The sequence below is a fragment of the Rheinheimera soli genome (assembly GCF_021290985.1).
In the GTDB taxonomy this organism is placed as follows: Bacteria; Pseudomonadota; Gammaproteobacteria; order Enterobacterales; family Alteromonadaceae; genus Pararheinheimera; species Pararheinheimera soli.
On record NZ_JAJOYU010000012.1, the window covers coordinates 1 to 57,671 of the forward strand.

The 57,671-nt window shown below is 46.8% G+C and carries 43 protein-coding genes (1 of these 43 running past the window's edge); 30 read left to right on the forward strand and 13 right to left on the reverse strand.

Annotated elements, in window-relative coordinates:
• Nucleotides 1–157 precede the first annotated feature (157 nt).
• From LSG37_RS10020 to LSG37_RS10040, 5 genes are read left to right on the forward strand one after another with little or no spacing between them, the layout of a single operon-like run.
• Nucleotides 158–538: a hypothetical protein gene (locus LSG37_RS10020; protein WP_233079736.1), complete on the forward strand. Its 381-nt coding sequence runs from the start codon at nucleotides 158–160 to the stop codon at nucleotides 536–538.
• 35 nt (nucleotides 539–573) lie between these two features.
• Nucleotides 574–906, forward strand: a complete 333-nt coding sequence (locus LSG37_RS10025; RefSeq protein ID WP_233079737.1) for a hypothetical protein — start codon at nucleotides 574–576, stop codon at nucleotides 904–906.
• Between the two features lie 54 nt (nucleotides 907–960).
• Nucleotides 961–1,269 (forward strand): hypothetical protein, encoded by a 309-nt coding sequence (locus LSG37_RS10030; RefSeq protein WP_233079738.1) that lies wholly within the window; start codon nucleotides 961–963, stop codon nucleotides 1,267–1,269.
• Between the two features lie 6 nt (nucleotides 1,270–1,275).
• On the forward strand, nucleotides 1,276–1,644 hold the full coding sequence (locus LSG37_RS10035; RefSeq protein ID WP_233079739.1) for a hypothetical protein: 369 nt from the start codon (nucleotides 1,276–1,278) through the stop codon (nucleotides 1,642–1,644).
• Between the two features lie 52 nt (nucleotides 1,645–1,696).
• The gene (locus LSG37_RS10040; protein WP_233079740.1) at nucleotides 1,697–2,032 is read left to right on the forward strand and encodes a hypothetical protein; all 336 of its coding nucleotides are present in this window, start codon (nucleotides 1,697–1,699) and stop codon (nucleotides 2,030–2,032) included.
• Nucleotides 2,033–2,082: 50 nt separating this feature from the next.
• Here the strand turns inward: LSG37_RS10040 and LSG37_RS10045 are convergent, their stop codons facing one another.
• Genes LSG37_RS10045 through LSG37_RS10055 form a run of 3 tightly spaced genes read right to left on the reverse strand, consistent with a single transcriptional unit; the run spans nucleotide 2,083 to nucleotide 4,296 of the window.
• Nucleotides 2,083–3,234, reverse strand: a complete 1,152-nt coding sequence (locus tag LSG37_RS10045) for a glutathionylspermidine synthase family protein (protein ID WP_233079741.1) — start codon at nucleotides 3,232–3,234, stop codon at nucleotides 2,083–2,085.
• Between the two features lie 6 nt (nucleotides 3,235–3,240).
• Nucleotides 3,241–3,855: a DUF1190 domain-containing protein gene (locus LSG37_RS10050; RefSeq protein WP_233079742.1), complete on the reverse strand. Its 615-nt coding sequence runs from the start codon at nucleotides 3,853–3,855 to the stop codon at nucleotides 3,241–3,243.
• A 27-nt stretch (nucleotides 3,856–3,882) separates the two neighbouring features.
• Nucleotides 3,883–4,296, reverse strand: a complete 414-nt coding sequence (locus LSG37_RS10055; protein ID WP_233079743.1) for a DUF350 domain-containing protein — start codon at nucleotides 4,294–4,296, stop codon at nucleotides 3,883–3,885.
• 177 nt (nucleotides 4,297–4,473) lie between these two features.
• Here LSG37_RS10055 and LSG37_RS10060 point away from each other — a divergent pair, with 177 nt between their 5' ends.
• From LSG37_RS10060 to LSG37_RS10090, 7 genes are all read left to right on the forward strand, one after another.
• A complete protein-coding gene (locus LSG37_RS10060) occupies nucleotides 4,474–6,099 on the forward strand; it encodes a methyl-accepting chemotaxis protein (protein ID WP_233079744.1) in 1,626 nt (541 codons plus the stop codon).
• Nucleotides 6,100–6,528: 429 nt separating this feature from the next.
• Nucleotides 6,529–9,447 carry a TonB-dependent receptor gene (locus tag LSG37_RS10065; RefSeq protein WP_233079745.1) on the forward strand — a complete coding sequence of 973 codons (2,919 nt, stop codon included), beginning with the start codon at nucleotides 6,529–6,531 and terminating at the stop codon, nucleotides 9,445–9,447.
• 73 nt (nucleotides 9,448–9,520) lie between these two features.
• Nucleotides 9,521–13,507 carry a pullulanase-type alpha-1,6-glucosidase gene (pulA, locus tag LSG37_RS10070; RefSeq protein ID WP_233079746.1) on the forward strand — a complete coding sequence of 1,329 codons (3,987 nt, stop codon included), beginning with the start codon at nucleotides 9,521–9,523 and terminating at the stop codon, nucleotides 13,505–13,507.
• A 437-nt stretch (nucleotides 13,508–13,944) separates the two neighbouring features.
• Nucleotides 13,945–16,800 (forward strand): TonB-dependent receptor, encoded by a 2,856-nt coding sequence (locus tag LSG37_RS10075; RefSeq protein WP_233079747.1) that lies wholly within the window; start codon nucleotides 13,945–13,947, stop codon nucleotides 16,798–16,800.
• A 101-nt stretch (nucleotides 16,801–16,901) separates the two neighbouring features.
• Nucleotides 16,902–18,389, forward strand: coding sequence for a tryptophan halogenase family protein (locus LSG37_RS10080; RefSeq protein WP_233079748.1), 1,488 nt, complete (start codon nucleotides 16,902–16,904; stop codon nucleotides 18,387–18,389).
• Between the two features lie 52 nt (nucleotides 18,390–18,441).
• Entirely contained in the window at nucleotides 18,442–20,847 is a 2,406-nt protein-coding gene (locus tag LSG37_RS10085) for a glycoside hydrolase family 31 protein (protein ID WP_233079749.1), read from the forward strand.
• A complete protein-coding gene (locus tag LSG37_RS10090; RefSeq protein ID WP_233079750.1) occupies nucleotides 20,844–22,697 on the forward strand; it encodes a glycoside hydrolase family 13 protein in 1,854 nt (617 codons plus the stop codon). The genes LSG37_RS10085 and LSG37_RS10090 overlap by 4 nt, the downstream gene beginning before the upstream one ends.
• Here LSG37_RS10090 and LSG37_RS10095 read toward each other — a convergent pair.
• On the reverse strand, nucleotides 22,691–23,074 hold the full coding sequence (locus LSG37_RS10095; RefSeq protein ID WP_233079751.1) for a DCC1-like thiol-disulfide oxidoreductase family protein: 384 nt from the start codon (nucleotides 23,072–23,074) through the stop codon (nucleotides 22,691–22,693). The two genes, LSG37_RS10090 and LSG37_RS10095, sit on opposite strands and share 7 nt — an antisense overlap.
• A gap of 154 nt (nucleotides 23,075–23,228) precedes the next feature.
• Between LSG37_RS10095 and LSG37_RS10100 the strand changes: the two genes are divergently transcribed.
• The 4 genes from LSG37_RS10100 to LSG37_RS10115 all read left to right on the forward strand — a co-directional run bounded on the left by LSG37_RS10100 (nucleotide 23,229) and on the right by LSG37_RS10115 (nucleotide 28,465).
• Nucleotides 23,229–24,089: a hypothetical protein gene (locus LSG37_RS10100; protein ID WP_233079752.1), complete on the forward strand. Its 861-nt coding sequence runs from the start codon at nucleotides 23,229–23,231 to the stop codon at nucleotides 24,087–24,089.
• A gap of 9 nt (nucleotides 24,090–24,098) precedes the next feature.
• On the forward strand, nucleotides 24,099–24,440 hold the full coding sequence (locus LSG37_RS10105; RefSeq protein WP_233079753.1) for a flagellar biosynthesis regulator FlaF: 342 nt from the start codon (nucleotides 24,099–24,101) through the stop codon (nucleotides 24,438–24,440).
• 144 nt (nucleotides 24,441–24,584) lie between these two features.
• Nucleotides 24,585–26,654, forward strand: coding sequence for a M13 family metallopeptidase (locus tag LSG37_RS10110; protein WP_233079754.1), 2,070 nt, complete (start codon nucleotides 24,585–24,587; stop codon nucleotides 26,652–26,654).
• A 350-nt stretch (nucleotides 26,655–27,004) separates the two neighbouring features.
• A complete protein-coding gene (locus LSG37_RS10115; RefSeq protein WP_233079755.1) occupies nucleotides 27,005–28,465 on the forward strand; it encodes an MFS transporter in 1,461 nt (486 codons plus the stop codon).
• Nucleotides 28,466–28,548: 83 nt separating this feature from the next.
• On the opposite strand, the gene rlmF is transcribed toward LSG37_RS10115, so the two are convergent.
• Complete coding sequence (gene rlmF / locus LSG37_RS10120) at nucleotides 28,549–29,478, reverse strand: 23S rRNA (adenine(1618)-N(6))-methyltransferase RlmF (RefSeq protein WP_233079756.1); 930 nt, start codon at nucleotides 29,476–29,478, stop codon at nucleotides 28,549–28,551.
• A gap of 21 nt (nucleotides 29,479–29,499) precedes the next feature.
• Nucleotides 29,500–30,540 (reverse strand): LacI family DNA-binding transcriptional regulator, encoded by a 1,041-nt coding sequence (locus LSG37_RS10125; protein ID WP_233079757.1) that lies wholly within the window; start codon nucleotides 30,538–30,540, stop codon nucleotides 29,500–29,502.
• A gap of 388 nt (nucleotides 30,541–30,928) precedes the next feature.
• On the opposite strand from LSG37_RS10125, the gene LSG37_RS10130 reads away from it, so the two are divergent.
• The 4 genes from LSG37_RS10130 to LSG37_RS10145 are packed head-to-tail and all read left to right on the forward strand — an operon-like array spanning nucleotide 30,929 to nucleotide 34,097.
• Nucleotides 30,929–31,786: a MipA/OmpV family protein gene (locus tag LSG37_RS10130; RefSeq protein WP_233079758.1), complete on the forward strand. Its 858-nt coding sequence runs from the start codon at nucleotides 30,929–30,931 to the stop codon at nucleotides 31,784–31,786.
• A gap of 14 nt (nucleotides 31,787–31,800) precedes the next feature.
• Nucleotides 31,801–32,175 (forward strand): DUF3019 domain-containing protein, encoded by a 375-nt coding sequence (locus LSG37_RS10135; RefSeq protein WP_233079759.1) that lies wholly within the window; start codon nucleotides 31,801–31,803, stop codon nucleotides 32,173–32,175.
• Nucleotides 32,175–32,870 (forward strand): winged helix-turn-helix domain-containing protein, encoded by a 696-nt coding sequence (locus tag LSG37_RS10140; protein WP_233079760.1) that lies wholly within the window; start codon nucleotides 32,175–32,177, stop codon nucleotides 32,868–32,870. The genes LSG37_RS10135 and LSG37_RS10140 overlap by 1 nt, the downstream gene beginning before the upstream one ends.
• Nucleotides 32,871–32,873: 3 nt before the next feature.
• Nucleotides 32,874–34,097 (forward strand): ATP-binding protein, encoded by a 1,224-nt coding sequence (locus LSG37_RS10145; RefSeq protein WP_233079761.1) that lies wholly within the window; start codon nucleotides 32,874–32,876, stop codon nucleotides 34,095–34,097.
• A 3-nt stretch (nucleotides 34,098–34,100) separates the two neighbouring features.
• Here the strand turns inward: LSG37_RS10145 and LSG37_RS10150 are convergent, their stop codons facing one another.
• Nucleotides 34,101–34,784 (reverse strand): DUF3334 family protein, encoded by a 684-nt coding sequence (locus LSG37_RS10150; protein WP_233079762.1) that lies wholly within the window; start codon nucleotides 34,782–34,784, stop codon nucleotides 34,101–34,103.
• 142 nt (nucleotides 34,785–34,926) lie between these two features.
• Between LSG37_RS10150 and LSG37_RS10155 the strand changes: the two genes are divergently transcribed.
• On the forward strand, nucleotides 34,927–35,478 hold the full coding sequence (locus tag LSG37_RS10155) for a sugar O-acetyltransferase (protein ID WP_233079763.1): 552 nt from the start codon (nucleotides 34,927–34,929) through the stop codon (nucleotides 35,476–35,478).
• On the opposite strand, the gene LSG37_RS10160 is transcribed toward LSG37_RS10155, so the two are convergent.
• Nucleotides 35,475–36,179, reverse strand: coding sequence for a substrate-binding periplasmic protein (locus tag LSG37_RS10160; RefSeq protein ID WP_233079764.1), 705 nt, complete (start codon nucleotides 36,177–36,179; stop codon nucleotides 35,475–35,477). The two genes, LSG37_RS10155 and LSG37_RS10160, sit on opposite strands and share 4 nt — an antisense overlap.
• Before the next feature lie 129 nt (nucleotides 36,180–36,308).
• Here LSG37_RS10160 and LSG37_RS10165 point away from each other — a divergent pair, with 129 nt between their 5' ends.
• Entirely contained in the window at nucleotides 36,309–37,493 is a 1,185-nt protein-coding gene (locus LSG37_RS10165; RefSeq protein ID WP_233079765.1) for a multidrug effflux MFS transporter, read from the forward strand.
• Here the strand turns inward: LSG37_RS10165 and LSG37_RS10170 are convergent.
• A complete protein-coding gene (locus LSG37_RS10170) occupies nucleotides 37,490–38,989 on the reverse strand; it encodes a YifB family Mg chelatase-like AAA ATPase (RefSeq protein WP_233079766.1) in 1,500 nt (499 codons plus the stop codon). The two genes, LSG37_RS10165 and LSG37_RS10170, sit on opposite strands and share 4 nt — an antisense overlap.
• Before the next feature lie 269 nt (nucleotides 38,990–39,258).
• On the opposite strand from LSG37_RS10170, the gene LSG37_RS10175 reads away from it, so the two are divergent.
• The 8 genes from LSG37_RS10175 (at nucleotide 39,259) to LSG37_RS10210 (ending at nucleotide 54,486) form a co-directional block, all read left to right on the forward strand.
• Nucleotides 39,259–40,611 carry a tetratricopeptide repeat protein gene (locus LSG37_RS10175; protein WP_233079767.1) on the forward strand — a complete coding sequence of 451 codons (1,353 nt, stop codon included), beginning with the start codon at nucleotides 39,259–39,261 and terminating at the stop codon, nucleotides 40,609–40,611.
• Nucleotides 40,601–41,767, forward strand: coding sequence for a FecR family protein (locus LSG37_RS10180; protein ID WP_233079768.1), 1,167 nt, complete (start codon nucleotides 40,601–40,603; stop codon nucleotides 41,765–41,767). The genes LSG37_RS10175 and LSG37_RS10180 overlap by 11 nt, the downstream gene beginning before the upstream one ends.
• Before the next feature lie 22 nt (nucleotides 41,768–41,789).
• The gene (locus LSG37_RS10185; RefSeq protein WP_233079769.1) at nucleotides 41,790–48,164 is read left to right on the forward strand and encodes a cadherin-like domain-containing protein; all 6,375 of its coding nucleotides are present in this window, start codon (nucleotides 41,790–41,792) and stop codon (nucleotides 48,162–48,164) included.
• Nucleotides 48,165–48,173: 9 nt separating this feature from the next.
• Nucleotides 48,174–48,989: an MBL fold metallo-hydrolase gene (locus LSG37_RS10190; RefSeq protein ID WP_233079770.1), complete on the forward strand. Its 816-nt coding sequence runs from the start codon at nucleotides 48,174–48,176 to the stop codon at nucleotides 48,987–48,989.
• Nucleotides 48,983–51,187 carry a CHASE2 domain-containing protein gene (locus LSG37_RS10195; protein ID WP_233079771.1) on the forward strand — a complete coding sequence of 735 codons (2,205 nt, stop codon included), beginning with the start codon at nucleotides 48,983–48,985 and terminating at the stop codon, nucleotides 51,185–51,187. Before LSG37_RS10190 ends, LSG37_RS10195 begins: the two co-directional genes overlap by 7 nt.
• 15 nt (nucleotides 51,188–51,202) lie before the next feature.
• On the forward strand, nucleotides 51,203–52,834 hold the full coding sequence (locus LSG37_RS10200) for an HD family phosphohydrolase (protein WP_233079772.1): 1,632 nt from the start codon (nucleotides 51,203–51,205) through the stop codon (nucleotides 52,832–52,834).
• A 51-nt stretch (nucleotides 52,835–52,885) separates the two neighbouring features.
• Nucleotides 52,886–53,653 (forward strand): type 2 periplasmic-binding domain-containing protein, encoded by a 768-nt coding sequence (locus tag LSG37_RS10205; RefSeq protein WP_233079773.1) that lies wholly within the window; start codon nucleotides 52,886–52,888, stop codon nucleotides 53,651–53,653.
• 68 nt (nucleotides 53,654–53,721) lie between these two features.
• Nucleotides 53,722–54,486 carry a TerC family protein gene (locus LSG37_RS10210; protein WP_233079774.1) on the forward strand — a complete coding sequence of 255 codons (765 nt, stop codon included), beginning with the start codon at nucleotides 53,722–53,724 and terminating at the stop codon, nucleotides 54,484–54,486.
• 24 nt (nucleotides 54,487–54,510) lie between these two features.
• Here LSG37_RS10210 and LSG37_RS10215 read toward each other — a convergent pair whose 3' ends face one another.
• From LSG37_RS10215 to LSG37_RS10230, 4 genes are all read right to left on the reverse strand, one after another.
• On the reverse strand, nucleotides 54,511–55,542 hold the full coding sequence (locus tag LSG37_RS10215) for a DUF2955 domain-containing protein (protein WP_233079775.1): 1,032 nt from the start codon (nucleotides 55,540–55,542) through the stop codon (nucleotides 54,511–54,513).
• 35 nt (nucleotides 55,543–55,577) lie between these two features.
• Complete coding sequence (locus LSG37_RS10220; RefSeq protein ID WP_233079776.1) at nucleotides 55,578–56,642, reverse strand: HlyD family secretion protein; 1,065 nt, start codon at nucleotides 56,640–56,642, stop codon at nucleotides 55,578–55,580.
• Nucleotides 56,639–57,091, reverse strand: a complete 453-nt coding sequence (locus tag LSG37_RS10225) for a MarR family winged helix-turn-helix transcriptional regulator (protein ID WP_233079777.1) — start codon at nucleotides 57,089–57,091, stop codon at nucleotides 56,639–56,641. The genes LSG37_RS10220 and LSG37_RS10225 overlap by 4 nt, the downstream gene beginning before the upstream one ends.
• A gap of 131 nt (nucleotides 57,092–57,222) precedes the next feature.
• Nucleotides 57,223–57,671, reverse strand: partial view of a trimeric intracellular cation channel family protein gene (locus LSG37_RS10230; protein ID WP_233079778.1) — the 3' portion only. The gene runs 178 nt beyond the window's last position; the window shows 449 of its 627 coding nt (coding positions 179–627); the start codon falls outside the window, past its right edge — the gene reads right to left on this strand; the stop codon is at nucleotides 57,223–57,225.

Below are 57,671 nucleotides of genomic sequence, written 5' to 3' on the forward strand. Positions count from 1 at the left end.
TTATGCCGCTACTGCTTACCAAAATCAGTTAAATGTAAGAGTGATGTACAGCAATGCATCAAGCTGTGATCAATTACCTACATACAATAGTGCTCCGCTACCAGAATACTTTATGTTGGGTGGTGGTTAGTATATGAATAATGTCAGGTATTACTTTATGAGCATAAAAATTGTTATAAAAGCTTTATTGGTGCTCGGACTTGTTTCTGGTTATGCACAATCAGGCGAAACAGTATGTGAAGGTAAGGTTGAGCAGCTTGCCTTTCATGCGAATAACAGCTTTCTGCTGAAACTAAGCAGTATGAATACGCCGGTAATTTTCTGTAACCCTGATGCTGTCTGGACTGCGGCAGGAACTCCTTATACTACTGGGCCTGAAACCTGCAAAATGTTGTATTCAACTTTTTTAAGTGCCCAAATGGCGGGTAAAAGCTTGTCAGCTGTGTATTTTGATGGCGACGACTCCAAAGGAAATTGCCAGTCATTTCCAGCCTGGGCCAAAGTTAATATCAGGCATTTTGTGCTGACGGGAAACTAGATATTAATCTTCAACTATAGGTACGAGGTTTTTGGATGAAAGGATTGATTGCTGCTCTGGCTTTAACTATCCCAATGCAGGCTCTGGCTGGTTATTACGTGGGGAAAATTCAGCAAATGGAATTTGGCCCTTTATATGGCGATATTGTGTACGTAGCTTTACCTCAGGCATCTATTAATAAGCCTGACTGTGTAACCAACCCTAATGGTTACTATTTTGCGTTTGATAGCGGAACAAAAATAGGTGAAAAAATATTCAGCACCTTGTTGGCTGCGCAACGAAGTGGGGCTAGTGTGTCTATCAGTGGTTCAGATACATGCACTGTAAGTGCAGGAGTAGAAGATATTCGTTGGATCCAGAGTTTATAGGTGAATAAGTTGAAAAGGATGTAATTGCTGTGAAAACATATATTATGTGTTGTGATGTTTTTTCTATTTAGTTCAAATGCCTCTGCTGATACTGTCGCAAAAATTGAAAGTATTTTGATGTTTGAGCAAGGTAATATCGTATACATTTATCCTGTAGGTGGAGTACAAAATAAACCTGAGTGCCATGGCTCTAATGGTGATTATTTATCTTTCAGTATGGCTCGCCCTATGGCTAAAGAATATTTAAGTATGCTTATGATGGCTTTTGCTTCGCAAAAAACGGTGGTTTTCCGAACGGCGAGAGCTTGTGTTGATCAATCTGTATCTGACACTATTCTATATTTTCAAGTTCTTAACGATTAGGTTTTTATGTTAACCATCAAACAGTTTTGTATAAATGTTGCTCTTATCATATTTCTTCTGATTTTTTCATCAAAACTGTGGGCTGCTTTTGAATGCAAGGTAGACCTTCATGCAGTACTTATTTACGGCGATGGTACAGTAAATGTACTGCATTCCGGACGTGGTGATTATACCCATATCTGTAATTTGTCAGAAGAACGGCAGGGTGTTAGTCCTACAACTTGTGCCTTGTGGGCAAGCATGTTGTTAGCTTTGAAAAAGGATGGAAAAAAGGCAGACTTTTATTACAACAGCACCCCACAATATAATTCATGCGCCATGCTTCCTAATTATTCCGGTGCACCAGCTCCGGTTTATATTGGTGCGGTTAATTGATAGCGCTGATATGTATTTGAAAAAAACAATATTACTGTGAAAGGATCGACAAATGAAAAAATGGATTTTATCCACTTTGCTATGCTGCAGCTTTGCCAATGCTTCTACCCTGGATTGTCAGGAATTGTATGTTGGCAGAATTTGGGTTGAAAAAGGCGCAGGCCTTAAAGGTGTAGTTTTTTTAAATAATAAAGAGGATGTCGGGGGCTCATACTGGAGTTACTTTGTTGGCTGGTCAGCTGATGAAAGAAAAGAAGCGCTGAGTTTACTGATTGCAGCAAAGGCATCAGGGCACAGAGTGAATATAGCGACAGAAGAGACAGATGAATGTGGCGTCCAAAAAGGTGGCACTTATATAAAATCGGTTTTTCTGGCAAACAATCCTTGACTCATTTTTAAAGCTCTGGTCATGCAGTAAATGCAACCAGAGCTTTAACATCAATCCAAAATTATATGCGGCAAAAATCTGGAGCTGTCTTTGGTGATCAGCGAATTGTCTTCGCGAATACCTATACCAGCCGCGCTGTTGCCTACTACCCAGCTGCCAATCATGGTGTAGCTGTCACCAAATTTTGGTAGTGGTTGAAACTTCTGGCGGATAAAAGCTGAGTCGGCGTATGGGCCTGGTTCACTGATTTTTTCGCCGCTTGGAGTCACTAATTCAACATTAGCACCTTCACGGGAAAACAGTGGTTTACGTACCCAGCCTGCGCCAAAACTTTGGCCTGGTTGTTCAAAATGACTTTCCAGCAAGTTGGGGTGTCCCTGATGTTTTTGCCACAGCAAGGGCAATATGCCTTTGTTGGATAACAACATTTTCCAGCCGGGTTCCAACCATTGGGTTTGGCTGCTTAAGATGACGGAAGCAAAATCTTCCTGCACCATAAATTCCCATGGGTACAGCTTAAACAAACCGCCTATAGCGTAACCGTCCAGATCCACCAACTGACCACTGGCTTCGCCCAGCTGTTCCAGTTCGATAAAACGGCTGTCGAGACCTGCTTGTTTGGCGATGTCCATCAGGTACATCACTGTGCCTTTGTCTTCGATGCTGTTGGCCACAGAGGCGAAATACAAAGGGTTGGCCAATGGCAACTCTGCAAAAGCGGCTTCTAACTGATCTTGCAGCGAATTAAATTGATCAGCGCCTTGTGGCACTTTGCCGCGCATGATTTGATCTTCCAGCCAGACCCACTGGAAAAAACCGGTTTCAAATAAAGAGGTTGGGGTGTCGTAATTCAGTTCCAGCAACTTAGCCGGGCCATTACCGTCGTAGACTAAATCCAGCCGGCCATATAAAGACGGGGCTTTAGCGCGCCAGGATTCGGCAACAAAATCCCAGAACTTCTCTGGTATTGCGAGTTGCTGCAGTTTTTCTTCATCGCGGATAATGTCATCCACCAAACCTAAAGCCATTTGATGCAGCTCTTCGGTGGGTTCTTCTAAATCTTGTTCTATCTGGCGCAGGTTAAACTGGTAATAGGCAGTTTCATCCCAATAGACTTCGCCGTCAAAAGTATGAAATTCAAAGCCAACAGATTCAGCATAAGAGCGCCAGCCAGGGCGCTCATCACAAGCTACTTTTTTCATTGACTCTTAACCACCAAAACTTTTGGTTGAGCTGGAGCGTTTAGCGGCCTGAGCACCAAAACCACCACGATTCACAGTACCAGCTGCTTTAGGTTGTACTGAGGATGGCTTGATATAAGTTGGGCCTACACCTCTGGCTACAGGTGTATTGGTTGCAGTACGGAAAGTGCTGCGGTCGTCCCGTGATTTATACAAAGGTTGGGCTTGGACTGGCTGTTTTAGTTGGCCGCCTGAACGGTTCAGCATTTGGCCTGCTAAAAAGCCCATCATCATCGGCATAAAAAAGCCGCCACTGGAAGCCTGAGCTTGTTGCGCTGGCTGCTCTGTACCAGCTGCCGCTGCAGCCTGAGCCGGAGTTTCACACTGACCAACACCAAAGTCAGTTTCACAGGCGGCTTTGTCGGTATATTTTGGCGCAACCTGAGTATGCATAGTCAAAGCCTGGTTTAAATCGGCACGGCATTGCTCAGGATTAAAATAGGCGGCACATTGATCAACGGTTTCAAAAGCAGCAGTTTGCACTGCTTCTTCCTGACCACAGCCTGCCATTAAAAAAGTTGCAGTAGGCACCATTAACACTAAAGCTGCCTTTTTACTGCGTTTAAGCACTTTTTGTTTCATCAGTGACTCCTCAATAGGTTATGCAGGTTAATACGTCATGCTGGCGGAGTTAATCAAACCTATGGCAATAGAACAACCGGCAGAAAATACACCAGCTGCTACTTCGCCTTTAGTGATACGTTCCGGTAGCTGTTTCAGGGCAAAACGTACCACAGCAAAAGTTAATACTTGCACCACCAGAGCTATAGCACCCCAGATAGCACAGTCGGCTAATGACAGTGAATGAGTGATAGCGCTGGATAATGGCAAGGCAAAACCAATTAAAGCACCACCAAAAGCTACAGCGGCAGCACTGTTATTTTCTTTGATTAAGGCTAATTCGTCGTGTGGCGTGATCCAGGTGTAAAAACGGCAAAATAAAGCCACCAATAAAATGGCCAGAAAAAAGAAGCTGATAAAGTCCGGGAAACCTGCCACAGAGGCCAATAAAGTGTCACTCATTATAAAATCCTTTCTTTAAGTTAGGGTGCTTTGCCGATGATCCAGAAAAGCCGGACAAAAGGCAACAACTGAATCCAGACAGATTTTGACTTTCGCCCTTGAAGCTGTGAGTTTTAGGCTATGCTCAATAAAAAAGCCAAGCTGCTAAGTAACTGATCTGTTAAGGAGTTCACCTCAATGTTAAATCAAATGTCGGTAAAAATCCGCTTGTTGGTGTTGGTCTGCGTGCCATTACTGGTGTTAATTGCCATTAGTTTGATTTCGGTCAGGGAAATGGGTCATTTAAGTGATGGAGCTACCAGTATCTATGAAGACCGTGTAGTGCCGCTGAAACAAATTAAACAAGTAGCGGATGCCTATGCTGTGACTTCAGTGGATTTGTTGCATAAATATCGTGGTGAGGTCATTACTGCCGGGGAAGCCGTGCAGCAGTTACAGCAACAAGGCGAGTTGGCAGACCAGGTCTGGCAAGCTTATCTGGCAACCAGCTTAACCCCAGAAGAAGCTGGGCTGGCTGAAAAAGCCAAGCAACAAAAATTGTTGTTCCAGCAACGCTTGCAGCAATACAGGGCGCAGATTTCTGATGGGTCTTTAATGCTGCGTAGTGCCAAAGACTTTAATACAGAGTTGTATCAATTGGCTGACCCGCTCAGCGCATCTTTAGCGGCGTTAATTGATGTGCAACTGGTCGAAGCTGAGAAGTTTAAAGTGGCAGCTGCAGAGCAGTATCAGTTTTTCCTGCAGTTATTTGTCATTGCTTTACTGCTGGTTTTTATTTGTTTAGGCGTTTTGTCCTGGCTCATTTATCGCTCTATTCACAGTCCGCTGAATCGATTACAGCAGGCTATTTCCGTTGTGGGGGATAAATCCGATTTACGTATCCGAGCCGAAGTGACAGGCACTGATGAAATTGCCGTTACAGCTCGTGCTTTTAATCAAACCATTAGTCGTGTTCATCAGTTTTTTACTGAATTAGGCGATGCTGTGTCTCAACTGGCGGCTGCTTCAGAAGAAATGAGCCAAATCAGTCAGCAGGTCAGCGGCACTGCGTTTGAGCAGGAACAGCAGGCGAATTTAATAGCCACAGCTGTCAATCAAATGTCGGCCGCTATTCAGGAGGTTGCTAACAGTGCTTTAGCGACTTCTGAGCAGGCCAATGATGTGGATCAGAAAACCCAGCAGGGCTATCAGAAGGTGATGCAAAATGTCGGCTCTATTGAGCAGTTATCCACTGTGGTGAATGGGGCCAGTGTGGTGATTGAGCAATTGAATGGCGAATCGGAAAAAATCACCCAGGTGCTGGCCGTGATCCAGACTATTGCAGGCCAAACCAATTTACTGGCATTAAACGCTGCCATTGAAGCTGCCCGCGCCGGTGAAGCAGGCCGGGGTTTTGCAGTAGTGGCCGATGAAGTACGAACTTTAGCCACCAATACGCAAAAAGCCACTGAGTCTATCCGCGCCATGATTGATAACCTGCAGACATCTGCCCGGGAAGCTGTGCAGGCTATGGCGCAATCTGGTCAATATGCCAGCAGCAGCGTGGTCAATGCGCAGGAAGCCGGCGCTGTGCTGGAAGACATTAAATCTGCAGTCGGCACTATAGTGGATATGAATGTGCAGATATCCGCAGCAACGGAGCAGCAAACCATAGTGGCTGAAGATATTAATAAAAATATCAGCGAGTTTAGTGTCAGCATTGGCGAAATGACCCGAAGCGCAACCCACAGCGCTGATGCCAGTACTTCATTGGCACAGTTAGCAAGTCGTTTGCAGCAGCAGGCGGCTTCGTATCGGGTGTGAGAATAAGCTGATATTGTCAGCTGTATTCTGTATCAAAGTGCTTTGTATATGGCGCTGCTATTGCGAACTTTTTGAATAATACAGAGCTTGTATGGATGCAAGCTCTGCTCCCTTCCTCCCTGTCTGGTGCAATAACACTGCTGTTTTGATCAGGGCACTTTTTACACGAAATCAGCCAAACATCCATTGTCAGGCGATAAATCAGCACGAACTGCTTTCGTGGTGTGGGCTGCTTTGCCCTTTTTTGGAGCAAAAAAATGCCTGATGCACTGCTTTGTGACGGCAGTGTGGGTCTGAATACGTATTCATGTTGTGAGCCGCCTCGGCTTGGTTAATAACTGTTCACGGAACATTTTATAAAAACCAGGACGTCCTTTGATTTTGTTGTACAGGGAAAGTCCATAACAATCCAAATCGGGGACAAGAGGCATGTCAAACTATAAGCATAGTTTGCTGACGCTCGCTATTGCTGCAGCAGGTTTTAGTTGCAGTATCAGCGCGGAAGAAGCAAATCAGCAACTCGCACAACAGGAAGAACAGGTCAGTGCGGGTTCTAATACCAGCAAAACCAAAGAAGAAGTTGAAGTCATTGAAGTCAAAGGCTTTTCCAGTAGTTTAATCAAATCACTGAACGACAAACGTTTTGCCGATACAGTAGTCGAATCCATTTCAGCCGACGACTTAGGCTCTTTGCCTGATGTTTCTATGGCGGATGCCTTAACCCGTTTACCTGGTATTTCTGCGGTGCGTACCGGTGGTCAGGCGTCGGAAATTAACATCCGCGGTATGGCTGGCGGTTTTGTCTTTTCTACCTTAAATGGCCGCGAGCAGGTGTCTACCAGTGGCCAGCGTAATATTGAGTTTGAGCAATATCCTTCTGAGCTGATCTCCTCTGCGTCTGTGTATAAATCACCAAAAGTTTCGCTGATTGAAGGTGGTGTGGCAGGTACTGTCGAGTTAAAAACCGCCAGTCCGTTAAAAGCCAAAGAAACTCATAATTTCACAGTGAACGCTCGCGGTATGTTTAACGACAGAGCGAATGAAATTCCTGGTGGTCAGGAAACAGGGGATCGCTTTAGTTTTTCTTATCAGGGCAAATTTTTAGAAGATACTTTGGGTGTGGCTGTAGGTTTTGCCCGTTTGTATCAGCCCAGCGTGTCAACTCAGTTTGTTGGCTTGGCTTATAACAAACAAGCTGATGTGGATGGCATTGATGAAGCATCTCCTAATGAACTGATCAGTGAAGGTTTTGAAATGCAGCACAGGGGCGGAGAGGAAACCCGCAACGGTTATATGACTGCTATCGAATGGATCCCTTCTGACAAGTTAACTGTAAAAGCGGATGCCTTTTTATCTAAGTTCGACACTGAAGCTTTTGCCCGTGGTTTTCGCGTTAAGCTGGAAGGTGACAGCGCTGCTGTGGGCAATCCGGTGATCAATGACAATATGGTGATAGGTGGTACTTTTAACCGTAAAACCAATGGCTATACCAGAGTTGAACTGGTGAACGATGACAACACCGATAATGATGAAGTGAAAAGTTTTGGTTTTAATGTCGACTTCGATGCGACAGATGCCTTGACGTTAAACTTCGACCTGTCGCACTCTTCTGCCGACAGCGTGTTTAAGAACGGTTTGTTGTGGGCTTTAGTGGCTGAAGACGCCACTGTCGCTAATCCTGTGCTGGATAGCAATGTGTCCATCAGCTATTTACTGAACGGTTTGAATCTGCCTGACGTAGGTTTTAATCAGGAAGGTGCTTTTACTGATATCGACAGAGTGATGGTCAGTAAATATGGGATTTACCCTTACATCAACTCAGATGAAGTGAATGCCTACAAACTGGATGCTAAATACGAACTGGATAACTCAGTGCTCAGTTCGCTTGAAGCGGGTGTACGCTACTCCGAACGTGAATACACTAATGACCGTCAGGTGTTTGAATATGGCTCAGATGGTTCATTTTTAAGTTCACAGCCGCCGCTGCGTTTAACGGACGATATGGTTGAGGTGGTGGATTTCAGTGGTAATTTCTCTCACTTTCCAAGTTATCTGGCTATTGATTTAAATAAAGCGCTGAATGCCTGGTTTCCGCAGGGTATACCGCAGCCAGTACAAACCTGGGGCACAGGTAATACGGGAATTTTACCCTCTCAACGTGTTTCAGGTGGCCCTGATTCAGCATGGTCTGTTTTGCAAAGCGGTGAAGTCTATGAAGATGTGACTGCTGCTTATTTTATGGCCAATCTGGATACCGAAGTATTCTCTATTCCTGTTACAGGGAACATTGGTGTGCGTATGGTTGAAACCAAACAATACGCCACTGACTTAACAGATGTGGGTGGGGACGCCACTTTAGGCGCGCAGAATATTACCGATGAAGCAGGTTTGGTGAACACCCGCTACAAGCCAGGTATTATTGGTCAGACGTACAGAGATTATCTGCCACAGATGAACCTGAACTTTGCTCTTACCGACAGTGACCAGCTTCGATTTGCTGCTGCTAAAGTAATGTCGCGTCCACCTATTGACCGTTTAGCGTCCAATACCAGCTATACCATTAATGCTCTGACAGGACAGGTGAATGGCTCCAGCTCAAACAGCCCGTTCTTAAAGCCTTTTTATGCCACTCAGTATGATATTTCCTACGAGAAGTACTTTACTGAAACAGACGGCGCTTTTGTTGCAGCCGTGTTCTACAAAGATATTGAGTCTTTTATCAATACCTTCACTATTACCGATTTTGATTTCGCCGCTGCTGGTTTCCCTATTCCTGAATATGTGCCTGGCACAGAACCAGGCAATCCTGACGGTTTACCGCCGGTCACTACAACTCCGGGGGATTACACCACAGCGGTCAACAACGACAAAGGTGGTTATATCCGCGGTGCTGAAATTGCTTACACCCAGGTATTTAAGTTTCTGCCTTCTTTCTGGCAGGGCTTAGGTTTTAGCGGCAGTTATTCCTACACAGAAAGTGAAATCCAGCAGCAAGTCAGTTTAGGTGCTCAGACCATAGATATCACCTTACCGGGCTTATCGAAAAACGTCATGACGGCCACCTTGTTCTGGGAATACGAAGGTTTTGAAACCCGGATCAGTGGTCGTTACCGCGACAACTTTGTGTCAGAGCAGGTGGCTGTAGAAGCTCAGACCGTGAACTTCGATGGCGAGATGGTGATTGACTATCAGGCCTCTTACCAGATTAACGACAACTTTGGTGTGCTGTTCCAGGTGAACAACCTGACGGATGAACCGACCAAAAGTTATTTTGGCAATGAAGCCAATACCGGCACTATCCAGTTTTTTGGTCGCCAGTATTTTGTTGGTGCGAACTATACGTTCTGACCTTGAGTGACAGCTTCAGCACTCAGCCTCAGAGCGGGTGCTCGTAACAAGAATTGATTGGAGTTCGATAACTATGTTTCAGATCACAAATAGCTTAAAGCTGGCCCTTTTGGGGCTGGCTGCGCTGACACTGGCCGCTTGCGGCGGTGGTGGCGAGGATTCTGTGGAAGGCGGTACTAAACTGCTGACCTGTAATGTGCCACAAATTCCGAATGCCGCAGGTACAGCCTGTATTGATCCACCTCCGATAAAATGTAAAGCACCTACAGTGCCGGATGCAAAAAATGAAAGCTGTATAGTTGGGGTTGACCCCAATGCTCCTGCCCCGGCGTTTTTCCCTGCTGCTGGTCAGGCTGCACTTTTTTATAAAAGAGCAGACGGTAATTATGAAGGCTACCGCTTACATACCTGGAATAACGATGCGTGCGATGCCTACAAAGACAGTTCTTTGGCCGCATCCTGGGACAATGGTCTGGTGCATACAGCTGTGGATCCAAACTACGGTGCTTACTGGGTGCTGGAGTTAAAAGACGGTGTGGCTGGTGTGGAAGGTGCTTGTGGTAACTTCCTGATCCATATAGGCACTGATGACGCTGGCAAAGAAATGGGCGGTGGCGATCAGAAGTTGTTATTGGGGCCTAAGTCAGATGAAAAGTTTGCCCGGATGAATTTTACTTTTTCTGGTGTGAACTCAGTGTTTGAATTCCCTTTGCTTGCCTTGGGTGTTTCTATTGCCAACTCAGCGGCGCACTGGCTGGATGCCAACACTTTTGTCTGGAATGTGGATCGCGCCATGGCCACTAAAGTGCAATTACACCATTCCGCCACTGCAGAGTTAGCCATTGATGAAGATGATAAGCTCAATGGTGAAACCCTGGTGCTGGAAGAAACTGAACTGACAGATGCGCAAAAAGCCAAGGTTCCGCATTTGGCCGATTGGCCAGCGTATCGCAGCACAATGACAGCGGAACAGGCGAAAGCCATTGTAAAAAATCAGCTGGTGTTGTCAGCCCATGATGCAGAAAACAAGCTGGCAGCCGCCAGTTACGTGCAAGCGGCCAAAGTACTGGACGATTTGTATACCAGCGGTGAAGCTGACGCCGACGAAGCAACTTTAGGTGTCAGCTATGAAGGGGATGCCGTGACTGTGGCTGTATGGGCGCCGACTGCCCGCACCGTGGCATTAAAACTCTATAACGCAGCAAAAACTCTGACCTCGACTCAGGCGATGACCTTAGATGCTGAGACCGGGATTTGGAGTTACAGCGGCACTAAAGCCAATCTGGACCGTACTTTCTACCGCTTTGAAGTGACTGTGTATCATCCTGCCACTAAAAAAGTAGAAACAGTGGAAAGTACCGACCCTTACTCCGTCAGTTTGTCCACCAATGGTCGTTTCAGTCAGTTTGTGAATTTGGCCGACGAAGATTTAAAACCTGAAGGCTGGGCAACCCGAACTATTCCAACTGTTGAAAATCCTGAAGATACAGTGATTTACGAAGGTCATATTCGTGATTTCAGTATTCGTGATACTAGTGTCAGCGAAGCAAACAGAGGGAAATATCTGGCGTTTACTGAAATGGACAGTGCGCCTGTATTGCACCTGAAAAAGTTGGCTGAAAGTGGTGTAACGCATTTTCATATGCTGCCTGCCACTGATATGGCCACAGTGAATGAAGACGTAAGCAAAAGAGTTGAAATCACTGATACAGTGGGCGAGTTATGTGCTGTGAATGCCAGCGCTAAAGTCTGTGGTCAGGAAAACGCAGCCACAGTGATACTGGATTTGCTGAAATCCTATCAGCCTTCCGGTGAACTGGCTCAACAGTTAGTGGCCGACATGCGTGCAACCGACGGTTTTAACTGGGGTTATGATCCACATCACTTTAATGTGCCTGAAGGCAGCTATGCATCCAGTGCTGAAGGCGTGGCCCGTATCAAAGAAATGCGCGCTATGAATCAGGCTCTGCAGGAAGTAGGTCTTCGTGTGGTATTGGATGTGGTGTACAACCATACCAACTCCTCAGCTGTATTTGATAACTCAGTGTTCGACAAAATGGTGCCGGGTTATTACCACAGATACAGTCCGGTTACTGGCATTATTGAACGTTCGACTTGCTGTGAAAACACTGCACTTGAACACAAAATGATGGATAAATTCGTCAAAGACTCGCTGGTGCTGTTAGCCCGTGAATACGGCTTTGATGGCTTCCGTTTTGACATTATGGGACACCATCCGAAGGCTGATATTTTAGCGGCTCGTGAGCTGGTGCGTGCTGTTGATCCTGATACTTACTTCTACGGCGAAGGCTGGAATTTTGGTGAAGTGGCGGATGATCGTCTGTTTGAACAAGCGCGTCAGGCCAATATGGCGGGGACAGAAGTAGGTTCTTTTAACGACCGTATCCGGGATTCAGTGCGCAGCGCAGCTTTATTTACAGACAAAGGTGAAGATGGCGAACGTCAGCAGCAAAACTACATTGAAATTGGTTTAGCCGGCACCTTAAAAGACTTTGTGCTGGAAGACTACCGTGGCAATACGGGTGTGGCATCAGGTGTCACCTGGAACGGCCAGCCCGCTGGTTATGCTGAAGATCCGGCCGATATTATCAACTATGTATCTAAACACGATAATGAAGCGATCTGGGACAAATTACAGCTGGAATTGCACAATGCAGGTGTTGATTTAAGCCTGGAAAACCGGGTCAGAGTGAATAACATTGCTTTGGCTATTCCGGTGTTAAGTCAGGGCATTCCATTTCTGCAAATGGGTGATGATTTATTACGTTCTAAGTCGTTAGACCGTAACAGCTATGACTCAGGCGACTGGTTCAACTTTGTCGATTTCAGCAAAGAAAGCAATAACTGGAACGTAGGTTTGCCAATGGCTCAGGACAACAGTGCCAACTGGGAAACTATTGCCGAAGTGTCGACCAAATCCAATACCAGAGCTGGTGCCGATGAGATCCATTTTTCATCTGATGTATTTAATGAATTCCTGCAAATTCGTAAAAGCACTAACCTGTTCCGTCTGACCACAGCTCAGAATGTGATGGACCGCTTAGGTTTCCATAACATTGGCAAAAATCTGACGCCGGGCTTGATTGTGATGAGCATAGACGATGGCATTGGCCTGACCGATCTGGACCCTGAGCATGACGCTGTGGTGGTGGTGATTAACGGGACTGCTGCAGAGCAATCGCATAAAGTACCAACGGCCAAAGGTTTTGTATTACATCCGGTGCAGGCAGCTTCTGCAGACCTGATGGTACAGGATGCCAGCTTCAGCGAAGCAGCGACTGAAGGTACTTTCACTGTTCCGGCCTATACAGCAGCTGTTTTTGTGAAACCTCAGAATGGTGCTCAGGGCGAAGGTTTAAAAGCCGACGCCACTATGGGGGCTCCTGATTTTGCTCCTTATGGTTTAACCACAGTTTATGTGCGTGGCGCTATGAATGGCTGGGGTGAAACTGACGCTATGAGCTATGTCGGGGATGGGGTATACAGTACTACTATCACTATTGCCGCAGGTGACTACGAGTTCAAAGTGGCATCAGCAGACTGGTCCACAGTCGACTTTGGTTCTGCTGATCAGCAAGTCACTTTAGGTGCAGCCAAAACCTTAAGCCGTGGTGGTTCTAACCTGAGGATCACAATTCCTAAAACCTCCAGTTACACTTTTACCGTCAACGCGGCCTCTGCTGAAGCCCCTGTTATTACAGTGACTGAATATGTGCCTTATGGAGCAACTACTGTTTATCTGCGTGGTAGCCTGAATGGCTGGAGTGAAAACAATCCGCTGCAATACGATGGTGATGGAGTGTATAGCGTGACTGTGAACCTGGCTGTAGCTGAGCATGAATTCAAAATAGCCTCAGCCGATTGGTCTACCGTTGATTTTGGTTCTGCGGATCAAAATGTCACGCTCAACACAGACAAAACACTGACAAGAGGTGGTTCAAATCTGAAACTGCAAATTACCGAACAGGCGGATTATAAGGTCAGCTTTACAGCGACAGACCCGGCAGCCCCTGTGTTAAGGGTAAGCAAAGTCGAATAACAGGACTTAAACCTGGGGTAAAAAGGCCGTTTTGATCACGGCCTTTTTTATTGGTTTTTTACCTCACAGCAAGATTGTTGCTGCGTTGCTCCCTGCTCATTTTTGAACAGCACTGTAAGCTATTGATTCCGCTGCTATGCAACCTTTGCATATCGGTCTGCTTGCAACTTGGTTGAACTCAGCTAAGTTTGCATTAAGTTAGGGCGTAAGCTCTGGTCTAAAGACTCAAATAAATCAGTTGGTTCAGCCGCTGTTCTGCACCATTACAATGCAAAATTCTAGTAATGCCCTGCAAAGGGGCGTCATAGCCGGAGGTGAATACGTATTCATGTTGAACATTGGCGGCGATAAGTTTAACTAGTAGGGTCAGATTAATATCAACAACCAGACAGATATAAGTCTGAACCAAAAAAACAAACATATCCGGGGATAAGGGCATGAATAAATTTAAGTTAAGCATACTCACAATGGCTATTGCGACTGCGGGCTTCAGCTCACATAGCTCTGCCCAACAGGCTGAACAAACCAATGCGGCAGCAAATGCCCAAGAAGAACAAATTGAAGTGATAGGCATCACGGGTTTCCGTGGCAGCTTACAAAAAGCTCAGGCTGTAAAAATGAGCGAAAACTCCATCGTTGAAGTTTTGTCTGCAGAAGATATTGGTAAGCTGCCGGACACCAGCGTGGCAGAATCTTTAGCACGTTTGCCAGGCTTAGCCGGTGAGCGTCGTAACGGCCGTACCAGCGGTTTGTCTGTTCGTGGTTTTAACGAAAACTACGTAGGCACCTCATTAAATGGTCGCGAATTATTAGGTATGGGTGACAACCGCGGCGTTGAATACGACCTGTACCCGTCAGAAATCGTCTCTACTGCGATGGTTTACAAAACACCAGACGCTTCGCTGATGGCGCAGGGTATTGGCGGTACTGTTGATTTGCAAACTGTTCGTCCTTTGACGGCAGAAGATACTTTTGTTGTGAACCTGAACTATGAACAAAATGATCAGGAATCCGGTAACCCGGATTTTGACGATCATGGTCACAAAGCCTCAATTAACTACATCGATAAATTTGTTGATGACAAATTAGGTTTTGCTTTGGTTTTGTCTTCTATTAAATCACCACGTCAGGAACAACAGTTCCGTGGCTGGGGTTATCCTGGAGCCGCAACGACCAAAGGTGCGCCAGGTGTAACAGTACCGGCAGACACTTTTATTTTAGGTGGCCATGATACCTTTACCCGTTCAGCTATGCTGGAGCGGGACTCTATTGCCGCTATCTTTGAATACGATGCCAGCGATGACTTAAAAGTTAAGTTTGATGCTTTGTACATCAACTTTAATGAAACCGATGTACGCCGTGGTCTGGAAGAAGGTATGGCTGAATGGGGTACAGGTGCTTATACCATTACTGAAGTTCAGAATGGCCTGGCAACGTCAGCTTACCACGATGGTTTCTTTTCGGTGATCCGTAACGACTCCCGCGAGCAGGACGCTGAACTGAAAACTTTTGGTTTGAATCTGGAATACAATATCAGCGATGACTGGACTGCTGAACTTGATCTTTCAACAGGCAAAGTCGATAAAACTATCACTGATGTGGAAAGTTATTCAGGTGTGGGCCGTGCTGGCGGCACAGGACCAGACAACAGACCTATCAGTGCCCGTTCATGGGTCATGACGTCGTCTGGCGCTATGTTTGGTGCTCACCCTACTATTGCACCTGTTGATCTGACTAACCCGGCGTTAATTCGTTTAGCTGGCCCACAAGCCTGGGGTGGTTCATTAGCTCCGGTGCCTGGATTCCAGGACACAGGTAATGGTTTTGGTCCTACTACAGCTCAGGATGGTTTTGTTAATAAACCAATTTTTGAAGAAGAGCTGGACAGCGTACGTCTGCAATTTAACGGCGCAGTGGAATGGGGTATTTTCACAGGTCTGGAAACTGGTCTGGTTTATAAAGACCGCACTAAGAGCAAAATCAACAATGGCGCTTATTTGACCGCCAATGTATGGCCAAACTCAGATGCTATTCCTGATGTGATAGGTGTGGCAGATTTAAGCTTTGTTGGCATCAACGGCGTATTGGCTTATGACAGTTTAGCTTTGTATAACAATGGTTATTACATCTCTACAGATGCAGCTTTCCTGGAAAACGGCCGTTTTGGCGATACCTACGAGATCAATGAGAAAATCACTACCTTATACGGTATGTTAGATATTAATACAGACGTGGGTTCAATCCCTGTGACTGGTAATGTCGGTGTACAAATCGTGAAATCTGATCAGGAAGGTTTTGGTTTTAATGCTTCATCAGGCAGCGACCGTTTTACTGATGCTATCGCAGTATCAGGTGGTACTGATTACACTGACGTTTTACCAAGCATGAACCTGAGCTTTGAAGTAGCAGACAGCCAGTTTGTCCGTACTGCTGTGTCTAAAGTCATGAGTCGTCCGCGTCTGGATGACTTACGTCCAAATAGCCAGGTGACCTTTAACTTTAACGACACCAACATTCTGGATGATGATCCGTTAAACAGTGCCTTTGCGGGTAATGCCGGTAATTCTGAACTGAAGCCGTTAGAAGCTGACCAGTTCGATTTATCCTACGAGAATTATTTCCATGACAATGGTTTTTTTGCGGCAAGTTTCTTCTATAAAGATCTGAAAAACTGGCACCGTAACATTACGTTAATCAATGATTTCTCTGATTATTATATTCCTGGTTTCCACCAGACATCAGCACAGGGTACGCCACCTAATGCACCACCAGCTACCTTCTTAGGTCGTCTGGATATCCGTCAGGATGGTTTAACTGGTTTTGTTCGTGGTTACGAGCTGCAAGCCAGCGTACCATTTGACATCATCGATGAAGTTCTGGATGGTTTTGGTATTGTTGCCAGTGCCACCTTTATGGATGGTGAGTTAGATGACGGTGGTCGTGTACCAGGTTTATCTGAAGAGATTTACACTTTGACCGCTTATTATGAGCGTGCTGGTTTTGAAGTTCGTGTCTCTGGTACTAAACGTGACCAGTTTGCGACTGAAACCCGTGGTCTGAGCTTAAGTCTGGCTCCAACTATGGATCAGGGCGGTTCATTGATCGATGCACAGATTGGTTATGATTTCAGTGAGTCAGGTATTGATGCACTGGAAGGCCTGCGTGTTTCGTTGCAAGGTCAGAACTTAACGGATGAGAAAACCATTCAGAACAACCCTGGCGATACTCGCCAGATCACTCAGTACCAGAGTTTTGGCCGTAACTTCCTGTTAGGCTTAAACTACAAGTTCTGATGCAGGCTGAGGTTGTGTCGGAGCAGCTGAGCTGCCCGACTACTGACAAACTCTGTTTAAAACCCAGCCATCATGGCTGGGTTTTTCTTTAGGGAATACGCATGACTCCAATCAAAAAAGTAGTGATTCTGGGTGGTGGTACTGCAGGCTGGCTTAGTGCTGCGCTGCTGAAAAAAGTATTGGGTGGCGTCGTTGAGGTTGAGCTGGTTGAGTCTGATGCTATTGGCACTGTAGGTGTCGGAGAAGCCACTATTCCGCCTATTCGTTTGCTTAATCAGGTGCTGGGCATTAACGAAGCAGAGTTTTTACGTGAGACCAAAGCCACTATCAAACTAGCGATCAAATTCGAGAACTGGCGAGCCCAGGGTGACGGTTATTATCACAGCTTTGGTGCTCCGGGCCGTAGTTTGACCTTCTGCCATTTTCATCACTTATGGTTAAGGGCACGGCAACAATTTGGTGATATGACATCCATCTGGGATTACGACTTAAATTACCTTTGTGCTGAGGCTGGTAAATTTGCTCCTATCACAGCCAAAGACCCTATTCTGGAATTACCTTACGCTTATCATTTTGATGCAGGTTTGTATGCTGCTTTCCTGCGTAAGTTCAGTGAGCCTATGGGGGTAGTGCGCACGGAGGGCATGGTGGAGCAGGTGACTCAGCATCACAATGGTCATATCAAAAGTTTAGTGCTCAAAGATGGTCGCGAAGTAAAAGGTGATTTATTTATCGATTGCTCAGGTTTTGTCAGTTTGTTGTTGCAACGTAAACTTGGCGTTGGCTATGACGACTGGAGCCACTTTTTACCTTGCGACCGCGCCTGGGCAGTACCAACCGAACGTTTTGAGCAGACTTTACCTTACACCAGAGCCATAGCGCATGAAGCGGGCTGGCAGTGGCGTATACCGCTGCAGCATCGTAACGGCAATGGCATGGTGTTTAGCAGCGCTCATTATACGGAGCAGCAAGCTTTGGACGTGCTGATGGGTAATTTACAAAGCACAGCACTGGCTGATCCTAAACTGATTAAATTCAAAACTGGTCGCGCCCGTAAGCAGTGGCATCACAATGTGGTTGCTGTGGGTTTATCCAGCGGTTTTCTGGAACCATTGGAATCCACCAGTATTCATTTAGTGCAGTCTGGCATAGTGCGTTTGCTGAAAATGTTCCCGCATAACGGTATTGAACAAGCGACTGTAGCTGAATACAACAAACAATCCGAAGCCGAGTTTGTGTATATACGCGACTTTTTATTACTGCACTACCACGTGACTGAACGCACGGACAGCCAGTTCTGGCGTGATATGCGTCAACTGCAAATTCCTGATTCGCTAAAACACAAAATTGAGTTGTTTCAGGCCGATGGCAGCATTTTCCGTGAACAACATGATTTATTCCATGATGGTTCCTGGTTACAGGTGATGTTAGGGCAGGGTTTAATGCCACGTGATTATCACCCTCTGGCGGACAGCTTCTCTGATACTCAACTAAAAGACATGTTGAAAAACATCAAGGCCATTAAACAAGAGCCTTTGGCCAAGCTGTTTTCACATGATGAGTTTTTGCGCCGCGCTGCTGGGGCTTAAATAAAACAATGCTTTTTGCCGGGCCTGACCCGGCGTAAGACAGGATTTAGACATGATATCACTTCGTTTCCAGCTGGCTTTTGTAGTTGTACTGTTCGCTTCAACTGCACAGGCCGCCACTTATCAATCGCACCAAGTGCTTGATAACAAGCTGCTGCTTCAGACCGATGAATATGCGGTGTCATTAAGCTTTAAAAGCCAGGGCGCTGTAGAAGTTGTTTACCAGAAAAGTGGCCTGAAACAATTGCCATCTTTTGCCTTGGTTGCACCTGAACTCAGCCTTGCTGCCGGTTTGAATGATCAGCCGCAACAACTTGAGTTCGCCACAGACCAGTTAACAGTGCGGGTAAATAAGTCGCCTTTTCAGCTGAGCTATTACCGTGGCAACGAATTTATTCTGGCCGAAGAAAAGGGCTTTTTTGCTCATGAAACGATGAGAGGCTTCCGCTTTAAGCTGCAGGATGATGAAAAGCTGTTAGGCACAGGCCAGCGGGTTGTGGGCATGGACAGACGTGGCCAGCGTTTGCCTTTGTATAACAAAGCCAGCTACGGCTACACCACTGAAGCACAGCAGATGTATTTTGGTTTACCCGCTGTGATGTCGAGTGAAAAGTATCTGTTGTTGTTTGATAACAGCGCCAGTGGTTTTGTTGATTTAGGCAAAACCGAAAAAGAAGTGCTGCAATTTGAAGCTGTGGCAGGCCGTACTGCTTATGTGGTGATGGCGGCGCCCACTTATCCAAAACTGATTGAAGAGTACGTGACAGTGACCGGTAAGCAACCACTGCCACCGCGTTGGGCTTTGGGTAATTTTGCTTCACGTTTTGGCTATCGTACCGAGGCCGAAACCCGCGCCATAGTGGATAAGTTTGCCGCTGAAGACTTTCCACTGGATGCTGTAGTGCTGGATTTATACTGGTTTGGGCCAGATATTCAAGGCCATATGGGCAACCTGGCCTGGGACAACAAAGCTTTTCCTAACCCTAAAGGCATGATCAGCGACTTTAAAGCTAAAGGGGTGAACACAGTACTGATCACTGAACCTTTTGTGTTAAGTACCTCCACACGTTGGAATGAAGCAGTGCAAGCCAAAGCTTTAGCTACTGATTTAGCAGGCAAAGCCAAAACCTTCGATTTCTATTTTGGCAACACAGGCTTAGTGGATGTGTTTTCAAAAGAGGGCACAAGTTGGTTTGAAGGCATTTATAACGAGCTGGCTGAGTATGGCGTAGCGGGCTGGTGGGGCGATTTAGGCGAGCCTGAAGTACATCCTTCTGATGCGATTCATAGCCTTGGCACTGCGGATGAAATTCATAATGTGTATGGCCATCGCTGGGCTGAGCTGGTGTATCAGAACCGTTTAGAAAAGCAACCAGAGCAGCGTCCTATGATTATGATGCGTTCGGGTTTTGCTGGCTCACAACGTTTTGGCATGATCCCCTGGACAGGAGATGTCAGTCGCAGCTGGGATGGTTTAAAACCTCAGGTGGAGTTGGCGCTGCAAATGGGCTTGTTAGGCCTGGCTTATACCCATTCGGATTTAGGTGGTTTTGCCGGTGGCGAAGTGTTTGATAAAGAAATGTATATCCGCTGGTTGCAATACGGTGTGTTCCAGCCTGTGTATCGCCCTCACGCCCAGGAGCAAATAGCCCCTGAGCCCGTGTTGCACGACCAAGAAACCAAAGATATTTTGCGCGAATACGTCAAGTTACGTTATCGCTTAACGCCTTACAACTACACTTTGGCTTATCAAAACAGCAGCACTGGTATGCCATTAATGCGCCCGCTGTTTTTTGAAAACGAAGCAGACACCAGTTTAATCGCCAATAAAGACAGTTACCTCTGGGGCGATGCCTTTTTAGTTACCCCTGTCACTGCTGCTGGTGTGAAGTCGGTACCAGTGCAGTTACCTGCTGGTGTCTGGCTGGATTATTGGACAGGCAAAGCCTATCAGGGCGGCAAAACTATTGAACAACCGACCGACTTAACCACTTTACCTGTGCTGGTTCGTGCCGGCTCTTTTGTGCCTATGGTGCCTGCGGTTCAAAGTTTAAAAGACTACAGCAGCCGTCAGTTAGAGCTGCATTATTACCACGATACATCTATCAGTCAGGCCAAAGGCCAAATGTATGAAGACGATGGTAAATCGCCGGATTCATTAAGCAAAGGCCAGTATGAACTGCTGACCTTCAGTGCTGCGGCAAAAGGCAAGAGTTTGGCTTTTGAATTCAACCGCACAGGTTTGGGCTATGCCGGTATGCCAAAACAGCGGGAAACTATGTTGGTTGTGGATCAGATGGCCAAACCTGCTACCGCGCTGGTGAATGGTAAAGCGCTGAGTTGGGTAAATTCAGCAGCAGAATTGGTGGCAGGAAGCGCTTATTTTGATGCCAGCAAACAACAAGTGCTGCTGAAGCTGCACTGGGATCAGGCCAAAGCCAGGGTGGTGTTAGAATGAAGCCTCTTCATAGGACAAAAGCTGTGCTGCTGAGTCTGGCGCTGATGGCGAATCTTGTTTTCGCCAGTCCAATTGAACATCTGGAGCCTGCTTTCTGGTGGGCTGGAATGAAAGAGCCAAAGTTGCAGCTGATGGTGCATGGCAAAGATATTCAGCATACTCAGGTGCAGCTAAGTTATTCGGGCGTGAAGCTTTTGGGTGTGCAGAAGGTACAAAATCCAAATTATCTGTTTGTCGATTTGGAACTAAGTCCTGATGTAAAACCCGGTAGTTTTGAGCTGAGTTTTAGCCGAAATGGCAAAACAGTAGCAAGGCATAATTACAGTGTATTGGCGCGTAAAGAGGGGTCGGCTCAGCGCCAGGGTTTTGGTCAAAAAGATTTAATTTACCTCATCACACCGGATCGTTTTGTCAACGGCGATCCAACCAACGATGAAGTGAAAGGCATGAGCGAAGGGTTAGACAGAGCAAACCCAGGTGGCCGACATGGTGGTGATATTGCCGGTATGCAGCAGGCTTTGCCGTATTTACAGCAATTGGGTGTGACGCAAATTTGGCCTCAGCCTCTGACGGAAAACAATAGCCCGGCTTATTCCTATCATGGTTATGCAGCTACGGATCTCTACAAAATAGACCCACGTTTTGGCAGCAATGAAAGTTACAAAAACTTTGTACTTAAGGCCAATAAACAGGGTATAGGAGTGATCCAGGACATAGTGGTGAATCACATTGGCTCCAACCACTGGTGGCTGAAGGATTTACCGGAAAAAAGCTGGCTGAATTATAACGCCAGTTTCCATCCAACCAACCACGCCCGCACTACAGTGCAGGACCCTTATGCCGCAAAGGTCGATGCCAAAGCTTTTGTTGATGGCTGGTTTGTCGAGACTATGCCGGATTTAAATCAACGTCATCCGTTACTGGCGACTTATTTGATCCAAAACTCCATCTGGTGGGTCGAATACGCTGGTTTGTCTGGTATTCGTGAAGACACCTACTCTTATGCGGATAAAGATTTTCTGACTCAGTGGTCGAAGCGCCTGATGAACGAATACCCGAATTTTAATATTGTCGGTGAAGAGTGGAGCGCTAACCCTGTTGTGGTGTCCTATTGGCAAAAAGGCAAACAGAACTCTGATGGTTATCAGTCGTTTACACCCAGCATGATGGACTTTCCGCTCTATTATGCTTTGCTGGCGGCGCTGACTGAAGAAGAGTCATGGGATAAAGGCTGGATCAAACTTTATGAAGCTTTAGGTAACGATGTGATTTACCCAGACCCAAGCAATCTGGTGTTGTTTGAAGGCAATCACGATACAGCGCGGATATTTTCCTTACTCAATGAAGACAGCGATTTGTATCGGATGGCGATGATTTATCTGCTGACTGCACCTCGTATTCCGCAGCTGTATTATGGCACTGAAATTCTGGCGCAAAGCCCTAAACAGCGTGACGATGGTTTAGTGCGTAGTGATTTTCCCGGTGGTTGGGCTGGAGACGCAGTGAATGCCTTTAGCGGCAAAGGTTTAAGCCAGGCGCAGCTACAGGCACAGCAATTGATCAAAACACTGGCGAATTACCGTAAAAACAGCGCTGTGTTACAGCAAGGAAAGATGAAACATTTCAGCCCGGCTGATGGTATTTACAGTTATGTGCGTTATCAGGACAACAAACAGCTGTGGGTGTTTTTTAATAAAAATACCGATGTCAAAACCGTGGATCTAAAGCGTTACGCTGAACTATTACCAGCCCATGCCCGCTTTATTGATGTACTGACAGGCAAAAGCATCACCACCAACGGCAGTCTGCAACTACCTGAGCGTGGCAGTCTGGTGTTAGAGCTTCAGTAAGGCAAAGGCGGTATTTTTAACAGCTTTAATAACAGATTGCGTCCGGCCCGCAGCAGTGGATAACTAAAGCGGGCGCGGCCTGCAGATTGAAACCAATACAACCAAAGCCTGTTGCGCCAACTGGCCTCATTCAGTGAGGCCAACAGTTGTAATACTTCAGCTCCTTTTAACCAGCGACCGTCCACCCTTAACAGCATGCTTTGATTCACCATCAAACCCCTATGGTGCAATTCAGCCAGTAACAACGGGGCTTGTTCAGGCAAATCTCTGGCATTGAGCAGCGTCAGTTCGCCGAATTGTTTTTGCAGCCGCTGCGCCGCCACATAGTTACGGCACAAAGGGCAGTCTCCATCGTAAATCAGCAGTAGCTGTTGCATAAGGCGCCTTGTTATCTAAACAACTACTTTAACGGAAAATGGCAGGTCATGGATCTTTGGCGATAAAATAGCCATATTTGATTGGCGAAACTGTAGCGCAGCGTTAAACTGTAAGTAGTTTAATTTCTGGGCCTTGGCTCAGATGGAGTTTGTGATGATTAACAACATCAGCCCGGGATTTATTCCTTCGACCCCCACAGTAAATCCTGCTGCAACTTCTGGTTCAGCGCCCAATTCTGCCAACAGCAGTAGCTCAGCTTCAGCCAGTAAAAAGGCTGAATTAGAATTTAGCCCTGGCCGTAATTCGGCAAAAGATTATTCTGCGGTGCAGCAAAGTTTGGCGAAAGGTAAAGGTGCGGTAGAAAGTGCACAGGCAGCCACAACAGAGATTAAAGATTCACTGGTGAAAGTGCGGGAGGTTGCAACTAAACTGGCTGATGACTCTTTAGCTACTCCTGAACGTGAAAAGTTACAAAAACAGTATTCAGAACTTCGTACCGGTATTGAAAAATCTCTGGAAAGCGCCAGTTATAAGGGTGCTGCGGGTAGCAAAGGTGTGAATTTGCTGACGGATAAAGACAGCACTAAGATCACCACCAATAGTTATGGCAGTCAGTCTGTACTGGGCAGTAGTCAGCTTGATAAGCGTCTTGGTTTACCTGAAAAAATTGGCTCAGCCCAGGAAGCCCGGGAATTATTAAATGGCAAAGAGAGCAAAACCAGTGCTTTGGCTGCTGCGGAAAAGTCAGTCAACGAAAGCTCTGAGCGTTTAGCAAAAGAAGATAAAAAACTGAAAGCTCAGTTAGAAACCGCAACTGCGGTCAGTAAAGCTGCCAGTAGTTTGGAGTCTGAGCGTACAGGGGGCAGGAAATCAGCTACTGCAGTGCCAGATGAAGAGGGAAGAGCCGCGTTGTTGAAACAAGCTGAAGAAACCCGTCAGCAACTGAAACAGCAAACCTTGGGTATAGGCAATGGCAACCAAGGGGCTCGCTCTTTACTGAGTTTGTTTAGTTAAGCTGGCCTGATGCGCAGTCCTTTAGATCTTTATCGTACTACCCGCCTTTTAGCGTCGAACACCAAAGCCCTGGAGGCTCAGGTGTTTCGTCGCGTCTTGTACCAACTTGATGCTGCCGAACAAGAATCTGAACTGGAGCAAACCAAAGCTTTGGCTGACTTTCGTGTTGTCTGGCTGACCGTGTTGGGGTTAGTCACAGACTCTGATAATCATTTGCCAGCCGTTTTACAAGACAATTTGCGGCAGTTAGCCATGGCTGTGATGGCCGAATTGGATTTGCCTCTGGCTGAACAAGACAGGCAATGGTTGATTAATGTAACTACTCAGATTGCTGAAGGTCTCGAAGCTTAAATTCTGCTCATCTGCTTTTGGATATTTATCCGGTTTGCCATGCCACTAGTCGCAGTAAAAATCTTAGAACTGGACAATACCCTTCTTTTCTCTACACTGGTTTTGCGTAAAAACTGATAACTAAAATCAATTTCAGGAAAAACCATGTTAAATAAATCTACTCTGGCCCTTGCTGTGCTTGTGGCACTGGCAGGCTGTGATAAAGCCCAAACCCCAACTCAATCCACTGAGACACCTGCAGCTGCTGTGGCTGAAGTAAAAACCTTAACTTCAGGTATTGAGCTGTCCAATATGGACACCAGCGTGAAACCAGCCCAGGACTTTTTCCGTTATGTAAACGGCAACTGGCTGGCAAAAACTGAAATACCAGCCGACAAAGGCCGTTGGGGCAGTTTTGATGAATTGCGTGAAAACGCTGACAAACAAGTACTGGCGATAGTGCAGGAACTGGCAGGCCAAACGGCAGAAGCTGGTACTGACACACAAAAAATTTCTGACTTTTACCGCTCTTATATGGATACAGCGACACTGGATACTTTAGGTTTAGCGCCATTAAAAGCCGACTTTACTAAAGTAGAAGCTCTGACGTCTCATGCCGATTTAGCCAAGCTGTGGGGCGAATTCCAGGCTGCTCGTACCGGCACTCCTGTAGTGTTATTTGTCGGTCAGGATCAAAAAGCATCAGATCAGTATATTACCCTGGCGAACCAGTCAGGTTTAGGTATGCCAGACCGTGATTATTATTTAAATACGGATGAAAAATCGAAAGAAATTCAGCAGAAGTATCAGGCTTACATTAGCAAAGTTGCTGAATTGGCCGGCTGGGAGGATCCGGCAAAAGTCGCTGCCACTGTCTATGCGATAGAAACCAAGCTGGCCGAAGCTCAATGGAGCAGGGTACAGAACCGGGATCGTAACGCCACGTATAACAAATTAACTCTGGCTCAGCTTGCTGAAACAGCGCCAGGTTTTGACTGGGCTGCTTTATTAGGTGCAGCCAAACTCTCTGATGTAAAAGAGTTAGTCGTGCGTCAACCTACTTACCTGACCGCTTTTGCTAAGTTACAAAGCGAAATTTCGCTTGCTGACTGGCAGAGTTACCTAAAATTCCATCTGGTGCGTGCCAACAGTGAGTTATTGGCCAGCAGCTTTGATCAGGCTAGTTTTGAATTTTATGGTAAAACTTTGTCTGGTTTAGAGGCGCAGCGTGAACGCGAAAAACGTGCTGTAGCAGCGCTTGAAGGCTCTTTAGGCTTTATGCTGGGCAAAATCTATGTTGATCGCCACTTTAAGCCTGAAGCCAAAGAGCGCATGGATCAACTGATCAAAAATATGCGAGTCGCTTTTAAAGAAGCTATAGATGGTCTGGAGTGGATGAGTCCTGAAACCAAAAAGGCGGCCCAGGAAAAACTGTCTAAGTTTAATGCCAAAATTGGCTACCCTGATGTATGGCGTGACTACAGCTGTTTAGAAGTAAAAGCTGGCGACTTACTGGGCAATATGCAGCGTAGCAGCCAGTGTGAATTCGATCGCATGGTGGCCAAATTAGGCCAGCCGGTCGATCGCACTGAGTGGGGTATGACACCTCAAACCGTCAATGCGTATTACAGCTCGACGATGAATGAAATTGTGTTCCCTGCAGCCATTTTGCAACCGCCATTTTTTAATGTGAATGCGGATGATGCGGTGAACTACGGTGCCATTGGTGGCGTGATAGGGCATGAAATTACCCACGGTTTTGACGATCAGGGTCGTCGTTCAGATGGCAATGGTAACTTAACCGACTGGTGGAAGCCTACAGATGCAGAGCAGTTCCAGAAACGTGCTCAACTGATGATAGACCAGTACAGTGCCTTTAATCCTATTGATGATTTAAAACTGCAGGGTGCTTTAGGTTTGGGTGAAAACATTGCCGACTTGGGTGGTTTAACTGTTGCTTTTAAAGCTTATCAAACCTCGTTACAGGGCAAACCTGCTGCTGTGATTGATGGTTTCAGTGGTGATCAGCGTTTCTTTATGGGCTGGTCTCAGGTGTGGCGAATCAAGTTCCGTGATGCTTCCTTGCGTCAGCAAGTGATCACTGGACCTCATTCTCCGGGTATGTACCGAGTCTTAGGTGTGCTGTCGAATATGCCTGAATTTTATCAGACCTTTGATGTGAAACCTGGTGATGGTATGTACCGTGATGATGCGGTACGAGTCAAAATCTGGTAACTAGTGAGCGCTTTGCAGGGACGTCTTTTGGCGTCCCTTTTTACAACTGGGAAAAGCGTTAAGCCGTTATTCCCGCTCAGGGTATAGTGATCGGGAAAAATTCGGCATCGGCTTCAGGCTGAGCCATACTGATTAAGGTCATCTTTGATACTTTGTGCAGCGGCTGAATACGTATTCAGCCGGTTGCTGGCTCTGGCAAAGGCTGTTCTAATCGATCTCTTCTCCAACGCTCTAACAGGCGTCGTCAGCGTTGTCCATTGCAGGTGAACTGAAGGCCGGATTAGATGACAGAGGAGCCGGTTTCAGGTGAGCGCTCACCTGACATTCACATAAAAATAATAGGACAACAGATGAAACAACCGCAGTTATCGTTCTGGCAGATATGGAACCTCAGTTTTGGTTTTCTCGGGGTGCAAATTGGTTTTGCTTTGCAAAATGGCAATGTCAGTCGCATCCTTTCCGATCTTGGCGCTGATTTATCGTCATTGTCATTGTTCTGGTTGGCTGCTCCCATCATGGGGTTGTTGGTGCAGCCTATAGTAGGTGCTGCTTCTGATCGTACCTGGAACAGATTTGGACGTCGTATTCCTTTTATGCTGGGCGGTGCAGTAGTTGCCGCTGGCGCTATGGTGTTGTTACCTAATTCTTCTATGGTGGTTGCCTTTATTCCGCCTATGTTGTTTGGTCTGGTGATTTTTGCAATTAAAGATGCCGCTTTTAATGTCACCTTTCAGCCGTTTCGCTCTCTGGTCTCGGATATGGTTCCAGCCGAACAACGTAATCTGGGGTTCTCTGTCCAAACCCTGCTGATTAACATAGGTGCCGTTTTTGGTTCTATTTTGCCTTTTGTGCTGACCAACGTGATTGGTCTGGATAACGCTTCACAAACTGGCCAGGTGGCTGATTCAGTTATTTGGTCCTTTTACATTGGCGCTACTGTGTTGTTGGGCAGTGTGTTGTGGACTGCGTTCAGAACCCGCGAATACAACCCTGAACAATATTGCCAGTACAAAGGGCTGGAGCTTGAAAAACTGCAGCAACAGCGCGAAAAAACCAGCTTTGCTGAGAAGATGAAGTCATTCTGGGCCACTATGCTGTCTATGCCTGGCATCATGAAACAGCTGGCTCTGGTGCAGTTTTTCTCCTGGTTTGCTTTGTTTATCATGTGGACTTATTTCCCGGCCGCTGTCGCTCAGAACAACTGGGGTGTTGCAGTGCACTGGTTTGATCCGGTTTATATTCAGCAAATGGGGGGAGTGCCTGCCGATATAGCTGCAGCCAAAGGTGCTGCAGGCGATTGGGTTGGTATTCTGTATGCGGGCTATTCTCTGTTTGCCGTGTTTTTTGCCATGGTGATGGCAAAGCTGGCCAATGTATTTGGCCGTAAACTGGTGTATTCCTTTGCGTTAGCTTGTGGTGGTGTCGGTTATCTGAGTTTTGTACTTTTTAACGATCCGACCCTGACTCAGGTGGATTTGCTGATCACTGAAGTTACTATTCCACAAGGGGCTTTGTCTTTAATGATCCCGATGATAGGCATAGGCATAGCCTGGGCCGCTATATTGGCGATGCCTTATGCCATTCTGGCAGGCGCGTTACCCGCCAATAAAACTGGCGTCTACATGGGGATTTTCAACTTCACTATAGCAGCGCCGCAGATTGTATCGGGTTTACTGGCGGGCTGGATCCTTGGCTCTGTCTTTAAAAATGAAGCGCTGTATATTGTGATGCTGGCAGGTGCGGCCATGATATTGGGGGCTTTGTCTGTGTGGTTCGTCAAAGAACAAGAGACCACAGCAGCACAACAGTGATCCACGACGCCATGGCCTGCAGGTCGTGGCGTCTGTCCTGATCCGCGGCCTTATGTTGGATCAGGACCTTGTTCTGCTGAGCTTTAACGCCAGCGATAGTCAGCCCACAACTGACGTTGTGTTGGATTCATAAAAGACCAGGCCAAGAGTCTGCTTTGTTTATTACCTTGCTGCATTTCAATCAGTTGCTGCTGAGCACCCAGCTTTGTTAGTTGTTGCTGCAACAGCTGCACATTTTCTTGTTTAGAAACCAGGCTGCTAAACCATACTACCTGCTGAGCGTAACTTTGGCTTTCGTTGATCATACGGCGAATAAAAGCTGCTTCTCCGCCCTCACACCAGAGTTCATGATTACGGCCAGCAAAGTTCAATCTGGTATTTTTCTGACCGAGGTTTTTCGCTTTGCGCTCGCTGCCTGCCTGAGCCTGCTCAGCAGAGCTGTGAAAAGGTGGATTGCATAAGGTTAAATCAAACAAATCATCAGGCTGAATAATGCCCTGAAAGATTTGTTCGGTGTTGTGCTGCTGGCGTAATGTTATTTTATGGTGCAGCTGGTTTTGCTTAATTAATAACTGAGCTGCGGCCAGTGCTTGCGGGTCTAATTCCGATGCTGTGACTTTCCAGCCATATTCAGCCTGAGCCAGCAAAGGGTAAATCAGATTGGCACCACAGCCGATGTCGAGCAGTTGTAGCTTTGGACCTGTTGGAATTTTGCCTTTATTCAGCGGTGCTAACAGATCGGCCAAATAATGCAGATAATCCACCCGCCCCGGTACTGCAGGGCATAAAAACTGCTCGGGTAACTGCCAGTGTGGTATCGCATAAAAGTGTTTTAACAAGGCCTGATTCAGGGTTTTAACGGCCTGAGGGTTGGCGAAGTCAATCGATAGTGTGCCATGGCCATTATCGCGCACAAAAGCAGTTAAAGCCGGAACCGCAGTAGTTAAAGCTGCAAAATCATAGGCTTGCTGGTGCTTATTACGGGGATGAAGACCTTTGGAAGTGAGTGTCATAAAAATAACCTGGGCTGCAGTTTAACGTTCTGCAGCACCGCAAGATTGACGGACAATAATTTTTGGCTGAATTTCGGTTAGCTCAACAGGCTGGTGGTTAATCAGTTTTAATAAATTCACCACCAGCATCTCACCAGCCAGCGAGGTGTTTTGCTGAATAGTGGTTAAAGCAGGAGAAGCAAAAGAAGCAACCGGAATATCATCAAAGCCGACGACTGCAACATCTTCCGGCACTTTCAGGCCTTTTTTCTGCAAAGCACGAATAGCACCTATAGCAATCAGATCACTGGCACAAAACAGTGCATCAAAGCTTTTGCCTTGAGCATGCAATTGGTTGATTGCATCAAACCCTGCTTGCTCTGTCGAAATAGCATCCAGTTGCGCCACTGTGCTTTCAGCTATACCTGCTTGTTTTAAGGCATACACCATACCCTGATAACGAGCCAAAAATTCAGGGCTGTGGTCGGATGCATTGCCAATAAAAGCAAAACGCTTCCGCCCTTGTTGCAGCAGGTGCTGTCCGGCCAGCTTACCACCTTGCAGGTTATTGCTGCGGATAGTGAATTCAGGATGGCCGTGCACTTCTGCACCCCAGCAGACAAAATGAGTTTGCTGAGCTAACAGGGTATTGAGTTTTTCTTCGTAGTCTTTGTAATCACCGTAACCGAGCAGAATAATGCCATCTGCTTTTTTACTGTCTTCATAATCGGCATGCCAGTCATTACTGAGTTGTTGAAAGGAGACTAATAAATCATGACCACGCTGACTGCAGGCACGGGTAATACTGCCCAGCATAGCGAGAAAAAATGGATTAATTTGCGACTCATCCACAGTAGGGTCTTCAAACAGCAACAGCGCCAAAGTACCAGTGGTTTGTTTGCGTAAATTACTGGCGTTTTTATCTACTTTGTAATTTAACTGTTTGGCGATGGCAAAAATTTTGTCTTTGGTTTCCTGATTTACAGCAGGGCTGTCACGCAATGCACGGGAAACTGTAGATTGAGATACGCCGGCAAGATAGGCGATATCAAAGGAGGTCGCTTTTCCTTTCAACGGTGTCATCGGGGCTATTCCTGGCTGATTTGTTGACTTCATATACCCTTCTTACTTAAAGCTGCAACTGCGTTGACTGCGCTTTTTCTCTTGTTGTCTTGCTGCAACTGCCATTACTTTGGGTATGATGAGTGGCGTACTGCAGCCAAGCGCTGTTTATTCTTCTCAGTGTCGGGCATCATAGCATTAAATTAGTCTGTTGGATCCTTTTCACCCGTGCTCCGAAAAGGCTTCATCACTGCCTGAATACGGCTGAGAAAACTCTTCGGATTAGATGGTCTGACTTCAGCTGCGCTGTGACTGGGTGCTGCAATTTGTGTGAAGTTGTTAACTCTGCTTAAGCTGTTTTGCAATAACTGCTAAAGTACGCTCAATCTTTAGTCTGGGTGATGTGTTGATGAAATCAGTGACTTGGCTTGTTCTTCTCTGCTTTTTTGCCAGCAGTGCAGCTTTGGCATGTGCCACAGACGAAAAATTTTGTGTAGAGTCTGAAAAACTTCAGTTGTCTGTGGCTTTAGGGGCAGGACAGCGCAGCAATCCTTTGTATGATGGCGACAGCTTCCCTATGCTGATCTTGCCGGACTTTAGTTACTACGCTGACTCCTGGTTTATCGACAATGGTACTTTGGGCTATAGCCTGCAACAAAATGATCAATTCGCCGCCAGTATTGTGATGAGGCTGAATTCAGAAAAAGGCTATTTTCAGCGTTGGTTTGCCGGCAATGTGATTAGCATGAATACCTCTGGCTTAGTGTTACCACCAGAAATAGACACTGGTACTGAAAAGTCTATGGCTGCAGTGTCCATTGAGCATGTTAAAAAACGGCCAACTGCGGTAGATGCCGGAGTTCAGTTCAACTGGTTTGGCGAACAATGGCAGGGCAGATTAAACCTTTGGCAAGATATCAGTTCAAAGTATGAAGGTCAGAACGCCAGTCTGAGCTGGTCAGGTTTTTGGCCTTTTGCTGGTGGACAATTTGATCTAAGTACCACTTTATATTGGAAAAGTGCCAAATTGATCGATACCTATTATGGTGTCGACGAGGATGAACTGTATTATCTGCAGCGATATCAGGGGCGTGCCAGTTGGCAACCTGAACTACGTTTAGGCTGGCAAAAGGCTTTGGATACGCGCTGGTCATTACTGACTTTTTATAGATATCTGCATTTGGACGATGCAATGACGGATAGCCCGTTAGTGCAGGATGATTCAGTGCAGACCTGGTTTGTAGGTGTGAGTTATCGCTTTTATTGATGCAAGGATAGGGAATGTTAGGGCTGCTATTCGTCAGTAACATACTGCTGGCGAATGCTCAGGTTCCCGAATGCAGGGCTGAATTGTGCTGGTCTGTAAGTCCGGCTTTTTGTGTTTCCGCAACAGTGGAACAAAATTGCGAAGCTCTGCTGACGGTGAGCTGGAGCAGCAATAAAGCGGAAAACTTATGTTTGTATTTGGCACAACAGCAAATGCAGTGTTGGCAACAGGTACAACAAGGACAGTGGCAGCAAGAGTTGAACTGGCCAGGTAAAACAGAAGTAAGATTGCAAAATGACACTCAAGTGTTGTTGCAAAAAGAGTTAATTGTCTTAAGCCGTCAGCCGGAAAAAAGACGTCGTCTGGTGGCTCCCTGGAGTGTGTTTTAATGCAAAAAATCTTATTAGTTGAAGATGATGCCCGCCTGGCGGCTTTAGTGCAGAGCTTTTTGCAGCAACATGGTTTTGACGTGCGGCTGGAAGGCCGGGGGGAGACAGTTCCAGCTATTTGCAAAACCTGGCAACCTGATCTGGTTATTCTGGATTTGATGCTGCCTGGTATGGATGGTTTCAGCATTTGCCGTGCTATCCGTCCCTGGTTTACCGCTCCTGTGTTGATGTTAACCGCCAAACAAGGTGATATTGATCAAGTATTGGGCCTTGAATTGGGTGCAGATGACTATGTGATTAAACCTGTGGAGCCTCGTGTATTGCTGGCAAGGGTGCATGCCCTATTAAGACGAGGCAACCCGGTTCTGAAAACTGAAAATCAGGAGCTGAGCTTTGGCAAACTGAACCTGAACAACAGTGCCCGCGAAGCTCACTTTGACGGGCAACTGGTTGAATTGACCAGTTATGAGTTTGATTTGTTATGGATGTTAGCCAAACATGCTGGCCAGACGGTAAAACGCGAGGCAATTCATAAACAAATTATTGGACGTGAATACGATGGGCTGGATCGCACTGTAGATGTGCGGATATCGCATTTGCGCCGTAAGCTGAATGACAACGCCGAAACGCCGTTCCGGATTAAGACGGTGTGGGGCAAAGGATACTTGTTTGTTGCAGATGCCTGGAACAGCTAGTAAGTGTCCAGATTATTTCTGCATTTTTACCTGTTTATTTCGCTGGTGCTCATTGGTGTCGGCTGGACTGTAGAGAGGATCTGGCAGGAAACACAAAGCCAGGTTCCGCCTTGGGTGATGCTGGTCGCAGACAATCTTGCCGGACAACTCAGTACTCAATCTTTACCGCAAGCTCAATTATCCTCAGCTTTGCCTGTCACTTTGTTGCCGGCCGGCAGCATTTTATGGTCTGAAACTGAACGAGCTGCATTAGACTCTGGGCAGGTTGTGCCGTTGTTTACCCGGGATCAGGTGTTTTTTTATGCCATGCAGCAAGGCGAGTTATGGCAATTGGGTCCTACAGATCTGAGCGAGAGTACAGTTCCTTCCTATTGGTTTAGTTTGTTATTTTTGGGCTTGCTGGCCGTAGCTGTCTGGTTATGGCTCTGGCCTGTTGCCCGCGATATCCAAAAGTTAAAACAGCAATTGTTGAATCCGACAGGCACTGCTGCTGTTCCAGTGCGATCTTTTATTGCCCCTATTGCCATCAGCTTTGAACAGATGCGACAACAAATCCAGCGTCTGTTGGGATTGCAACGTGAAATGACTCAGGCGGTTTCGCATGAGTTGCGTACCCCTTTGGCCCGGTTAAGTTTTGCTCTGGAATTGTCTGCTTTAACGCAGGATGAAAAACAATTGATGCTGAATGATGTCAAAGAGCTGGAGCAACTGGTGGACGAAATGCTGGATTATGCTCGTCTTGAATCCACACAACCCCAGTTAAAGATGCAGAAGGTCGACTTGTCTGAGTTACTGCAGAACTTAGTGGAGAAGTTATCTCCTTTGCCCGGTGCAGCCATTGAACTGCAAGTGAAGACGGGTTGTACTTATGTGTGTGATGGCCATTATCTGGAGCGCGCAGTACAAAATTTGTTGGTCAATGCAAAACGCTTTGCCCGTGCCAGAGTAGTGCTGGTGCTGCAATCTGCTCCAGAGGCTATTGAGCTCTGTGTTGAAGACGATGGTCCAGGCATAGCGCCAGAAAAAAGAGCGGAAATACTTAAACCTTTTGTACGGTTAGACCCTAGTCGGCAAAAAGGTTTTGGTGGTTTTGGTTTAGGCCTGGCTATTGTCTGCCGGGTGCTTGAATGGCATAACGCAAGTATTGAAGTGGGCGAAAGCAGTTTGGGTGGCGCCAGTTTTCGGATAAAACTGCCATCAGAGCCGCGCTCTGATGGCAGAATCTAGACTTTACAACCCCAGATTTTTCAGGAAATCATCATCTGCATCAGAGGTTAATACTTCTACAGATTCCGACGCTTCAGATTCTGCGGCATTGGTATTGGCAATAATGTCGTCCGGATTTTCATCCTGGGTTGGGATAAAATCGTGCAGTTGGATAAATTCAGTTTTATCCATCGACAATTCCATGTAGAAAATTGCATGGTTTGGTGTGCTGAAAGTCACCCGGCGGGCCTGAGGCTGATCCAGCTGAGTGTTGATCATGATTTGTACTTGTTTATTAATCGCCATCATTTTCGGCTGGCTTTGATTAATAGAGGTTTGCAGCTCCATGCGGACTCTGTTGGTGAAGTCGCCGACGATTTGGTTCATCAGCTCGCCCATGACATTACCCACTTCGTCTGAGGTATGGAAATTAGCCAATTCAGACTCGGGCATGCCCATGCTCATCATGTATTTACGGTAAATTTCCATTGCTGCTTGCGAGGTAAAGTTGATAATAACTAAACCAGAAAAGCCACCATCAAATAATACAAAACAACCAAGGTCAGGACGCAGGCAGGTTTTCTGGATTTTTTGTACCATAGGCGAATAAGCAACCTTATCGTTGCCAGCGGCAGCTAACACCTGAGTAACGGACTGACAGAGCGTGAGTAATATTTCTTCGGTGGTTACTACTTTAGTTTTTTTCATCTTATAAACCCGGCTAAACAACGACATTAACCTTAGTATATCTCTATTCCAGCGCATAACACTATAAAAAGCCTGAAGCTTTATGTTAGCAGCTCAGCCAGCAGTACTCACTTATCTATAAGTTAAACAAAGGTAGTAACAGATGACAGAACAGGAAAAAATGGCCGCAGCTTTGTGGTTTAATCCAGCAGATAAAGCTCTGGCGAAGCAACGACTCGATGCCAAAGCTTTGTGTGTTCAGCTCAATCAACAAGGCCCTCTGCCTTTTAAAGCCCATCAAGAGTTAGCCCGACAACTCTTTGGCAGCGTAGGCAGCTGTTACATCGAGCCCAACTTTTTCTGTGACTATGGCAAAAATATTGAATTGGGCCAGAATTTTTATGCCAATCACAACTGCGTCATTTTAGATGCAGCTAAAGTCAGTATTGGCAACGATGTGCTGTTTGGCCCAGGGGTGCAGATTTATACTGTAACTCATCCGCTGGATGCTATTCAGCGTAAGACAGGGCTGGAACAAGGCAAAGCTGTCACTATAGGCAATTCAGTCTGGGTGGGTGGTGGCGCTATTATTTTACCAGGCGTTACCATAGGTGAAGGCGCTGTGATAGCGGCTGGTGCTGTGGTGACGAAAGATGTACCTGCGTTTAAAGTGGTGGCGGGCAATCCGGCAGTCATCATCAAAAGTCTGGATTAAAGCCGGGGTTTAGCATGGATCCGGGCAAACTCGCCTGACTCGGTCAGGTGCAGCAGCCCCGAGTTAAATTTAGCCTGTAATTCTGCACTCCAGAAAGCCGCAGGATAATCAACGGATGGAAAGATTTTATGGATCTTGATACTGCCAGCACCGTAGCGTTTAGTGGCGTAATACGCCAATACTTTGGCGTCTCCTATCATCAATTGCACTCTGTCGTTCATCAATAATTCAAACTGCTGAACTCTGTCGGCCTCTTCCAGATAATGGGCTTTTTTTATAATAGCAGTAAAATCCGGACCCAATACTTCACTGGCCTGCTGGTAGGCAACTATGGTTTTTCCTTCCAGATCCGGCAATTTTTTGATCAACAGCGGGCTAGTACTTTTCGTCGCCGCAACATCCACTACAGTAAAGTAAGGCTGGCTATAAAAAGCCCCCGGATAAGGCACAGCAACAGGACTGGCTATATCTAACTTTTGTTCTGAAAAGAGTTTTAATAAGCGGCTGTAGCTGTAAAGCTCGAATTCAGCGTCAATGCCCTCACGCTGTAAAATGCTTTTAACTATTTCATAATCCAGCCCTGTAATTTCACCCTGAGCATTGCGATAGGCCCAGGGCGCTGAATCGTGCAAACCTACTTTTATTGGTGCGGCCTGCAGCAGTGGGCAAAGCAGGCTTAGTATTACAACAAGATATTTCATATCAAAACTCCGGGAAGACACTGTCTATTTAGCATAGTTCAGGACCAGTGTCGCAATTCTTGCGATTTAGCCTGCAATAATGTTAGTGAGATCAGTTATCATTTATTTAGTTCCTGCCTGAGTATTATGATGAGTAAAACAGTCTCTTTTGGGTTGTTGCTGCTGCTTGCCAGTATAGTTGCCACAACTCCTTTGGCTATCGATATGTATTTGCCCGCTATGCCAGTGATGGCAGATGAACTGGGCACAGATATTGGCCTGATCCAACAATCCTTAAGCATCTACCTCGCTGCTTATGGCCTGGGTATGTTGATTTTTGGTCCTTTGGCTGATGCCATAGGTCGACGTCCGCTGGCCTTAGGTGGCTTGTTGTTTTTCAGCCTGGCCAGTTTTGCTCTGGTATTTTGTCAGGATGCACAATGGCTGTTGGGATTACGCGCTTTTCAGGCTTTTGCGGGCAGCGCGGCCACTGTTGTGGTGCCTGGTATTATCCGTGCTTTGTATCAGGAAAACACGGCTAAAGGCATGTCCTATGTGTCGATGATTATGATGATGGCACCTTTAATAGCACCTGCCATTGGCAGCGCCGTGTTATGGGTTGGGCACTGGCAGCACATATTTCTGGTACTGGCTTTGTATTCGTCTTTAATACTGCTGCTGACCTGGCGCTTTTTACCCGATCCTGTGTCTGTGGTTAAAGGGCGCAAACTGGAGTTTCTGGCTGGTTACCGTTTTGTTTTTGCTCATGTGGCGGCACGACCACAAATTGCGACTTCGATGTTTGCCTCTTTTGCTTTTTTCTGTTTTTTAACCGCAGTCCCCTTTGTTTACATTGAATATTATGGCGTCAACGAGCAGCTGTTTAGCCTGCTGTTTGCCCTGAATGTAGGGATGTTGATGCTGGCAAATTTTTGTAACAGTAGGTATGTCGGCCGATTTGGTCCGCAGCGAATGCTGAATTTTGGTCTGGTGCTGGCTCTGTTCAGCTCAACTGTGCTTTGTCTGGCAAACTGGTTTGAATTGGGTTTAGTCTTCACTGTACTGAGTATAGCGCCGCTAATGGCGAGTCTGGGATTAATAGCCACCAATGCAGATGCGATGATTTTAATGCGTTTTCCAGAGCATAGCGGTACAGCGACAGCTGTGATTGGTACTTTACGTTTTGGCAGTGGTGCTTTGGCTGGGCCTTTACTGGCGTTGGCTTACACTGGGACTGCCTTGCCATTTTCTGTGTTGATGTTTTCTGGTGTAGTGGCTATTGCCGTCAGTCAGTTTTTTGGTGTGTATCAGGCAAAAGCTGTTAAAAGCCATTAAGACTGTAAATAATTCAGCAAGCGGTCAAAAGAGCGGTAACTCAGGGCTTCGAGCAAATCATTGCGCTCTATGTGAGGCCGTTGTGCTAAATCGGCCAGAGTGCGCGCTACTTTTAGCAGCTTATGATAACTGCGGGCGGACAGTTTCAACTGAGTCAGGCAGGATTCAAAATAATCCGCATCTGCCGGCTGTAAACGGCAATGCTGTTCCAGTTCACTCAAACTTAAACGCGCATTGGCTTTGCCCTGACGCTGCCATTGCATAGTTCTGGCTGCGTCCACCCGCTGTTTCACTACAGCACTGGATTCTTCGGTTTTGTGTTGGCTTAAACTACCTTTGGGCAATAAAGGCACTTCTACCTGCAACTCTATTCTGTCGAGAAAAGGGCCTGACAAGCGGCTTAAATAGCGCCGGATTTGTTCAGGACTGGAACGGCCATCTTTATGATGCCCTGAAGGGCTGGGGTTCAGCGCAACAACTAATTGAAAACTGGCCGGAAACTCGGCCTGCCGTGCTGCTCTTGATATAAATACTTTGCCGCTTTCAAGCGGCTGACGTAAAGACTCGAGAACAACACGTGGAAACTCAGGTACCTCATCAAGGAACAAAACGCCGCTATGCGCTAAGGAAATTTCGCCGGGACGGGGTACAGATCCTCCTCCCACCAAAGCTACAGCAGAACAGCTGTGATGAGGTTGACGAAAAGGGCGCTGATGCCATTGTTGCAGAGTACGGGGTTGTGCCGCTACTGAATAAATTGCCGCCGTTTCCAGTGCTTCCTGATCGGTTAATACTGGAAGTATACCGGCCAACCGCTGAGCCAACATAGATTTCCCTGTGCCTGCCGGGCCAAACATCAACAGGTTGTGTTCGCCTGCTGCTGCAATTTCCAGTGCTCTTTTGGCCTGGGCCTGGCCTTTTACGTCGGCCAGATCCGGATAAGGTTCAGCCTGAGTTTCAGGAATAGCTGGAATAGCGGGTAAGCCCTGATGGTGTAATAAAAAGGCGTGCACCTGCAACAAATGTTCTGTGCCCAAAACTTTAAGATCCGGTACTTGTTGGGCTTGTATGGCATTTTTTAGTGGAAACACCGCTGTATGTCCGGCAATTTTACAGGCTAAAGCCAGAGGGATTTCTCCCACTATACTGCGAATTTCACCTGACAATGCCAGCTCACCAAAAAATTCATAAGCTGACAAATCAGCCTGTAACTGACCGCTGGCATGCAGTATGCCAAGGGCTATGGCTAAATCAAAACGGCCCCCTTCTTTGGGTAAGTCTGCAGGGGCCAGATTGACGGTGATTTTATGATCCGGAAACTCAAAGCCACTATTAATCAAAGCGCTACGCACTCTGTCTTTGGCTTCTTTGACAGAGGTTTCAGGTAAACCTACCAACTGGAAACCAGGCAAACCACGGCTTAAATGCACCTCAACTGTAACCAGAGGTGCATGCAAACCAGATCGGGCTCTGCTGTGGACTAAGGCCAGCGCCATGATCCATCCTTAGATATATTATTTACTTAATTTTAACCTTTGAATTGTAATTCGCCAGTTCAAATCCCGAAATGATAAAGGCGCTGATTTAAAGGCACAAAATAAAGACTAAATCTATGTTTATGCAGACTATTTATTTTTCACTTCCGATGTGAAATTCAGAGTTAGAGCTTTCCTTTTTTACATTTCCTGCTATTCCTGTTACAGCAGAATTAATTATGTGTCGGGCAAATACACTGTCTGGCCATCACAAAGCACAAGAGGTTGCTGTGAGAAAAGCAGGGAAACAAAAAGTGAAAGCCACTCTCAAGCCTCTTTTGAAAATGGGCATTTTTGTTTTGTTAAGCACAGCGGCTTGTCCACTGATTGCTGCAGTGCAAAGCACAGAGCAGCAAAAGGCTGAATTTATTCAACTGGTGCAAACAGGTCAGTTGGAGCAGGCCTATCAATTGGCTGAAGCGCTGGAAGCTGAGTTAGCAGGTGACCCCGATTTTGACATGGCCTATGGCCGTATTGCTTTGCATGTGGGGAAAAATGACAGAGCTGTATTTGCGCTTGAACGTGTTGTTGCTGAGAAACCTATGTGGCAGCAAGCCCGGTTTACCTTAGCTCAGGCCTATTACAAAACAAAGAATTACCCTGCAGCTTTACGTCAACTGGAACGACTCGGGACAGAGCCACAAGCAGACCTGGTTGAGCCTGTGTCTAAGTTACGCAGTGCAGTAGAGTGGCAGCAAGCTAAGCTAAAAGGCTATCAACGGCATAAGATCAGATATGGCTTTGGTCATGATGACAATGTAAACAGCGGAACGGCTGAGGACAGAATTTTTATCCCCTCTCTGGGGGAAATTGATGTATTTCCGCAAAGCAAAGCAAGCAGTGACTATTTCCATCAACTTGGCTATAGCTTTGATGGGCGCTGGCAACAGGACCAGCGTTATGCTTGGCTGGCGGATGCACAGTTAGGAGCAACACAGTTTAATCAGTTGTCTGAATTTGATCGGGAAACTCTGGCCGCTCGTGTTGGTTTTGAAGCTGATTATCAGCAGTATCGATATAGCCTGCGTGCTTATAGCAGACCTTTGCGTTTAGACGGGCAGTTGTATCGTAATGACTGGGGAGGACAGATCAGTGGAAGTTATCAGTTTAATACTCTCAATTCTCTTGGCTTGCAATGGGTGTCAGGTCGTTCAGATAACAGAATAGATGACAGATTAAATTTGACTGTGCATGCCATTACAGCGTCCTGGGAACGCAAAGGCAACCGCTGGATTAATCAGGCTAATGTCAGTGTTGCCAATGAACGTAGTCGTCTGGAGAGTGCCGACTACAATAGCAGAGATGTCAGTTCACTCAGTTACAGCACTATCTGGCTGGCCAGTGCCTCGCATATTCTTCTGGCCAGAGCTGAGTTACAAGATGTCAGTTATAAAGCACCTCACCCATTATTCAGGGTAGAACGGGAAGAATCGTTATTTTCCTTTACAGCCAGCTGGATGTGGCAATATTCGGCCTCCTTCGGCACTGAACTCAGATGCAGCTACACTAATAAAAATAGCCCCGTTACTTTGTATGAATACGACCGCACAGAATGTGTGCTAGGAGCCAGCTATGCGTTCTAACCTTCACCTGTCCGTGATACCAGCTCTGGCGATCCTGAGTCTTGCTGTATCAGCCCAGGAACAAGCTGCTAATGCAGGGCTGACTTTGATGGCCAGGGGCAATGTCACTGCCACAGCCACTGATACCCAACAAAGCCGCGATTTAAGTCGTAAAGCACCGGTTTTTAATATCGATCAAGTCAGTACAGGTGCACAAAGCCAGGCCCAGTTCAGAATGCTTGATGGCGCTTTGGTTGCTTTGCAAAGCGATACAGAGCTGTTGATCTCTGAATACAAAGCCGGTTCCGCCACTGAACAAGGCTCAGTCGTGATGGAACTTGTTAAAGGCGGCTTGCGCACAGTCACTGGCTCTATCAAAGGGGATGCCGGTAACTACCAGCTCAAAACTCCTGTGGGCAGCATAGGTATTCGTGGTACCACCTTTCAGTTGTCCTACATCAACGAAATTATGCTGGTGGGGGTTTGGGATGGCCAGATTGAATTACAAATTACCCGCTCAGACGGTACTGTAGAAAATGTTACTTTTGGTGGGGGAGCAAGTGCGTCATTTGCGCAAATCACCACAACGGGTCAGGTGACCCCCTTGTTGTCTCCTCCTGCAGAATTTGCAGGAGAATCTGGGGCTGGCGGCGATGAAAGCGCTGGCGGTTCCGGCGGCAGTGCAGATGCAGCGTCAACGACCGCCTTAACCCAAGCAACAAATTCAGTATCAAATCAGGGTTCTGAAGATACGTCTTTTATTGCGGAGCAAGCTTATCAGGGCAGCAGCAATCAAATCCCGGTTGCTGAATTAATTGCTGCGCGCTCAGGCAGTTATCAATACGCCAGCCTTGAACAATTCAGTGTGCAAAGCACAGAAGGGGCTGTGTCAGACTTTCAGGTCAGTCTGACGATAGATTTTGATAACGGTACTGTCCCTCAAGGTGAATTGTCTTTTAATGATGCGGGGGGAGAGTGGTTTGCTGCTTTTAATGGGGTGGTGAATGTGGACCAACTGGAATTAGGTGTTAATTTCGCCAGCCATGGTAATGAAAGAGCACAGGGGCAGGTCGACACCCTTTTTGTGGATGGTATTGATCAGATCCTCGGGCAATTTGTGCTGAGCGAAACAGAGAACCCAGCGGTGACAGCTGGCGGTATATTTTTGATCAAGTAGCACCGCCTTGAAGGATAAAGTTATGCGTTTAGCTCTGCTTCGTGAATTTTTTCGCTGCTGGTTAGTGTTCACACTTTGTGTGCTGCTGGCCGCTTGTGGTGGCTCTGGTGGTGAAAGCGGGTCGGACAGCCCTTCTGGGGAGAGACCTCCTGTGTCTCCGCCCGTTATTCCTCCGGTTACACCTCCTGTTATTCCTCCGGTGGGAGGCACTCCTGTTGAAATGGGGTTAATGGTGGCTTTTGGCTACAACTCGCTGGCCGCAGGTTCACCTTTACGGACTGATCAGGTTCAAAATCTTGCTGTGGGTAATGGCACTGCCACTTATCGGTTTCCGCGCTCGGGTGAGAGCATTAGTGGCAATCTGACTATAGCTGTTGATGTGGCAGACTCTGATGGTATAGCCCGTGTGCTGGTTGGTTTTAATGGCAGTGAACAGGCTTTGGTTTTATGTGACAGCAACTGTGGTACATCCTACTCACAAACTGTGACCGGGGTAAATCCGCGCAATTTTGGCTTAACTCCTGGATCCTTACGTTTAGAGCTGTGGCTGGAAGATCTGTTAGGCAATCGCGTTATGTTTGATGCCCGGGATATTGAATGGTTGCCTGAACCCATCACAGGGGTAAACACCAGCAGAACTGACACCAGTGCACAGATCAACTGGGCAGCAAGCGGTAGCGCTCGCCGTTATAACCTTTACATTGCAGAGCAGCCAGGTATCACACCTGAAAATGTTCTGACAAAAACCGGTGGACGGCAGTTTTTAGCTCTGTCGCAATCGACATTGTCTGTAGCAAACCTGATTGCAAATCAACGTTATTTTGTCCTTATTACCGGAGTAGATTCGTCTGGTGAAAGTTTGTTCTCGCAGCAACATGTGGTGCAGCCTGTGGGGGCGCCTGAATTTTCATCCCCTGTTGCTACACCTGATCAGTTTAGCCTGAACGAAGACACGGAATTCAGAGGCTTTTTACTGGACAATGACAGTCATCCTGATGGCCGCAGTTTTAGTCTGGAGCCACAAGCTGTACGTTTGCCGGACAACGGAACTTTAGTACTGAATACCGATGGCTCTTTTATTTATCAGCCTGTGCCCGACTTTGTTGGCAATGACAGCTTTATTTACCAAATCGTCGACACTCAAGGGCTGGCAGCACAAGCTCTGGTTAGTCTGACTGTGTTGCCTGTGAACGATGCTCCAGTAGCACAGGATGACAGTTATAGTCTGAATAAAAACAACAGTTTGAATATTGCTGCGCCAGGGGTATTAAATAATGATTTTGATGTGGATGGCGATAGGCTGGTTGTCGACGTTGCACCCTTAACAGTACCTGCCCATGGCAGTTTACAGCTCAATGCAGATGGTTCTTTTAGCTATACACCACAAACCAATTATGTAGGCGAAGACTTTTTTGTGTATCAGGTGACTGATGGTCAGGGCGGTTCAGCTCAGGCCAGAGTCAGTCTGCGCATTGAAATGACGAACGCTGCCCCAGTAGCTCAGAATGACAGTTATCAGGTGAATGAGGATCAAAGGCTGGAGGTGAATGCCACAAATGGCATATTGGCCAACGATGTTGATCCTGATGGCGATGCAGTTACCTTGATGACTGAATTGCCAACTACCGTCAAAAACGGCCAGTTGGTATTGGCATCAGATGGCAGTTTTTTGTATATCCCAAATCAGGATTTTTTTGGTACTGACAGTTTTAGCTACCAGATTAAAGACCCTGCCGGTTTAGTCAGCACTGCTACTGTGTTACTGACTGTCATAGCACAAAATGATCCGCCTGTGGTACAGCCATCCTTTTATTCTGTGAATCAGGGCGTTTTGTTGTCTGTGCAAGCACCAGGTTTGTTAGCGCATGCGTTTGATGTGGATGACAACAACCTGAGTCTGGTCACTACCGCTGTTGCAGCCCCGGCCAAGGGAGTGTTGACCTTGTCAGCGGACGGTGCTTTTAGCTATCAACCCAATGCTACGGCAACAGGGACAGACAGTTTTAGCTATCAGGTGACAGATCCTGCGGGAGCTGTGGGTACTGGCTCTGTGAGCATCACTATTATTGCTGCTGCAAACCCTCCTGTATTTTCTGATATGACGATTGACGTCTGGGACGATGTACCTCAAGGTTTTGGCTTAGCCCAGTTTGTCGTGACCAACACTGATCCTGATACAAGTATTAGCTTTAGTCTTATTGCTGGTAATACACAGGGCATTTTCAGCCTGACTGCCGCTGGTGCACTTAGTGTTGTAAACCCTGCACCTTTGGTTCAGTTGGGAGGGGCTTCTGTTCTACTGACGGTCAGAGCACAAAATAGTGCGGGTCTTACAGCACAAGCCACTGTAACAGTCCGGATTCAGAGCACTCTGGTGACTGCAAATAATGACAACTATACAGTGGCAGAAGACCAGGTACTGTCGTCAGTTGTCAGTGTGCTCGCCAATGATGTGGATCTAAAAGGGGTGGGCTTAACTGCCAGTCTGGTGACAGCTCCTGCTCATGGTGTGTTAAACCTGAATGCCAATGGCCATTTTAGCTACAGCCCAAACCTGAACTTTTATGGACAAGACAGTTTTGTTTACAGTGCCAGTAATGGCATCCGGTCTGCACAGGCGACTGTGCTTGTTACTGTCACTCCGGTGAATGATTCGCCTGTATTAAGTCCTGCTACCTTTACTTTTTCTGAGGCTGTGGTGCAGGGATCTGTTGTAGGGCAACTGGTTTGGCAAGATGCTGAAACCGACCAAAGTTACAGCTTTAGCATTTTGAGTGGGGATTATACTCAAGCCTTTTCAGTGACTAATCAGGGCCAGCTTGTGGTGGCCAGTGCAAGTGCGCTGTTGGCCAGAGGTGGTGGCAGTGGCGCTTTGTATATACAAATCACGGACAGCGCTGGTGCTGCAGGTACAGCTTTAATTACGCTGAATGTGATATCTGCCATGCCTGTCGCTAATGCTGACTCCTATACAGTGGATCAGGACAGCGTGTTGCAGGTGAATACTGCTGCAGGTGTGCTTAGTAATGACAATGATCCTACTGGGCTGGGGTTAACTGCAACCTCAGTCACTTCAGGACCATTCTATGGGCAGCTTAACCTTAACGCGGATGGCAGTTTTAGCTATCAACCTAATGCGAATTTCTATGGACAGGATATTTTTCATTATCAGGTTACTAATGGTGTAAGAACTGCAAGTGCAGCAGTCACCATCACTGTGGCTCAGGTGTTGCCTGCCTTGTTAGCAAACTTTGATGCTTATACTCTGGATGAAGATACGCTGCTTACAGTGACAGCAGGTAATTCTGTGCTGCAGAATGATATTTTTGATCCAGGCCAACAGTTGAGTGTCAGTCTGGTGCAAGCGCCGCCTTATGGCACTCTGAGCTTTAATACAGATGGTACTTTTACCTATCAGCCTGCAACAGGCTCCTACGGTGCTTTTTACTTTACCTACCGGCTAAGTCAGGGGGCACTCACTTCTGATGCTCAGGTGGAATTGAATATTCTGCCGGTGAATGCTCCTCCTGTGCTACAAGACGCGACTGTCACTATTTATGATAACTATGTGAACTCCCAGCAGGTGTTGGCCATGACTCTGACTGACCCGGATCCAGGCAGTTATAGTTTTGAGATTTTGTCAGGCAACACAGGTGGAGTTTTTGCTATTACCTCAGGCGGCGTGATTCAGGTTGCTGATTCGTCTTTGCTGGATGCTAGTACTACAGCGTCTTACAGTCTGGTGGTCAAAGTGACAGAAAATGGCGATGCCAATCTGACAGACACAGCCACAGTAATCATTAACGTTGTTGCTGCCCCAACCGATGAAACCACAGTGATTGCTGATACCGGTTTTGCCGGAGGTGCCAACCTGGCACTGGAGATGATGCTGAGCGGCGAATTCAACGACCCGGTGCAAATTATTCCTCAGAGTGATGGCCGTAGTCTGGTGATTGGTAACGTCAGCAACTCTTATCAGCAGGAACTTTTTGTCGTAAGACTGAACCCGGATGGTTCTGTTGACCCAAGTTATGCCGACAAAGGCCTGTTCCGAAACTCCTTTTTCTATGGCTACTCTACGGAGCAAGCTGTGGCAGCTGTGTTAACCAGCAGTAATGAGCTTGTGCTGTTAGTTAACTATACTGAAACTAATGCTTCAGGTTTTTATTTGATGAAGCTCAATGAAAATGGGCTGTTGGATTATAGTTTTGGACCTACTACGCAAGGCTATCTACTCTGTGAATATTCCCCATGTGATAGCAGTGATATGCAAGCCACGGATCTACTGCTGAACCACCAGGGAAATTATGTAGTATCTGGTGTGAAAAATAGCAGTCAGGCCTTTTTGTTCGAGTTTGCAGACTCCGGCTATCTGGGCGGCTGGCTGAGCCAACTTAGTGCGGTTAAACAGTTTGATCTGGTTCGTCAGGACAGTGACCATAACTACTATGGTATAGGCCAGTCGTCTACAGAGCATATAGTGATTGCCCGCTTTTCCTCTTCTTTTGTATTAGACAGCAGTACTTTCGGCTGTACTCCAGGCTGTGTTGGGTACAGGGAATATGATTTCTCTTTGTATTCTTCTAAACCTTATGACGCTGTGTTGTACAACGATGAGTTGTATGTGGTGGGCAGCGTGACTGAGTTTTCTGCCCCGACAAGTCCGGATGGGTTGTTTTTTAAGCTGACTTACGACGGCAGTCTAAATCCTGGCTTTGGCAATGCTGCCGGATTTATTCAGGTCAGTGGTCATTCAGGTTATCCGTTGCATTACCAAGCTCTGGCGGTCGATCAGAGTGGATTCTATGTGCTGACCAGTACAGCAGAGAGCGGCGGTGATAGGGTCTCTCTTAGTCAATACAATCTGATTGGGGACTTTATGTCCGATCAGCCTCTGGCTGTGGATGGACAATTAAAAGCTGTGGATCTGCAAAGTGATGCTGCTGGCTTGTGGTTGCTCAATCATTTCAGTAATCCAAATTACGGTGCTACTGGCAGTGTTAGCTTTAACTGGGTCGGTAAATATCAGCACAATACTTTGGCTGCGGACACTGCATTTTCCGGCGATGGTCAGCGCTGGTTTAATGCTGGCTTTGGTGAAGATATTTTGCTTGGCAGTCAAAGATTGCTACTGGGCAGCCAGGTCAATAAAACACTGTTTTATGGCTATAGCTATTCTTCCCTCAATGGCAGCTATCAGCAGGCTTTTGTTGGCCGGTTAACAGCCAGTGGTGCTTTAGATCAGAGTTTTGGTAATCATGGCCTGGTGCTTTTGGCGAATGATCAGCTTTATGATCTGAGGATAAATACCATAGCTGAAGCAGATTCAAATCAGCTTTATGTGGCCGGTGATGGTATTGATGAGAATGATGGTTGGACTGGTTTTGTCATGAGGTTAAATCAGGATGGTACCCTGGACAACAGTTTTGCGAATGGAATTTTTACCTTAACGCCTGCGGCTGTGGGCAGTTATGACAAGACTGATGTGGTGAAGTTACAAGTCAGGACCGATGGCCACCTGTTGATTGGCGCCGAATATAGCTACCTGTCTAGCAATACAGACGTTGTGGTTATACAGCTCAATACCGATGGCAGCCTGGATGCTGGCTATTTTGGTGATTCGGCAGCGGGCTATACAATATTCAGCGAAATAGATACCAGCTCAGCAACAGAAGAACGACTCAGTCAAATGAAACTGGATCCTGCAGATGGTAGTCTGGTGATCGCAGGCCAGTACAAGCTGAGTACTGATCCTCAACTCTATATTGCCCGCTTTAGCGATACGGGCTTGCTAATGAATGCGGCCAACAGTCCTTCAGATAGTTTTGGTGATGCAGCTTTGGGTTATAGCCTGATGAATCTGGTGGATAACAGTAATGACTACTACTACTATTCTGAATATATCAATGGCCTGGATTTTGATGCCGGTCGCAATCTGGTTCTGGCACTGTCGAGAAGCTTTGAAAGCAATGATTCGCATTACCTGTATAGGTTGCTGCAAAATGGCCTGACGGATAATTCGTTTAATTCAGGTATGCCGAGACTGTATAACAGTTTCAGCAATCTGGTGCCTGCCGCTCTGAAGATCAAAAAAATCCAGATGGATGCTTCAGGGCGATTGCTGATGGTTGGTACTAGCATGTGGAACGATGTCTGGGTAGGGCGCGTGCTGCTGGATGGCAGTGGCGCAGATGTAGGCCGCTGGGATCCGGCATTTGAAGCCAACTCTGCTATTTATGGCGCTCACTTATTTACTGGTTCTAGCTTCTCCAGCGATGTATTTATGGAGCTGACCAGCAGTAAAGTCACCTTGGGTTGGAGTAACTATGGATCGGGGGGCAATCAGGCAACGCTGCGGCAATACCTGTTTTATCACTACAACCCCGGAAATATTTAGTGAGTCATTATGCAAATTAAATTTTATGGTGTGCGTGGCTCAATTCCTACTCCCGGTGCTGATACACAACGTTATGGAGGTAACACCCCTTGTGTACTACTGACCAGCCAAAGTGGTCAGCAATTAATTCTTGATGCAGGCACTGGTATTCGGGGCCTTGGGCAAGAACTGCTGGCAGACAATACCGAGCTGGTGTTGCTGCTGAGCCATAACCACTGGGACCATATTCAGGGCTTCCCTTTTTTTGCACCAGCCTATCAGGCAGGGCGGCCGATCCGCATAATTCCGGGCCATACCCTGCATGGTGAACATGACGCTATTTTAAAGCAAATGTGTGGCGAGTTTTTTCCTGTCACACCAGAACAGTTACCCTCTGCTATTCGCATTACCCCTATGGCAGAAGATCAATGGCAACTGGGGGATTTTCAAATTCAACGTTGCCGGCTGAATCATCCGGGATCAGGCAGTGCTTATCGTATTGCAGCAGACGGCCAGACCGTGGCTTATGTCACTGACAATGAACTTTTCCCACCACAGCAAGAGCTGACCTCAAGAGCACAATGGCTGGAGTTTGTCGCAGGTGTCGATCTGTTGATCCATGACGGACAGTATCTGGAAGCTGATATGCCTCATAAATTGGGGTGGGGTCACTCACTGGTCAGTGAGGCTGTGGTTTTAGCTGTGGACGCTAAAGTGAAAAAGCTGGTGATTTTCAGCCATGATCCGGCTCGCAGTGATCAGCAATTGGATCAACTGGCGCAGCAGTTTTACGGCCAGCAACCTGAAGTGGTGATGGCGCAGGAAGGAATGGAGTTGTGGTGCTGAAGTATTGGCGTCGTCATCAGTGGGTCGTATTTTGTAGTCTGTTGTTTAGCACAGTACTGGTGCTGGCTCAGCTCAGTGCAGTGTATTCAGAGCAATCCTTGTTAAAACGTCTGGATGGGATCTTGTATGACAGCAGATTAACACTGACTCTGCCATACAGAGCCGCAACCGACCTGCCTGTCGTCATTGTGGATATAGACGAAAAAAGTTTGCAGCAAGTGGGGCGTTGGCCCTGGAGCCGACAGTTGGTTGCGCAAATGCTGGAACAGTTAACTGCAGCAGGGGCTTCAGTGGTGGCTTTTGATGTCATTTTCTCAGAGCCTGAACGTAACCCGGTACAACAAGTATTACAGGGGGCAAAGCAGTTATCGGCCGAAATGACCGAAGAATTGCAGCAATTAGCCCCGGCTCTGGATGCGGATCAGCACTTTGCCAACAGCCTTGAAAACAAAGATGTGGTACTGGGATTCTTATTTCAGCAAGAACAACTGGCTGTAGGTCAGTTACCTGAAAGTTATGTTCTGATGGACAGTGAGGCCAGTCAAAGTTCGGCCAGTCATTTTGCAGGCTATGTCGCGAATACCGCAGTGCTGCAGCAACATAGTTCGGGCACAGGTTTTATTAACTCATCCCCAGATCCTGATGGTTTTATTCGTCAGGCAGCTTTACTGATCCGCTATCAGGATAAAGTTTATCCTTCACTGGCGCTGGAAGCTGCCCGTTTGTATGCACTGGCGAACGAATTGACGGTAGAAACTGCTCCTTTGGAACAGATTAATACTATAGTCGGTGTCACTGTGGGGAACACCCGCATCAATACAGATTTATACGGCAGGGTGTTGATCCCTTATCGTGGGCCTGCCCGTAGTTTCCCTTATATTTCCGCTTCCGATGTGTTGCATGGTCAAGTGGATAAAACTTTGCTCAAAGACGCTATCGTTTTTGTTGGCACCTCAGCTGTAGGTCATGCCGACTTGCGCTCCACTCCGGTTGGGGTGCAATACCCTGGTGTGGAGGTTCACGCCAATGTGTTTGAAGGCCTCATTTATCCGGAACTGATTCACTCGCATCCGGATTGGGCTGAAGCTTTGGTGTTTTTGTTTTTAGTGGTACTGGGTCTGTTGATGAGTCTGGTTTTTCCTTCTTTGGGTCCGGTCAGTTTGGCCTTGAGTGGCGGTGGCCTTTTGCTGCTGACTCTGGGGGGAAACCTATATTGCTGGCAGGTGTTAAAACTGGATTTGCCACTGACATCGAGCCTGTTGCTGATTTTAGGCCTGACCTTACTGAATTTAATCTATGGCTTTTTTGGAGCTTCGCAGCAAAAGGCACGGATTAAGTCTATTTTTGACCAGTATGTGCCACCTGCTCACATTGATGAAATGCTGAATCACCCTGAGAGTGTCAGCCTGGACGGTAAACGAAAGGAGATGTCAGTGTTGTTCTCTGATATCCGGGGTTTTACCAGCTTGTCAGAGAAGCTGAGTGCCACAGAACTGAAAACCTTATTAAACCGCTACTTTTCGCCCATTACCAAAACTATTTTTGAGCATCATGGCACTATAGATAAATATGTGGGTGATATGGTGATGGCATTCTGGAATGCGCCTTTGGATGTCAAAGATCATGCAGAACTGGCGGTGAAAGCTGGCTTTTCCATGTTAAAAGTCACGGATGAACTCAGTAAAAGTTTTGTGTTGGATGGCTTGCCCGCTATCGATATTGGTGTGGGTATCAATACAGGCGAAATGAACGTCGGTGACATGGGATCGGAATACCGCCGTGCTTATACAGTACTGGGGGATGCGGTGAATTTAGGCTCCCGCCTGGAAAGTCTGACGAAATATTACGGTGTCCGGTTTTTGGTCAGTCAGTCGACTGTACAACAATGCCAGAACATCATTTTTCGCAGCGTAGATAAAGTGAAAGTGAAAGGTAAAACTGAAGCTGTGGCTATTTACGAACCTGTGGATGCCAGCTTAGTGCTCAACCCCGACTTTGCCGCCGCGTTGCAGCAGCATGAACAAGCGCTTTTGTTGTACTCAGAGCAAAATTGGGCCGACGCCGAAGTGCTTTGGGCCTCGCTGCATCAGCGCTATAGTGATAAGTTATACAGCTTGTATCTCGAACGATTGGCTCATTACCGTCAGCATCCACCTGGTGCAGATTGGGATGGGGTCTATACTCATGCAGAAAAGTAGTCATGGCAGTGAAAAATGATGACTGAACCTTCAGTATTACGACACCTGATAGAAATAGGCATTTCGTTGTCGGTAGAGCGGGATACAACCCGTCTGCTGGAGCGTATTTTAACTAGTGCTCAAACCTTAACTCAGGCAGACGGCGGCACTATTTATTCAGTGACGGCTGACAAGAGTCTGAAATTTGAGACCTTAATCAACAACTCGCTCAATATGTATATGGGCGGCAGCTCTGGCGTGCCTATCCCTTTCCCCTCTATTCCTATCTACACAGAGGGTCAGGTGAATCAACACGCCATAGTGGCTATTGCTGCCGCTGAAGGCGAAATGATCCATATTCCTGATGCATACGCCTGCCAGCAATACGATTTAAGCGCGGCTCGTAGTATGGATCAGCGCACCGGCTACCATACTCAGTCTGTGCTGACTGTACCGATGAAAAATCATGAAGGCGAACTCAATGGTGTATTGCAGCTGATCAATGCCACAGTGGATGGCAAAGTCAGTGCTTTTTCAACTCAGCAAATGGAATTGGTGCGCTCATTGGCTTCTTTAGCTGCTGTGGCGCTGACCAATAAGCAACTGATTGAAAATATGGAAGAGTTATTTCAAGGCATAGCACGGCTTATTGCTAAAGCTATAGATGAAAAATCACCTTACACAGCCGGACATTGCCGGCGGGTTCCTGAGTTGACCATGATGCTAGCCAGTGCGGTGCACCATTACAATACCGGACCTTTAGCAGACTTTGTACTGACAGATGCTGACCGTCACGAGCTAAGTGTCGCAGGCTGGTTGCATGACTGCGGCAAAATTGCCACGCCCGAATATGTAATGGATAAAGCCAGTAAGTTACAGACCATTTTTGACCGGATAGAGCTGGTCGACGCCAAAATCGAAATTGCTAAAAGGGACCTGGAGTTGAGTCTGGCTGGTCCTTTGTATCTGGCCTCGCATCAACAGGATCTGGAGCAAGTTGCTATATTGCAACAACAACTGGCGGATGGTTTGGCTGAGTTGGACGCTCAACGTGAATTTTTGCGTAAAGCCAATATTGGCGGCGAGTTTATGGATAAAAACGATCAGCAGCGCGTGGCTGATTTTGGCCGTCAACAGCAGATCCACATTGGTGGTCAGGTACAAAATCTGTTGTCTGACAATGAAATATATAACCTGAGTATAGCCCGTGGCACCCTGACTCCTGAAGAGCGGCAGATCATCAACCGTCATATGGATATTACCGTCGATATGCTGGAGTCTTTAACTTTCCCCAAACATTTACAAAGGGTGCCTGAGTTTGCTTGTGGTCATCATGAAAAAATGGATGGCACTGGTTATCCCAAAGGTCTGACGAAAGAACAAATGTCAGTGCCGGCCCGCATGATGGCAATCGCCGATATTTTTGAAGCCTTAACGGCGTCCGACCGACCTTACAAAGAGGGGAAGCCTTTAAGCGAATGTCTGGCCATTATGGGGCGAATGAAAGAAAACCAGCATATAGACCCAGACCTGTTTGATATTTTTATCGATCAAAAAGTCTATCTGCAGTATGCAGAGCAGTTTTTAAAACCGGGCCAACTGGATCAGGTCGAGCTGAACTCTATTCCGGGCTATTTGCCACCAGAGCAAAGGTATTCAGGTAAATAGGCTCTGAATAAACTAGGCTTACAGCAGTGTCATTGAAGAAATTGGAGTTGCATGCGCCTTGCACTTGTTTTGTTATTCGGTGGTTGTTTCTGTTGGAGCCTGCAGGCGAAAACCTATGTGATAGGGATAGAGCAACTGGATTATTATCCACATTACGATTTTTTGTCGCCGCAGCCACGCGGCTATTTTTTTGATCTGATCCAGCTCTACAGCCAATGGAGTGGTGACGAGTTTCGCTTCAAGGCTTTGCCTGTCAAACGCTTATACAAAGACTCTGTGGAGTTAACTGACTTTGTTTACCCGGATAACAAGGCATGGCAACCTCATTTAGATATCGATCAGAACCTGGCCAAATACTTCAGTGCTCCGGTGATTTATACCTTAGGTTCCTCACTGGTTTTACCGGAAAAACGTTTTATGCAGCTGGCTGATTTTAAAGTGCTGGCCAATATTCATGGTTTTTCGCCTAGCCTGTGGCTGCAACTGAAGCAAACTCATAAGTTTAAAATTCTGGATGTAGCTGATGCTGAATCGGCCTTACGTATGGCGATCCGGGGCAGGGTGGACGCTGCAAATGTCGAATACAATGTAGCTCAGTACCATTTACAACAAATGCAGTCGCCTGGCGCATTAGTGATGGCGGAACATCTGCCTTTTACCAATCTTGCTTTTCATTTATCCAGCCAAAAGCATCCGGAGCAAATTCGGCGTTTTAATCAGTTTCTGATTGAACAACAAGACCAGATCCAACAATTGAAACAACGCTACGGTCTGGTTGAGTACAAGGAACAATTGCCAAAGCTGCAAGATAAACCCTAGGCTCCAGCTGAAATTCGTCAGTAAAGCCGCTACACTAGCCAGCATTAACTAAACCTTGGAAATCTTCTATGTTTGAATGGATCGCAAGTCCTGAAGCCTGGATTGCGTTGGGTACTCTTGCAGCTCTGGAAATAGTGCTGGGTATCGACAATATTATCTTCTTATCAATTTTGGTATCACGTTTACCTGCACATCAACGGGAGTTTGCTCGTCGTGTCGGTTTGGGTTTAGCCATGTTTGCCCGCCTGGCGTTGTTATTCTCAATTTCATGGGTGATGGGCTTAACTGAAAATTGGTTTACTGTGCTTGGCAACGATATTTCGGGCCGTGATGTCATCTTAATAGGTGGCGGTTTATTCCTGCTGGCCAAATCCACTCAGGAAATTCACCATAGCCTCGAAGGGGTTGAACAAGAAACAACTGGCCCTAAAGTGGTGGCCAACAGTTTGTTTATGGTGCTGATCCAAATTGCCATTTTAGACATTGTGTTCTCGCTGGATTCCGTGATCACAGCTGTGGGTCTGGTAAACGATATTGAGATTATGGCTATAGCTATTATTTCAGCAGTGCTTGTGATGTTGTTTGCGGCCAAATCCATTGGTGAATTTGTCGACGCCCACCCGTCTATTAAAATCCTGGCTCTGTCTTTCCTGATTTTAGTGGGTGTGACTTTAATGATTGAAGGTTTTGATGTGCATGTACCCAAAGGTTACATCTACTTTGCGATGGCTTTCTCTATGACTGTAGAAATGATCAATATCCGCATGCGTAAAAGCCGTAATGTAGTGAAGTTACACAAAGCTATGTCGGACAACGAAGCCGATAAGGGCTAAGTGAAAAAGACAGGAAAAGCCCCGTTAGTCACTGATTAACGGGGCTTTTTTATTCGCGTTTGTTTTAAAGTTGTGACGCTCCAGCTGCAAATACAACACTGTGGCTAAAAGCAAAGTTAAAACTACAGCAACACTGACGGAGCTGATGCGGTACAAAGCGCTGTACATCAAATCCTGATCCGGCTTTAAATACTGACCAAAAATAATAGCCATAGTTGTCATGCCACCAAAAGCTACACCAGAGCCCGGGCCTTCCAGTTGCTGAGCTCTGGCAAAAATCAGCATGCCAAAAAAGAACGCCAGTAGGGTTAAGGCTAAATGCTGGTAGTTGTCATACAACACCAACTGAGCCGCGATCGCATAGGCGGATCCCAGCAATACGCCTGACGCTCGTTTGATACCCGCCTGCACTATGCCAGTAAAACTCATAGGCAACAGAATAAGGATACTGCTGGCTTGAGCAGACAGCGAATCCTGCAAATCTAACAACTGAAAGACAACAAAAGACAAGGTTGCAATGGTAGCTGCGACCAGGCTTTGTTGTTGCTGTTCAAGCGGAGTTTTAGCCGGAGGCATGTGCATAGCTTGTTCTGGTACAGGAAAGAGCCAAATCACAGCACCACTAATCAGCAACGCAAACAACACCGCCAATAAAGCATTGCCAAGCATCTGACCCGGATCCATGCTGGGGTAGCTGGCAAAATGCAAAAAGATGCTGCCGTTAATAATGGCAATAGCAGCAAAAACAAAAAGTGCCCCTTTGGCCATCAGGCGGAATAACCACAAAAAATAGACAAAAACGGCCAGCGTCATGACAGCACTTAAAGCGCCGAGCCAGCTGTACAGCAACACCATAGCGCCAGCGAACAGGTTAGCCGACAGATACTGCAGCACAACAAAAGGCGTCAGTCTGGGGATTAACCCCAATAACAACACAGGGCTGATGGTAAAAAATACCCCCCATTGATCCGAGTTGGTCAGTTTGGCCAGCAGTAAGCCGAGGCTGGCACCAAAGGCCAGCCGCAGTACTTTATTAAAAGGGGTTGAAGCAAACATAACAAACCTTAAACGGCGTTAGTAAACACATATTTTTAATACACATAGTGCAGCAAGCTAATCAGCTGGATTTGGCTTTTTGCCAAAGCCGCCAGCAGGCTGTTGTCTTTGGGGATCAATTGCACAGTAGCCCGAGAGCCAACCACTAAAGCGGGCGGCATTTGCTGTTGCATCGCCAGATTCACTTTTAAGCGCTGTGCATCACGCACCCAGCGGCTGCTGCTGTCTGCTGTGGCTAAACGTCCATCCGGTGTGCTCTGGCCATTGGCAACACCTGCATCTATATCCCGCACTGAAGCGCTGAATACTTTGCCGGGTAGGGCATCAAAAGTGATCAATGCTTCGGTACCTTGTTGCACATGCAGCAGACTTTTTTCGCGAAACAAGGCACTGACCCAGCTTTGCTGAGTCGATACCAAAGCTACAGTAGCCTGATGACTGACCAGATTGGTACCAACTTCCAGTTGCAGATCTGTCACTATGCCATCGACATCGGCATACACCTTGGTTCTGTCCAGCTCAAGTTGGGCTACTGCCAACTGATTCCGGGCTTGTTTAATTTGCACCAGTTCCTGAGTCGGTATAGCCAATTCAGCTTCCCGTTCATTCAAAGCCGCAATGCTGGCTTGCAGTTCAGCTTTGGCTTTCAGTACTGAGGTCTGGCTTTGATCCAGTTGTTGGCGTGGGATAAGCTTTTGGTTATACAGCTGCTGAAAACGCTGATCTTCCCGTTGAGCTTCCTGCAAGGCAAAACGCGCTTGATCGACACGAGCTGTCGCACTTTGCAAAGCTGCACTCAACTGGCGGTTTTTTTGCTGGCTTTGCTCCAGCTGTAACTGGGCCAGTTCAAGTTTGAGTTGGTAGTCAGCCGGGTCCAGTTCAAATAATAAATCGCCTTTTTTAACCTGCTGATTGTTCTGCACCGCAACAGAGACAACCCGGCCTGGAACCTGAGGGGCGACCTGGACCACGTAACGTTGCACCAGACTGTCTGTAGTCACAGGCATATACAAATCAGCGGCCAGGTAATAACCAAACACCAGTGCAAACAATACTAAGGTCCATTTGATCCAGCGGTTAAACAGTTGTTCGGCGCTCATGATAAGTCTCCGGCTTTTTGATCCTGCAAAAGCACAGCGGCTTGTTGCAATACCAGACTCAGTAGTTGTGGAAGCTCTTGTTGCTGCTGTGGTGTTAAATTACTTAGTAATTGCTGCTGCAAAACACGGCGTTGCTGATTAATAGCGGCCACTAAGTCTGTTGCTGCAGGTTGCAAATACAAAGCCTTCTGGCGTCTGTCCTGCTCCGATGGTCGGCGTTCAATCAGCCCCTGTTTTTCCAGTTGATCCAGTACTGGTACTAAAGACGGGGTTTCTACTGCTAACAAGCGGGCCAGTTCGGTTTGGCTAACGCCTTGATGTTCAGCAATATAGACGAGCGCTATGCCGGAGCTTTGGGTCAGGCCCTGGCAGGCCAGTTGTTTATCCAATAAACAACGCCATTGACGTGACAGCAGGTGGACTTGCAGACCTAAACTTTGGAAACTCATAATTTGCTCGTTAATAATTAGGAAGCTAATTACATTTTAGTTAGCTTCCTAATTAATTTCAAGCCGGAGCAGCAAAAGCTCCATGTTTTCTGTAAATAAAAAACTACAAATGACCTGCTGGTTGTCTGGTTTTAGCGCAGATCGTCAGCCTTTTTGCCAAACACAGGAATGGTCAGATGCCAGCGAATAGCGGCTAAACGCAGGGTCAATAAGGCGGTCATCCCTGCCAGCATGGCGGGCATTTGTTCCACGCCAAAACCCAGCAGTTGCACGTACACCAGACCGCCAACTATGCAGGTAATAGCGTACAGCTCACCACGGAATACCATAGGAATTTCACGGCATAACACGTCACGGATCATGCCGCCACAAACGCCACTCATAGTGCCCATCATAATGGCAACAAAACCCGAGGTGCCATGATCCAATGCTTTCTGTGTACCCATAATGACAAAAAAAGCTAAACCAATAGCATCAGCAATTTGTAAGGTATTGTTTGGGATCACCAGTCGGTTACGAACAGCAAGAATGGTTAAAGCTGCTGCGGCAAAAATGGCGAGGAAGTAACTGTTGTTGCTTA

What these genes read in the sequence shown, in the direction of transcription:
- LSG37_RS10020 (WP_233079736.1), top strand. Translation starts at nt 158, where the DNA reads ATGAGCATAAAAATTGTTATAAAAGCTTTATTGGTGCTCGGACTTGTT.
- LSG37_RS10025 (WP_233079737.1), top strand. Translation starts at nt 574, where the DNA reads ATGAAAGGATTGATTGCTGCTCTGGCTTTAACTATCCCAATGCAGGCT.
- LSG37_RS10030 (WP_233079738.1), top strand. Translation starts at nt 961, where the DNA reads ATGTTTTTTCTATTTAGTTCAAATGCCTCTGCTGATACTGTCGCAAAA.
- LSG37_RS10035 (WP_233079739.1), top strand. Translation starts at nt 1,276, where the DNA reads ATGTTAACCATCAAACAGTTTTGTATAAATGTTGCTCTTATCATATTT.
- LSG37_RS10040 (WP_233079740.1), top strand. Translation starts at nt 1,697, where the DNA reads ATGAAAAAATGGATTTTATCCACTTTGCTATGCTGCAGCTTTGCCAAT.
- LSG37_RS10045 (WP_233079741.1), bottom strand. Translation starts at nt 3,234, where the DNA reads ATGAAAAAAGTAGCTTGTGATGAGCGCCCTGGCTGGCGCTCTTATGCT.
- LSG37_RS10050 (WP_233079742.1), bottom strand. Translation starts at nt 3,855, where the DNA reads ATGAAACAAAAAGTGCTTAAACGCAGTAAAAAGGCAGCTTTAGTGTTA.
- LSG37_RS10055 (WP_233079743.1), bottom strand. Translation starts at nt 4,296, where the DNA reads ATGAGTGACACTTTATTGGCCTCTGTGGCAGGTTTCCCGGACTTTATC.
- LSG37_RS10060 (WP_233079744.1), top strand. Translation starts at nt 4,474, where the DNA reads ATGTTAAATCAAATGTCGGTAAAAATCCGCTTGTTGGTGTTGGTCTGC.
- LSG37_RS10065 (WP_233079745.1), top strand. Translation starts at nt 6,529, where the DNA reads ATGTCAAACTATAAGCATAGTTTGCTGACGCTCGCTATTGCTGCAGCA.
- pulA (WP_233079746.1), top strand. Translation starts at nt 9,521, where the DNA reads ATGTTTCAGATCACAAATAGCTTAAAGCTGGCCCTTTTGGGGCTGGCT.
- LSG37_RS10075 (WP_233079747.1), top strand. Translation starts at nt 13,945, where the DNA reads ATGAATAAATTTAAGTTAAGCATACTCACAATGGCTATTGCGACTGCG.
- LSG37_RS10080 (WP_233079748.1), top strand. Translation starts at nt 16,902, where the DNA reads ATGACTCCAATCAAAAAAGTAGTGATTCTGGGTGGTGGTACTGCAGGC.
- LSG37_RS10085 (WP_233079749.1), top strand. Translation starts at nt 18,442, where the DNA reads ATGATATCACTTCGTTTCCAGCTGGCTTTTGTAGTTGTACTGTTCGCT.
- LSG37_RS10090 (WP_233079750.1), top strand. Translation starts at nt 20,844, where the DNA reads ATGAAGCCTCTTCATAGGACAAAAGCTGTGCTGCTGAGTCTGGCGCTG.
- LSG37_RS10095 (WP_233079751.1), bottom strand. Translation starts at nt 23,074, where the DNA reads ATGCAACAGCTACTGCTGATTTACGATGGAGACTGCCCTTTGTGCCGT.
- LSG37_RS10100 (WP_233079752.1), top strand. Translation starts at nt 23,229, where the DNA reads ATGATTAACAACATCAGCCCGGGATTTATTCCTTCGACCCCCACAGTA.
- LSG37_RS10105 (WP_233079753.1), top strand. Translation starts at nt 24,099, where the DNA reads ATGCGCAGTCCTTTAGATCTTTATCGTACTACCCGCCTTTTAGCGTCG.
- LSG37_RS10110 (WP_233079754.1), top strand. Translation starts at nt 24,585, where the DNA reads ATGTTAAATAAATCTACTCTGGCCCTTGCTGTGCTTGTGGCACTGGCA.
- LSG37_RS10115 (WP_233079755.1), top strand. Translation starts at nt 27,005, where the DNA reads ATGAAACAACCGCAGTTATCGTTCTGGCAGATATGGAACCTCAGTTTT.
- rlmF (WP_233079756.1), bottom strand. Translation starts at nt 29,478, where the DNA reads ATGACACTCACTTCCAAAGGTCTTCATCCCCGTAATAAGCACCAGCAA.
- LSG37_RS10125 (WP_233079757.1), bottom strand. Translation starts at nt 30,540, where the DNA reads ATGACACCGTTGAAAGGAAAAGCGACCTCCTTTGATATCGCCTATCTT.
- LSG37_RS10130 (WP_233079758.1), top strand. Translation starts at nt 30,929, where the DNA reads ATGAAATCAGTGACTTGGCTTGTTCTTCTCTGCTTTTTTGCCAGCAGT.
- LSG37_RS10135 (WP_233079759.1), top strand. Translation starts at nt 31,801, where the DNA reads ATGTTAGGGCTGCTATTCGTCAGTAACATACTGCTGGCGAATGCTCAG.
- LSG37_RS10140 (WP_233079760.1), top strand. Translation starts at nt 32,175, where the DNA reads ATGCAAAAAATCTTATTAGTTGAAGATGATGCCCGCCTGGCGGCTTTA.
- LSG37_RS10150 (WP_233079762.1), bottom strand. Translation starts at nt 34,784, where the DNA reads ATGAAAAAAACTAAAGTAGTAACCACCGAAGAAATATTACTCACGCTC.
- LSG37_RS10155 (WP_233079763.1), top strand. Translation starts at nt 34,927, where the DNA reads ATGACAGAACAGGAAAAAATGGCCGCAGCTTTGTGGTTTAATCCAGCA.
- LSG37_RS10160 (WP_233079764.1), bottom strand. Translation starts at nt 36,179, where the DNA reads ATGAAATATCTTGTTGTAATACTAAGCCTGCTTTGCCCACTGCTGCAG.
- LSG37_RS10165 (WP_233079765.1), top strand. Translation starts at nt 36,309, where the DNA reads ATGAGTAAAACAGTCTCTTTTGGGTTGTTGCTGCTGCTTGCCAGTATA.
- LSG37_RS10170 (WP_233079766.1), bottom strand. Translation starts at nt 38,989, where the DNA reads ATGGCGCTGGCCTTAGTCCACAGCAGAGCCCGATCTGGTTTGCATGCA.
- LSG37_RS10180 (WP_233079768.1), top strand. Translation starts at nt 40,601, where the DNA reads ATGCGTTCTAACCTTCACCTGTCCGTGATACCAGCTCTGGCGATCCTG.
- LSG37_RS10185 (WP_233079769.1), top strand. Translation starts at nt 41,790, where the DNA reads ATGCGTTTAGCTCTGCTTCGTGAATTTTTTCGCTGCTGGTTAGTGTTC.
- LSG37_RS10190 (WP_233079770.1), top strand. Translation starts at nt 48,174, where the DNA reads ATGCAAATTAAATTTTATGGTGTGCGTGGCTCAATTCCTACTCCCGGT.
- LSG37_RS10200 (WP_233079772.1), top strand. Translation starts at nt 51,203, where the DNA reads ATGATGACTGAACCTTCAGTATTACGACACCTGATAGAAATAGGCATT.
- LSG37_RS10205 (WP_233079773.1), top strand. Translation starts at nt 52,886, where the DNA reads ATGCGCCTTGCACTTGTTTTGTTATTCGGTGGTTGTTTCTGTTGGAGC.
- LSG37_RS10210 (WP_233079774.1), top strand. Translation starts at nt 53,722, where the DNA reads ATGTTTGAATGGATCGCAAGTCCTGAAGCCTGGATTGCGTTGGGTACT.
- LSG37_RS10215 (WP_233079775.1), bottom strand. Translation starts at nt 55,542, where the DNA reads ATGTTTGCTTCAACCCCTTTTAATAAAGTACTGCGGCTGGCCTTTGGT.
- LSG37_RS10220 (WP_233079776.1), bottom strand. Translation starts at nt 56,642, where the DNA reads ATGAGCGCCGAACAACTGTTTAACCGCTGGATCAAATGGACCTTAGTA.
- LSG37_RS10225 (WP_233079777.1), bottom strand. Translation starts at nt 57,091, where the DNA reads ATGAGTTTCCAAAGTTTAGGTCTGCAAGTCCACCTGCTGTCACGTCAA.